General features: G+C 68.8%; 56 protein-coding genes, 2 tRNA genes and 1 pseudogene (1 of these 59 cut by a window edge). 22 read left to right on the forward strand and 37 right to left on the reverse strand.

The annotated features are described in order from the left end of the window. From G9373_RS24600 to G9373_RS24625, 6 genes and pseudogenes are all read left to right on the forward strand, one after another. Positions 1 to 185, forward strand: a pseudogene (locus G9373_RS24600) (2-oxo acid dehydrogenase); the annotation flags it as partial. Between the two features lie 75 nt (positions 186 to 260). Continuing rightward, on the forward strand, positions 261 to 1,532 hold the full coding sequence (locus G9373_RS24605) for a helix-turn-helix domain-containing protein (protein WP_005261202.1): 1,272 nt from the start codon (positions 261 to 263) through the stop codon (positions 1,530 to 1,532). A 127-nt stretch (positions 1,533 to 1,659) separates the two neighbouring features. Next, positions 1,660 to 2,577 (forward strand): ACP S-malonyltransferase, encoded by a 918-nt coding sequence (locus G9373_RS24610; protein WP_167117217.1) that lies wholly within the window; start codon positions 1,660 to 1,662, stop codon positions 2,575 to 2,577. Positions 2,578 to 2,683: 106 nt separating this feature from the next. After that, positions 2,684 to 2,995, forward strand: coding sequence for a meromycolate extension acyl carrier protein AcpM (gene acpM / locus G9373_RS24615; RefSeq protein WP_005247839.1), 312 nt, complete (start codon positions 2,684 to 2,686; stop codon positions 2,993 to 2,995). Positions 2,996 to 3,003: 8 nt separating this feature from the next. Then, a complete protein-coding gene (locus G9373_RS24620; protein ID WP_005247840.1) occupies positions 3,004 to 4,254 on the forward strand; it encodes a KasA/KasB family beta-ketoacyl-ACP synthase in 1,251 nt (416 codons plus the stop codon). A 94-nt stretch (positions 4,255 to 4,348) separates the two neighbouring features. Beyond that, positions 4,349 to 5,782, forward strand: coding sequence for a carboxyl transferase domain-containing protein (locus tag G9373_RS24625; protein ID WP_005261204.1), 1,434 nt, complete (start codon positions 4,349 to 4,351; stop codon positions 5,780 to 5,782). 72 nt (positions 5,783 to 5,854) lie between these two features. Here G9373_RS24625 and G9373_RS24630 read toward each other — a convergent pair whose 3' ends face one another. The 4 genes from G9373_RS24630 to G9373_RS24645 all read right to left on the reverse strand — a co-directional run bounded on the left by G9373_RS24630 (position 5,855) and on the right by G9373_RS24645 (position 9,110). Continuing rightward, entirely contained in the window at positions 5,855 to 6,364 is a 510-nt protein-coding gene (locus G9373_RS24630) for a DUF3145 domain-containing protein (protein WP_005261205.1), read from the reverse strand. 125 nt (positions 6,365 to 6,489) lie between these two features. Beyond that, a complete protein-coding gene (locus G9373_RS24635) occupies positions 6,490 to 7,308 on the reverse strand; it encodes a serine hydrolase domain-containing protein (RefSeq protein ID WP_167117220.1) in 819 nt (272 codons plus the stop codon). 45 nt (positions 7,309 to 7,353) lie between these two features. Next, on the reverse strand, positions 7,354 to 8,481 hold the full coding sequence (locus G9373_RS24640) for an NDMA-dependent alcohol dehydrogenase (protein ID WP_005247847.1): 1,128 nt from the start codon (positions 8,479 to 8,481) through the stop codon (positions 7,354 to 7,356). 110 nt (positions 8,482 to 8,591) lie between these two features. Continuing rightward, a complete protein-coding gene (locus G9373_RS24645; RefSeq protein ID WP_120660671.1) occupies positions 8,592 to 9,110 on the reverse strand; it encodes a DinB family protein in 519 nt (172 codons plus the stop codon). Positions 9,111 to 9,176: 66 nt separating this feature from the next. On the opposite strand from G9373_RS24645, the gene G9373_RS24650 reads away from it, so the two are divergent. Next, a complete protein-coding gene (locus tag G9373_RS24650; RefSeq protein WP_206032577.1) occupies positions 9,177 to 10,010 on the forward strand; it encodes an MBL fold metallo-hydrolase in 834 nt (277 codons plus the stop codon). A 16-nt stretch (positions 10,011 to 10,026) separates the two neighbouring features. Here G9373_RS24650 and G9373_RS24655 read toward each other — a convergent pair whose 3' ends face one another. Then, a complete protein-coding gene (locus G9373_RS24655; RefSeq protein WP_005570862.1) occupies positions 10,027 to 10,509 on the reverse strand; it encodes an adenosine-specific kinase in 483 nt (160 codons plus the stop codon). Between the two features lie 95 nt (positions 10,510 to 10,604). After that, positions 10,605 to 10,678 (reverse strand) — tRNA-Ile (locus G9373_RS24660). Between the two features lie 219 nt (positions 10,679 to 10,897). Between G9373_RS24660 and G9373_RS24665 the strand changes: the two genes are divergently transcribed. Continuing rightward, positions 10,898 to 11,128, forward strand: a complete 231-nt coding sequence (locus G9373_RS24665) for a DUF6480 family protein (RefSeq protein ID WP_167117223.1) — start codon at positions 10,898 to 10,900, stop codon at positions 11,126 to 11,128. Here G9373_RS24665 and G9373_RS24670 read toward each other — a convergent pair. Continuing rightward, the gene (locus G9373_RS24670) at positions 11,069 to 12,238 is read right to left on the reverse strand and encodes an AI-2E family transporter (RefSeq protein ID WP_054248244.1); all 1,170 of its coding nucleotides are present in this window, start codon (positions 12,236 to 12,238) and stop codon (positions 11,069 to 11,071) included. The two genes, G9373_RS24665 and G9373_RS24670, sit on opposite strands and share 60 nt — an antisense overlap. Before the next feature lie 125 nt (positions 12,239 to 12,363). After that, positions 12,364 to 12,436, reverse strand: a tRNA-Asn gene (locus G9373_RS24675). A 138-nt stretch (positions 12,437 to 12,574) separates the two neighbouring features. Here G9373_RS24675 and G9373_RS24680 point away from each other — a divergent pair. Continuing rightward, the gene (locus G9373_RS24680; RefSeq protein WP_005261211.1) at positions 12,575 to 12,823 is read left to right on the forward strand and encodes a hypothetical protein; all 249 of its coding nucleotides are present in this window, start codon (positions 12,575 to 12,577) and stop codon (positions 12,821 to 12,823) included. A gap of 16 nt (positions 12,824 to 12,839) precedes the next feature. On the opposite strand, the gene dnaG is transcribed toward G9373_RS24680, so the two are convergent. The 4 genes from dnaG to G9373_RS24700 form a co-directional block, all read right to left on the reverse strand. Continuing rightward, entirely contained in the window at positions 12,840 to 14,774 is a 1,935-nt protein-coding gene (gene dnaG / locus G9373_RS24685) for a DNA primase (protein WP_039952374.1), read from the reverse strand. Between the two features lie 48 nt (positions 14,775 to 14,822). After that, a complete protein-coding gene (locus tag G9373_RS24690; RefSeq protein WP_064080895.1) occupies positions 14,823 to 16,028 on the reverse strand; it encodes a lipase family protein in 1,206 nt (401 codons plus the stop codon). Positions 16,029 to 16,114: 86 nt separating this feature from the next. Beyond that, entirely contained in the window at positions 16,115 to 17,413 is a 1,299-nt protein-coding gene (locus tag G9373_RS24695; RefSeq protein ID WP_005261214.1) for a deoxyguanosinetriphosphate triphosphohydrolase, read from the reverse strand. A gap of 7 nt (positions 17,414 to 17,420) precedes the next feature. After that, complete coding sequence (locus tag G9373_RS24700; RefSeq protein WP_005247872.1) at positions 17,421 to 18,113, reverse strand: YdcF family protein; 693 nt, start codon at positions 18,111 to 18,113, stop codon at positions 17,421 to 17,423. A gap of 69 nt (positions 18,114 to 18,182) precedes the next feature. On the opposite strand from G9373_RS24700, the gene G9373_RS24705 reads away from it, so the two are divergent. Then, positions 18,183 to 20,240 carry a TPM domain-containing protein gene (locus G9373_RS24705; protein ID WP_120660669.1) on the forward strand — a complete coding sequence of 686 codons (2,058 nt, stop codon included), beginning with the start codon at positions 18,183 to 18,185 and terminating at the stop codon, positions 20,238 to 20,240. After that, on the forward strand, positions 20,141 to 21,076 hold the full coding sequence (locus tag G9373_RS24710; RefSeq protein ID WP_240960714.1) for a hypothetical protein: 936 nt from the start codon (positions 20,141 to 20,143) through the stop codon (positions 21,074 to 21,076). Before G9373_RS24705 ends, G9373_RS24710 begins: the two co-directional genes overlap by 100 nt. Positions 21,077 to 21,083: 7 nt before the next feature. Here G9373_RS24710 and G9373_RS24715 read toward each other — a convergent pair whose 3' ends face one another. Further along, positions 21,084 to 22,475 carry a glycine--tRNA ligase gene (locus G9373_RS24715; protein ID WP_005571613.1) on the reverse strand — a complete coding sequence of 464 codons (1,392 nt, stop codon included), beginning with the start codon at positions 22,473 to 22,475 and terminating at the stop codon, positions 21,084 to 21,086. 221 nt (positions 22,476 to 22,696) lie between these two features. On the opposite strand from G9373_RS24715, the gene G9373_RS24720 reads away from it, so the two are divergent. Beyond that, complete coding sequence (locus tag G9373_RS24720) at positions 22,697 to 23,050, forward strand: metalloregulator ArsR/SmtB family transcription factor (RefSeq protein WP_005574847.1); 354 nt, start codon at positions 22,697 to 22,699, stop codon at positions 23,048 to 23,050. Then, the gene (locus tag G9373_RS24725; RefSeq protein ID WP_005247888.1) at positions 23,047 to 23,472 is read left to right on the forward strand and encodes a Fur family transcriptional regulator; all 426 of its coding nucleotides are present in this window, start codon (positions 23,047 to 23,049) and stop codon (positions 23,470 to 23,472) included. Before G9373_RS24720 ends, G9373_RS24725 begins: the two co-directional genes overlap by 4 nt. Positions 23,473 to 23,475: 3 nt before the next feature. Here the strand turns inward: G9373_RS24725 and G9373_RS24730 are convergent, their stop codons facing one another. From G9373_RS24730 to G9373_RS24785, 12 genes are all read right to left on the reverse strand, one after another. After that, positions 23,476 to 23,877: a hypothetical protein gene (locus tag G9373_RS24730; RefSeq protein ID WP_005247889.1), complete on the reverse strand. Its 402-nt coding sequence runs from the start codon at positions 23,875 to 23,877 to the stop codon at positions 23,476 to 23,478. Then, complete coding sequence (locus G9373_RS24735; protein ID WP_054248445.1) at positions 23,874 to 24,683, reverse strand: isoprenyl transferase; 810 nt, start codon at positions 24,681 to 24,683, stop codon at positions 23,874 to 23,876. Before G9373_RS24735 ends, G9373_RS24730 begins: the two co-directional genes overlap by 4 nt. Then, the gene (recO, locus tag G9373_RS24740) at positions 24,649 to 25,464 is read right to left on the reverse strand and encodes a DNA repair protein RecO (protein ID WP_043790027.1); all 816 of its coding nucleotides are present in this window, start codon (positions 25,462 to 25,464) and stop codon (positions 24,649 to 24,651) included. Before recO ends, G9373_RS24735 begins: the two co-directional genes overlap by 35 nt. Positions 25,465 to 25,522: 58 nt before the next feature. Then, a complete protein-coding gene (locus G9373_RS24745) occupies positions 25,523 to 26,479 on the reverse strand; it encodes an alpha/beta hydrolase (protein ID WP_005567068.1) in 957 nt (318 codons plus the stop codon). A 97-nt stretch (positions 26,480 to 26,576) separates the two neighbouring features. Continuing rightward, complete coding sequence (locus G9373_RS24750) at positions 26,577 to 26,867, reverse strand: DUF1905 domain-containing protein (RefSeq protein WP_043790025.1); 291 nt, start codon at positions 26,865 to 26,867, stop codon at positions 26,577 to 26,579. A 96-nt stretch (positions 26,868 to 26,963) separates the two neighbouring features. After that, positions 26,964 to 27,644 (reverse strand): response regulator, encoded by a 681-nt coding sequence (locus G9373_RS24755; protein ID WP_120660668.1) that lies wholly within the window; start codon positions 27,642 to 27,644, stop codon positions 26,964 to 26,966. Next, on the reverse strand, positions 27,641 to 30,178 hold the full coding sequence (locus tag G9373_RS24760; RefSeq protein ID WP_005561983.1) for a sensor histidine kinase KdpD: 2,538 nt from the start codon (positions 30,176 to 30,178) through the stop codon (positions 27,641 to 27,643). Before G9373_RS24760 ends, G9373_RS24755 begins: the two co-directional genes overlap by 4 nt. A 7-nt stretch (positions 30,179 to 30,185) precedes the next feature. Beyond that, the gene (locus G9373_RS24765) at positions 30,186 to 30,836 is read right to left on the reverse strand and encodes a potassium-transporting ATPase subunit C (protein ID WP_054248440.1); all 651 of its coding nucleotides are present in this window, start codon (positions 30,834 to 30,836) and stop codon (positions 30,186 to 30,188) included. Between the two features lie 6 nt (positions 30,837 to 30,842). Next, positions 30,843 to 32,948 (reverse strand): potassium-transporting ATPase subunit KdpB, encoded by a 2,106-nt coding sequence (gene kdpB, locus G9373_RS24770; protein ID WP_167117226.1) that lies wholly within the window; start codon positions 32,946 to 32,948, stop codon positions 30,843 to 30,845. Next, the gene (gene kdpA, locus G9373_RS24775; protein WP_167117229.1) at positions 32,945 to 34,630 is read right to left on the reverse strand and encodes a potassium-transporting ATPase subunit KdpA; all 1,686 of its coding nucleotides are present in this window, start codon (positions 34,628 to 34,630) and stop codon (positions 32,945 to 32,947) included. Before kdpA ends, kdpB begins: the two co-directional genes overlap by 4 nt. Then, complete coding sequence (locus G9373_RS24780; protein ID WP_005561976.1) at positions 34,630 to 34,728, reverse strand: potassium-transporting ATPase subunit F; 99 nt, start codon at positions 34,726 to 34,728, stop codon at positions 34,630 to 34,632. Before G9373_RS24780 ends, kdpA begins: the two co-directional genes overlap by 1 nt. A 241-nt stretch (positions 34,729 to 34,969) precedes the next feature. Next, complete coding sequence (locus tag G9373_RS24785) at positions 34,970 to 35,599, reverse strand: pyridoxamine 5'-phosphate oxidase family protein (protein WP_054248437.1); 630 nt, start codon at positions 35,597 to 35,599, stop codon at positions 34,970 to 34,972. A gap of 78 nt (positions 35,600 to 35,677) precedes the next feature. Between G9373_RS24785 and G9373_RS24790 the strand changes: the two genes are divergently transcribed. Genes G9373_RS24790 through G9373_RS24800 form a run of 3 tightly spaced genes read left to right on the forward strand, consistent with a single transcriptional unit; the run spans position 35,678 to position 39,188 of the window. After that, entirely contained in the window at positions 35,678 to 37,126 is a 1,449-nt protein-coding gene (locus G9373_RS24790) for a PLP-dependent aminotransferase family protein (protein WP_167117234.1), read from the forward strand. Positions 37,127 to 37,166: 40 nt separating this feature from the next. Further along, positions 37,167 to 38,612, forward strand: a complete 1,446-nt coding sequence (locus G9373_RS24795) for an amidase (protein ID WP_005569894.1) — start codon at positions 37,167 to 37,169, stop codon at positions 38,610 to 38,612. A 3-nt stretch (positions 38,613 to 38,615) separates the two neighbouring features. Next, positions 38,616 to 39,188 carry a TetR/AcrR family transcriptional regulator gene (locus G9373_RS24800; RefSeq protein WP_167117237.1) on the forward strand — a complete coding sequence of 191 codons (573 nt, stop codon included), beginning with the start codon at positions 38,616 to 38,618 and terminating at the stop codon, positions 39,186 to 39,188. A 43-nt stretch (positions 39,189 to 39,231) separates the two neighbouring features. On the opposite strand, the gene era is transcribed toward G9373_RS24800, so the two are convergent. The 9 genes from era to hrcA form a co-directional block, all read right to left on the reverse strand. Further along, the gene (era, locus tag G9373_RS24805; protein WP_054248712.1) at positions 39,232 to 40,149 is read right to left on the reverse strand and encodes a GTPase Era; all 918 of its coding nucleotides are present in this window, start codon (positions 40,147 to 40,149) and stop codon (positions 39,232 to 39,234) included. Further along, on the reverse strand, positions 40,142 to 40,474 hold the full coding sequence (locus G9373_RS24810) for a hypothetical protein (protein WP_054248713.1): 333 nt from the start codon (positions 40,472 to 40,474) through the stop codon (positions 40,142 to 40,144). The genes era and G9373_RS24810 overlap by 8 nt, the downstream gene beginning before the upstream one ends. Then, positions 40,467 to 41,786, reverse strand: a complete 1,320-nt coding sequence (locus G9373_RS24815) for a hemolysin family protein (protein ID WP_054248714.1) — start codon at positions 41,784 to 41,786, stop codon at positions 40,467 to 40,469. Before G9373_RS24815 ends, G9373_RS24810 begins: the two co-directional genes overlap by 8 nt. A gap of 21 nt (positions 41,787 to 41,807) precedes the next feature. Continuing rightward, complete coding sequence (ybeY, locus tag G9373_RS24820) at positions 41,808 to 42,350, reverse strand: rRNA maturation RNase YbeY (protein WP_054248715.1); 543 nt, start codon at positions 42,348 to 42,350, stop codon at positions 41,808 to 41,810. A gap of 36 nt (positions 42,351 to 42,386) precedes the next feature. Beyond that, the gene (locus G9373_RS24825) at positions 42,387 to 43,460 is read right to left on the reverse strand and encodes a PhoH family protein (RefSeq protein WP_005247930.1); all 1,074 of its coding nucleotides are present in this window, start codon (positions 43,458 to 43,460) and stop codon (positions 42,387 to 42,389) included. Between the two features lie 186 nt (positions 43,461 to 43,646). Next, a complete protein-coding gene (locus G9373_RS24830; protein ID WP_054248716.1) occupies positions 43,647 to 44,414 on the reverse strand; it encodes an alpha/beta fold hydrolase in 768 nt (255 codons plus the stop codon). 6 nt (positions 44,415 to 44,420) lie between these two features. Next, positions 44,421 to 45,182: a 16S rRNA (uracil(1498)-N(3))-methyltransferase gene (locus G9373_RS24835; RefSeq protein WP_167117240.1), complete on the reverse strand. Its 762-nt coding sequence runs from the start codon at positions 45,180 to 45,182 to the stop codon at positions 44,421 to 44,423. Positions 45,183 to 45,184: 2 nt separating this feature from the next. Beyond that, positions 45,185 to 46,336, reverse strand: coding sequence for a molecular chaperone DnaJ (dnaJ, locus tag G9373_RS24840; protein WP_005247937.1), 1,152 nt, complete (start codon positions 46,334 to 46,336; stop codon positions 45,185 to 45,187). Positions 46,337 to 46,423: 87 nt separating this feature from the next. Next, positions 46,424 to 47,467, reverse strand: coding sequence for a heat-inducible transcriptional repressor HrcA (gene hrcA / locus G9373_RS24845; RefSeq protein ID WP_005574647.1), 1,044 nt, complete (start codon positions 47,465 to 47,467; stop codon positions 46,424 to 46,426). Positions 47,468 to 47,676: 209 nt separating this feature from the next. On the opposite strand from hrcA, the gene G9373_RS24850 reads away from it, so the two are divergent. Continuing rightward, positions 47,677 to 47,994, forward strand: coding sequence for a type II toxin-antitoxin system VapB family antitoxin (locus G9373_RS24850; RefSeq protein WP_005261240.1), 318 nt, complete (start codon positions 47,677 to 47,679; stop codon positions 47,992 to 47,994). Positions 47,995 to 48,042: 48 nt separating this feature from the next. Here the strand turns inward: G9373_RS24850 and hemW are convergent, their stop codons facing one another. Then, positions 48,043 to 49,266: a radical SAM family heme chaperone HemW gene (gene hemW, locus G9373_RS24855; RefSeq protein WP_167117252.1), complete on the reverse strand. Its 1,224-nt coding sequence runs from the start codon at positions 49,264 to 49,266 to the stop codon at positions 48,043 to 48,045. A 351-nt stretch (positions 49,267 to 49,617) separates the two neighbouring features. On the opposite strand from hemW, the gene G9373_RS24860 reads away from it, so the two are divergent. The 5 genes from G9373_RS24860 to G9373_RS24880 are packed head-to-tail and all read left to right on the forward strand — an operon-like array spanning position 49,618 to position 55,072. Beyond that, on the forward strand, positions 49,618 to 51,339 hold the full coding sequence (locus G9373_RS24860; RefSeq protein WP_005574645.1) for a nitrite/sulfite reductase: 1,722 nt from the start codon (positions 49,618 to 49,620) through the stop codon (positions 51,337 to 51,339). Continuing rightward, positions 51,303 to 52,073, forward strand: coding sequence for a phosphoadenylyl-sulfate reductase (locus tag G9373_RS24865; protein ID WP_051055396.1), 771 nt, complete (start codon positions 51,303 to 51,305; stop codon positions 52,071 to 52,073). The genes G9373_RS24860 and G9373_RS24865 overlap by 37 nt, the downstream gene beginning before the upstream one ends. Further along, entirely contained in the window at positions 52,070 to 53,023 is a 954-nt protein-coding gene (gene cysD, locus G9373_RS24870; protein ID WP_005261244.1) for a sulfate adenylyltransferase subunit CysD, read from the forward strand. The genes G9373_RS24865 and cysD overlap by 4 nt, the downstream gene beginning before the upstream one ends. 2 nt (positions 53,024 to 53,025) lie before the next feature. Continuing rightward, the gene (locus tag G9373_RS24875; RefSeq protein WP_054246751.1) at positions 53,026 to 54,312 is read left to right on the forward strand and encodes a GTP-binding protein; all 1,287 of its coding nucleotides are present in this window, start codon (positions 53,026 to 53,028) and stop codon (positions 54,310 to 54,312) included. 4 nt (positions 54,313 to 54,316) lie between these two features. Continuing rightward, positions 54,317 to 55,072 (forward strand): sirohydrochlorin chelatase, encoded by a 756-nt coding sequence (locus G9373_RS24880; protein WP_043793988.1) that lies wholly within the window; start codon positions 54,317 to 54,319, stop codon positions 55,070 to 55,072. Here G9373_RS24880 and G9373_RS24885 read toward each other — a convergent pair. After that, on the reverse strand, positions 55,008 to 56,057 hold the full coding sequence (locus G9373_RS24885) for an aminotransferase class I/II-fold pyridoxal phosphate-dependent enzyme (RefSeq protein ID WP_005574643.1): 1,050 nt from the start codon (positions 56,055 to 56,057) through the stop codon (positions 55,008 to 55,010). The two genes, G9373_RS24880 and G9373_RS24885, sit on opposite strands and share 65 nt — an antisense overlap. A 1-nt stretch (position 56,058) precedes the next feature. Next, positions 56,059 to 56,953, reverse strand: partial view of a 3-oxoacyl-[acyl-carrier-protein] synthase III C-terminal domain-containing protein gene (locus G9373_RS24890; RefSeq protein ID WP_005574642.1) — the 3' portion only. The gene runs 128 nt beyond the window's last position; the window shows 895 of its 1,023 coding nt (coding positions 129-1,023); its start codon lies beyond the right edge, outside the window; its stop codon occupies positions 56,059 to 56,061.

Raw genomic sequence — 56,953 nt, forward strand, 5'->3', positions numbered from 1 at the left:
ACACCCGCCCCGCCGCCCGCCGGTACTTCAACGTCGACGCCGAATCCATCGTCGTCGCCGTGCTGTCCGCCCTCGCCGGCGAAGGCACCCTCGACCGCTCCAAGGCCGTCGAGGCCGCCAGCCGGTACCGCATCGACGACGTCCGCGCCGCGGCCGTCTCCTACACGGATACCGGTAGCGCGTAACGCCGACATCCTCACCCACCGCCGCCCGTGTGTCCGTCGGACAACACGGGCGGCGGTGGGCGTAGGTTCTTGACTATGGTCGAGCAGAGTCCGTTGGTCTCCCGCAGACGACAAACCCGGGATCCGTTGCCCGACGCACTGTTGCGTCGCGTCAAACAGTTCTCCGGTCGCCTCTCGACCGAGGCCGTCACGACGATGCAGGATCAACTGCCGTTCTTCGACGACCTCGACGCCGCTCAACGCTCCAACGTGCAGTTGCTGGTTCAGACGGCGGTCGTCAACTTCCTCGAGTGGCTCAAGAATCCGGACAGTGACATCCGGTTCAGCCTGGACGCGTTCCAGGTAATTCCGCAGGATCTCGCGCGCAGGCTCACCCTCAGCCAGACGGTGGACATGGTCCGCGTGGCGATGGAGTTCTTCGAGCAGTGGCTCCCGGCGCTCGCCCGCAACGACCAGCAACTGATCGCCCTCACCGAGGCCGTCCTCCGTTACGGTCGCGAACTGGGTTTCGCGGCCGCCTCGGTGTACGCGAGTGCCGCGGAGTCCCGCGGCGCCTGGGACACCCGGCTCGAGGCACTGGTGGTCGACGCTGTGGTCCGTGGCGACACGGGCTCGGACATGTTGTCGCGGGCGGCGACCCTCAACTGGGACGCCACCGCTCCCGCCACCGTCATCGTGGGCACTCCCCCCGAGGACGAACGGGTCTCCGTGGTCGGCACGGTCCACACCATCGCGCAGAAACACGGCCGCGCCGCCCTCGCCGTGGTGCAGGGTTCGCGGCTCGTGATGGTCGTCAGCGGCGAACTCCAGGAGGGGTCGGGGCACTCGAGCTTCATGACCGACCTGCTCGGCAAGTTCTCGGACGAGCCGGTGATCATCGGGCCGACCACGCCGACGCTGGGCGCGGCGCACTTCAGTGCCGTCGAGGCGCTCGCCGCGATGCAGGCGGTCGCCGGCTGGCGGGGAGCCCCTCGGCCCGTCCACGCCGCCGAGTTGCTACCCGAGCGCGCACTGCTCGGGGACAACGCCGCGGTCACCGCTCTGAACGACCATCTGGTCGCGCCACTGGCGGCCGCCGGAGGTGTTCTCACCGACACTTTGGACGCATATCTCGACTGTGGAGGTGCGGTTGAGACTTGTGCCCGGCAGCTGTTTGTTCATCCAAATACTGTGCGGTATCGACTCAAGAGAATCGCCGAAGTCACCGGTCGCGATCCGACGAATCCACGGGATGCGTATGTACTCAGAGTGGCTGCCACAGTGGGTCGATTGACACATTCCCATAACGAACCCATATCACGTTTAACACCAGTCACACCCTTCCCATTCGGAGAAGCAGGGCTGTAACGAACGTCTGTCCAGATTCGATGCGAGGACCCCACGTGCAATTTTGTGGGAACCCAACAAATCCGCCGACAAAGGTTCATCCGCAACGACATCTCGCAGCACGCCGTTGACGGTGTTCTCTTGAAGAGTGATTTCGTTGCTCGCCCCGGGTCAGGGCTCTCAGACTCCCGGCATGCTCATCCCTTGGTTGGAGCTGCCGGGTTCTCATGACCGTGTCGCACTGTGGTCGAAGGCTGCCGGCCTCGACCTCGTCCGCCTCGGTACCACCGCGACAGCGGAGGAGATCACCGACACGTCGGTGACTCAGCCTCTCGTCGTGGCCGCCGCACTCCTCGCCTTCGAGGAACTCGACGCGCGTGGCCTGGTTCCCGCGGACACCATCGCGGCCGGGCACTCGGTCGGTGAACTCGCCGCAGCCGCCGTCGCCGGAGTCCTCTCCGCCGACGATGCCGTCGCCCTCGCCGCCGTCCGCGGCGCAGAGATGGCCAAGGCCTGCGCACTCGAACCGACCGGCATGTCCGCGGTCCTCGGGGGCGACGAGGCCGAGGTGCTCGCCCGCCTCGACGAACTGGGCCTCGAGCCGGCCAACCGCAATGCGGCGGGCCAGATCGTCGCGGCAGGTCTGCTGTCGGCGCTCGAGGAACTCGCGGCCAACCAGCCGGAGAAGGCGCGGGTGCGCGCACTTCCCGTCGCAGGCGCGTTCCACACCCGGTTCATGGCTCCCGCGCAGGAGGCCGTCACCGAGGCTGCGTCCAAGATCACACCGGGTGAACCCACCCGCACTCTGCTCTCCAACGCCGACGGCGCACCGGTCGCATCCGGAGCCGACGCACTGACTAAACTGGCCGCGCAGGTAACCCGACCTGTGCGTTGGGACCTGTGCACCGCAAGCCTGCGGACCGCTCAGGTCTCCGCGATTGCGGAACTTCCACCAGCCGGAACCCTCGTCGGTATCGCCAAGCGTGAAATGCGCGGTACGCCGACTCTGGCACTCAAGACCCCGGGGGATATCTCCGCGCTAGCCGAACTGACAGAACTCGGCTAGTTTGCTGCGCGCACCTCGGTGCGTGCAGGGCCCGCAGGCGCGGCCGATGGGGACGTGCCTGCACAACTCCAGATACATCTACACCGAATCAGAAGGGAGCCACTCAGTGGCCGCCACCCAGGAAGACATCATCGCCGGACTCGCGGAGATCATCGAGGAGGTCACCGGTATTGAGCCGTCCGAGGTGACCATCGAAAAGTCTTTCGTCGACGACCTCGACATCGACTCCCTCTCCATGGTTGAGATCGCCGTCCAGACCGAGGACAAGTACGGCGTGAAGATCCCCGACGAGGATCTCGCCGGACTGCGCACCGTCGGTGACGCCGTGTCCTACATCCAGAAGCTCGAAGCAGAAGGTGGCGCCGACGCGGAGGCCGTGAAGGCGAAGCTCGAAGCTGCCAAGAACGACGAGGAGTGAGCTCAGCCGTGACTTCCGCCTCGACCAACGGGAAGCAGTTCCCCAACATCGTCGTCACCAGCCTCGCGGCCACGACGTCGATCGCTGGTGACGTGGATGCCACGTGGAAGGGCCTGTTGGCCGGCGAGAGCGGCATCGACACCATCCGGGAAGCCTTCGTCACGGAGAACGACCTTCCGGTGACGATCGGCGGCAAGCTCAAGGTGTCGCCCGACGAGTCGCTGTCCCGGGTCGAGATCCGCCGGATGAGCTTCGTCGAGCGGCTGGCGCTCGTCCTGGGCCGTCAGGTCTGGGAGAACGCCGGCAGCCCGGAGGTCGACAAGGATCGCCTCGGCGTCGTCATCGGCACCGGACTGGGCGGCGGCGAAGCTCTGATCGACGCCGTCGAGAAGATGAAGGCCGGTGGGTACCGCAAGGTGTCGCCGTTCGCCGTCCAGATGGTGATGCCCAACGGTCCGTCGGCCACCGTCGGACTCGAGCTCGGGGCCCGCGCCGGAGTGATCACTCCCGTGTCGGCCTGCTCCTCGGGTTCCGAGGCCATCGCCCATGCGTACCGCATGCTGGTGATGGGTGACGCGGACATCATCGTCGCCGGTGGTGTGGAGGGATACCTCGACGCCGTGCCGATCGCGAGCTTCGCGATGATGCGCGCGCTGAGCACCCGCAACGACGATCCGAAGGCGGCTTCGCGGCCGTTCGACAAGGATCGTGACGGCTTCGTGTTCGGTGAGGCCGGAGCGATGATGGTCCTCGAAACCGAGGAGCACGCCAAGGCTCGCGGTGCCACCATCCACGCCCGTCTGCTGGGCGCGGGAATCACCTCCGACGGGTTCCACATCGTCGCTCCCGACCCTTCGGGTTCGGGCGCTGCGCGGGCCATGACGAGGGCGATCGAGACTGCTGGATTGACGAAGACGGACATCCAGCACATCAACGCGCACGCCACGGCCACGCCGATCGGTGACACGGCAGAGGCGAACGCCATCAAGGCTGCCGTCGGCAACCATGCTGCGGTGTACGCACCGAAGTCCGCGTTGGGGCACTCGATCGGCGCCGTCGGTGCGCTCGAGGCGGTGCTCACGGTCCTGAGTCTGCGTGACGGAGTCATTCCGCCCACGCTGAATCTCGAGAATCAGGATCCAGAGATCGACCTGGATGTCGTCAAGGGCGAAGCCCGTTACGGCGAGATCGATTTCGCGATCAACAACTCGTTTGGTTTCGGTGGGCACAATGTCGCGCTCGCCTTCGGCCGGGCCTGACAGCCGGTCCTGCTAGATCGCGGGTGGAGACCCCTTCTCTGAAGGGGTCTCCACCCATCGACAGCCCACCCGGGCCCGCCACAAGGAGGACGCGATGACAATCTTGGCACCCGCGACTAAGTCCGATGCGTCGATCGATCCGCGCGATCCCCTTGCGCGCCTGGAGAAGCTGTTCGACGCCGGGACAGTCGTCCCACTCCATCCGCGGGACAAGTCCGGTGTTCTGGCCGCGTCCGGCAACATCGACGGTGTCCGCACCATCGCCTACTGCTCCGATGCCACCGTCATGGGCGGCGCCATGGGCGTCGAAGGCTGCAAGCACATCGTGACGGCGATCGATACCGCCCTCGAGGAAGACGCCCCGATCGTGGGTCTCTGGCACTCGGGTGGCGCGCGTCTCGCCGAGGGCGTCGAGGCCCTGCACGCGGTCGGACTGGTCTTCGAGGCCATGGTCCGCGCGTCCGGCCGCGTCCCACAGATTTCCGTCGTCCTCGGCTTCGCAGCCGGCGGTGCGGCGTACGGTCCCGCGCTGACCGACATCGTGATCATGGCGCCGGAGGCCCGCGTCTTCGTCACCGGACCGGACGTGGTCCGCAGTGTCACCGGTGAGCAGGTCGACATGGTGTCCCTCGGCGGTCCCGACACGCACACGAAGAAGTCGGGTGTAGCGCACATCGCCGCCCACGACGAGGGCGACGCCCTGCACCGGGCACGCCGCCTGGTGTCGATGTTCTGCGAACAGGGCGAGTTCGATCAGGCCGCGGCCGCGCACGGCGACACCGATCTCCGCGCGCTCATGCCCGAGTCGGCGAAGCGCGCCTACGACGTCCGTCCGATCGTTCACGAACTTCTCGACAACGTCGAGGGCGAGTCGAGTTTCGAGGAACTGCAGGGCAATTACGCCCGCAGCATCGTCACCGGTCTCGGCCGCCTCGGTGGCCGCACCGTCGGTGTCATCGCCAACAACCCGCTCCGCCTGGGTGGCTGCCTGAACTCGGAGAGTGCCGAGAAGTCAGCTCGTTTCGTCCGGCTGTGCAACGCATTCGGCATCCCGCTCGTGGTGATCGTGGACGTTCCCGGATACCTCCCCGGAGTGAGCATGGAATGGGAAGGCGTCGTACGCCGCGGGGCCAAGCTCCTCCACGCGTTCGCCGAAGCCACCGTCCCCCGCGTGACCGTCGTGACCCGCAAGATCTACGGCGGCGCCTACATCGCCATGAACTCCCGCGCGCTCGGCGCCACCGCCGTCTACGCATGGCCCGATGCCGAGGTCGCTGTCATGGGCGCCAAGGCCGCCGTCGGCATCCTGCACAAGCGCGCCCTGGCCGCAGCGCCGGAAGAAGAGCGCGAGGCCCTGCACGAGCGTCTGGCCGTCGAACACGAGAGCATCGCCGGGGGCGTCGACCGTGCCGTCGCGATCGGGGTGGTGGACGAGGAGATCGATCCCGCCAAGACGCGCAGTGTCATCACCGCAGCCCTCGCCGCCGCTCCCGCCTGCCGCGGCGACCACAAGAACATCCCGCTGTGATCTGAGCTCTGGTCGAGAGAAGGCCCCCGCCGGTGTTGTGGCGGGGGCCTTTTCGCGTTCGTGAGCGGGGTGTCAGCCGACGTCCCGGCGCAGCCAGGTGACCTCGGCGCCTTCTCCGCCGCTGCGGAACGGCTCGAGAGCCTCGTCCCAGGCGGTTCCGAGTGCGTACTCCAGTTCGGCGGCGATGTCGCCCCCCGCTTGCATCAGTGCCCGCAGGCGCATCTCCCCCACGACGACATCGCCGTTCGCGCTGGTGGACCCGTGCCACAGACCCATGCCGGGCACGTGACTGTACCGTTCACCGTCCACGCCCTCACTGGCGTCCTCGGTGACCTCGAACCGCAGCATCGGCCAGGCGCGGAGTGCGTTGACCAGGCGCGAGGCGGTGCCCACAGGCCCTACCCAGCTGGTGGTCGCGCGCAGAACGCCGTTGGAGGCCGGCTGCGAGGTCCATTTCAGGTTGGCTCGGCAGTCGAGGGTCGCGGTCAACGCCCATTCGATATGGGGGCACAACGCGGCGGGCGACGAGTGGATGTAGACAACACCAGCCGTCGCGTCCGCGAACTGATTCAATGCGCGCACTCGAGCCTCCTGCTTCGACGAGGGACGTCTTCCCCAACGGCCTCAGTCGGTGTGTGCAGCACGCTCGGTTGACCAGTGTGCCTTGTGATGCCTGTGTTGCGCCAGTGATTCGAGCAATCGGTGTGTCATCGTCCTCTGCGTTCCGCGAGGATACCGTCGCTCAGCTCGGTCCACAGGGGCTTGGCCCAGTCGCCGAAATCCCGGTCCGTCAACGCGACGCACGCCAGTCCGGCGGCGGGATCGACCCACAGGAAGGTGCCGGACTGCCCGAAGTGGCCGAACGTCTGCGGCGAGTTACCGGTGCCCGTCCAATGCGGGCTCTTGCCCGAACGGATCTCGAACCCCAGACCCCAGTCGTTGGGCCGCTGTGAGCCGTATCCGGGCAGGATTCCGTCCAGGCCGGGAAACTGCACGGATGTGGCGTCCGTGAACGTCTGAGGCGAAATGAGGGCCGGGCGGAACAGTTCCGCAGCGAACCGGCCGAGATCGCCCGCCGACGCCTGCGCGCCGTGGCCGGCGGGCCCGACGAGAGCGGACCCGCCCATCGAGAGCGGGGCGAAGACGGATTCCGCGACGTAGTCGGCGAAATCGATCGACGTCTCGGCGGTGAGGAAGTCGGCGAGCACCTCGTAGCCGGCGCTCGAGTAGATCCGCTTACGCTCCGGTGCCGTCTGCACACGATTCGCGTCGAACGCGAGACCCGACGCGTGCGCCAGCAGGTGACGCACGGTCGAGCCCTCCGGACCTGCGGGCTGGTCGAGTTCGACGGCCCCCTCCTCGGTGGCCACCAGGACTGCGTACGCGCAGAGCAGTTTGGTCACCGAGGCCAGGGGGAAGACGCGCTGCTGGTCGCCGTACTCGCCGAGCACCCCTTCGTCGCGCGACAGGACCACCGCCGCAGCGTTGTCCACGGGCCATCGGGCAATCTGATCGAGACTCTGCACCCGGTCAGCCTACGAGAGCGGCCCGCGGTCGGCTGCGGCGAGCCGTCACCAGTCGGCTTCGGTGTACCGGATGACGCCGCGAATGTTCTTGCCGTCGAGCATGTCCTGATACCCGTCGTTGACACCTTCGAGGGTGTAGGTGCGGGTGATCATGTCGTCGAGGTTCAGCTGCCCCGACTTGTACATGGCCAGCAGGTTGGGGATCTCGACCCGGGCGTTTCCGCCGCCGAAGATGGTGCCCTTCAGGTCCTTCTGCAGCATCGAGAAGAGGAACAGGTTCAGCTTGACGTCCATGTCGGTCATCGCGCCCATGGCCGTGACGACGCACGTGCCGAACTTGCTGGTGAGCAACAGTGCTTCCTCGACGTATTCGCCGTGCATCTCCCCGACCGTGATGATCGTCTTCTGTGCCATCAACCCGTTGGTGAGCGCGATGATCGGCTCGATTGCGGCCGCGGCACTCTCGAACGCGTGGGTGGCCCCGAACTTCAGCGCCTGTTCCCGCTTCCACGGCACCGGGTCGATGGCGAAGATCTGACGCGCCCCGGACGCGACTGCGCCCTGCAGTGCGCTCATGCCGACGCCGCCGACGCCCATGATGACGACGGATTCGCCGGGCTTCACCTCTGCCATCCGCGTGGCCGAACCCCACCCGGTGGGAACGCCGCAGCCGACGAGGGCGGCGACGTCGAACGGAATGTCCTTGTCGATCTTCACGACCGACGTCTCGTGCACGACCATGTACGGCGAGAACGTCCCGAGGAGACACATGGGGATGACGTTTTCGCCGCGCGCGTGGATGCGGAAGGTGCCGTCGCTGATCGCCAGCCCGCTCAGAAGTCCCATCCCGAGGTCACAGAGATTCTGGTGTCCCGCCGAGCACGCCGGACAGCGCCCGCAGGCAGGCACGAACGACAGCACGACGTGGTCGCCGACTTCGAGGTCCTTCACCTCCGGCCCCAGCTTGGTGATGACGCCGGACCCTTCGTGCCCGCCCATCACCGGGAAGGAGGCCATCGGCATCGAACCGGTGACGATGTGGTGGTCGGAGTGGCACATTCCGGCGGCTTCCATGCGAATCTGCACCTCGCCCGCGACCGGATCGCCGATCTCGATCTCCTCGACCGACCACGGCTCGTTCAGGCCCCACAGGATCGCACCCTTGGTCTTCATGTGACTCCCAACCCTTCATTCATGTCTGCGCATCTGCTGATGTGACGATAGACACAAACGGGCTGAATTGGAACACGTTCTACCGAATCGGGTCCGGGAATCCGAAACTGTTACCCCGACACGTCGTGGAGGTGATGGATCGGATCGTGGACGAAATACTTGGCCAGCGACTCCACCGTGAACGACGCGCCGTCACTCCGCCGCCCGGTCCGCACCCGGAATTCCGGCGCGACGGCTTCGAAGTCGTCCGCCGCCGCCGCACCGGCCGCACGCAGCTCGGCGTCCACGACGGCCGGATCCTGCTCGTTGTAGCGCTCGGCGACCGCGGTCTCGTCCTGATCCCAGTTCGGGAACAGTGGATCCGTCTCGTCGAGCATGAGCCGGAGCCGGACGTCGAAGATCCGGAACACGTCGCGAACGTGTGCGGCGTACTCGCGCGCCGACCACGTCTGCTCGTCCGGCCGGACTGTCACGTCGGGGCGGGTGAGGACCGGCGACCATGCCTCCACGTTCACCCGGACCAGCGCCGGAATGTCCTCGTACCGGGTTGCCGCCGAGTCGAACCCGCAGTCGGGACACGCCCGGTCGAGGACCCAGGTCCAGTTCTTCGTGTCGGGAGTGATCGCCATGGCCGTCATCGTAGAGCGACCACAGATCCCGACGTGCGAGTGCCGCCCACCGGTACGGTCGCGAGCATGCACGCCACCTTCCTCGGTGTTTCCACGATCCTGTTGTCCGACGGCGAGACATCGCTGATGACCGACGGGTTCTTCTCCAGACCGCCGCTCCTGCGATCGGTACTCCGTCCGCTGCGCCCCGACGGTGCCGCCGTCGACCGCGCCCTCACGCGAACCCGAACCGACCGCCTCGCCGCCGTCCTCGTCGCGCACTCGCACTACGACCACGCGATGGACTCCCCGACGGTGGCGCAGCGCACCGGTGCGGAGCTCGTCGGTTCGCCGTCGACGCGTCACATCGCCGAAGGTTATGGGTTCGCGATGGACCGGTTCCGAACGATCCAGGTGCGAACTCCCCTGAGATACGGCGCATACGAGGTGACGGCGCTGCCCGCCGAGCACAGCCCCCGGGCGAAGTTCCCGGGCACGATCGAACACGCGGTGCACCCGCCGGCATCGATCGGCGAATACGCGCAGGGCGACTGCTTCTCGTTCCACTTCGCGCACCCCGACGGCCGCGTCCTCGTCCACGCCAGCGCGAACTTCGTGCCCGGTGCGCTCGACGGATACGACGCCGACACCGTCTATCTCGGCATCGGCACACTCGGCAAGCAATCCGACCAGTTCCGCCGCGACTACTGGGACGCACTCGTGACCCGGACCGGCGCACGCCGCGTGATCCCGATCCATTGGGACAACTTCTGGAAGCCACTCGACAGGCCGCTGACGCCGCTCCCCCGCTTCGCCGACAACTTCCGGCGGTCCCTGCGGTTCCTCACCGAGAAGGGCCGGTCCGAGGGTGTCGACGTGCAACTCCCCGTTGCCTGGGAACGCGTCGATCCGCTGGTGTAGTCCGAGTTCCGCTCGCTCAGAGCTTGTAACCGATCGTCCGGAGCAACGCCTTGCGGTCGGCGACGTCGGCGTCGGTCTCGACACCGGCGGGTGAGCGCCCGTCGATCACGCCGGCGATGCCCCGGCCGAGTTCCGTCTCGGCCACGATGATTTCGACGGGGTTGGCGGTGGCGCAGAAGATGCCGCACACCTCCGGCACCTGCTTCAGCGTGTTCAGGACGTTCACCGGGTAGCCGTCCTCCAGGAACACGAAGAACGAGTGTCCCGCGCCGACGGCAACAGCGTTGCGGGTGGCCAACTCGACGAGACGGTCGTCGTTGCCGGAACAGCGAACGAGGCGAGGCCCCGAGGCTTCGCAGAACGCGATACCGAACCGGAGGTGGGGGCTCACTCCCGCCAGCGCCTCGTGCACGTCCTCGACGGTCTTGATGAAGTGGGACTGTCCGACGATCACGTTCATGTCGTCGGGCTTGTCGATCGCCACGATCTGCAGGTCCACGATGGCCTCCTCGGATGCCATTCAGTCTGCCCCGCTCCGGCACGGAGAACAACGACGGAGCGGGCGTTCGACCATCGGGGATCCGCGGAAGACGGTGGGGCGGGCGGGGCTCGAACCCGCGACCAATGGATTATGAGTCCACGGCTCTAACCGACTGAGCTACCGCCCCATCGCCGCAGTTCTCGCGATCGCGGCGTGCCGATGTTACCGTGCGCCCGCCGTGGGCGCGTAGCCGGGACGAAGCCCGCCGTGACAGGACTTTTCGTGGTCGGCGGACCACATCGGTGCCCCGACGTGGACGCTGCCTCGTCACCGTGTGTGCGAACGCGTCTCCCGGGGTACGCGGGTGTGATCCGCACTGCGGAGGACCACGAGATGGGAGCAGAGTATGAGCGTCGAACGACCAGGACCGGAACCGGAAGATGCACCGGCGCTCGACGAGGGCGGCAGCGTCCGGCCGGGTGACACGCCACCGGATGCCGGCCAGACCTCGGGGTTGTCGCATCCGCAGCCGATGCCGGGCCGGACGGTGCCGATCCTCGCGTTCATCGTGGTCGGGCTACTCGTCCTCGCGGTCGCGGCCTTCTTCGTCGCCCGCGTGTTTGCGTTGTTCGACTGAGGTGACCGGCGCCGGTGCGTCTGCGACGAGTTCGTACCGTCGCCCGTACGTTTCGACGAGGGCCTCGATCGCGGCGACCACCGGCACCGACACCAGGGCGCCGACCGGGCCGAACAGTGAGGCGCCCACGATCACCGATCCGAACGCGACCGCGGGGTGGATCGAGACTGTCGCGGACGTGATGCGCGGGTGCAGCACATAGTTCTCGATCTGCTGGTAGACGGTCCCGAACACGATCACCCACACCCCGTCCATCGGCTGGGATGCCGCCGCGATGATCGCGGGGAGCGCGATCGCGAGGTAGGTGCCCAGGGTGGGGACGAACTGCGAGACGATGCCGGTCCACAGCGCCAGCGGCAGCCAGTAGGGCACGCCGATCGCCACGAGGAAGACGCCCGTGGCGACCGAACTCACCGCAGCGAGGATCAGCCGCGACACCACGTAGCCGCCGGCCTTCTCGACCGAGATCTCCCAGACCACCGAGATGACTCGCTGTTGCCGCGCCGGAAACCAGCTCGAGATCGTGCGGCGAAGCGCCGGCCCCTGCGCGGACATGTAGAAGACGAACAGCAGCAGCGTCAGCATCTGGAACACGACGCCGAGCAGCGAGGACAAGACGCCCAGAACTCCCGGCGTGAATCGCTCGGCGAGATCTCGGATGGTTTCGGGCGTGAGGTGGATGAGGTCCTCACCGGTCGCGAAGTCGGTGTCGAACACGCGATTGGACCAGTCGGTGACCGAGGACAGAGCGCCAGGCAGGGCCTTGAGGAGCTGGGCGAGTTGCTGGGCGAGCAGGGTCCCGAACAGTGCCAGGAAGCCGATCGCGAAGACGAACAGCGCGAACAGCACCAGCCCGGTGGCGGCGCCGCGCCGCAACCCCCGGCGCTCGAGCCAGTCGACGACCGGTTCGAGGGTGATACTGAACAACCACGCGAGGAACAGCAATTCCAGGAATCCGCGCAGGTTGACGAACAGCCATCCCGACAACTGGTAGGCGGCGACGGCCAGCAGAACGTAGAGAATCGAGGGCAGCAGCCACCGCGGGGCATCGCGCGGGCCGAAGCGCCCGATCGACCCTGTCCGCTCGGTTTCGCCGCCGTCCTCGCTCATCGCACACCCCGCGGTCGATTGCTGCCGATACAGCGGGAATGTACTCGTCCGGGAGGGCGCACCGATCCGAATTGGCCGGGCGCAGCAGAAAACCCCGCCCGGATCAACCGGACGGGGTTTCGATGCTCCCCCGGCTGGACTCGAACCAGCAACCGTCCGATTAACAGTCGGAAGCTCTGCCAATTGAGCTACAGGGGATTATTCTGCTGTGCTTCGCCGTTCCCGGCGATGCGAGAGAAACTGTAGCGCATAGCCCCACCCCAGTACCAAATCGCCTGCCTGTCGACGCATCAGGCAGGATGGGTGCAGGTCGTTGTGCGTCGGGAGGAAGCGGGAATGATGCGGTTGTTGATCGGTATCGCTGCGGGGTACGTGCTGGGTACGCGAGCAGGACGTGCGCGCTACGAACAGATCAGCCGGGCCACCAAGGCCGTGGCCACCAGCCCGGCCACGAAGAAGGTGTTGCAGATGTCGCGTCAGAAGCTGTCCGACTCCCTGAACACTCAGCCGAAGCTCGAGCCCATGAGACCGCTCGACGAGGAAACGACCATCCTGGTTCCCCAGGATCAGCTCAAGAAGAAGTAGCCGGGCAGTGGCCGGTTCAGCCGGCCATCCCGTCCCGGTTGGTGTCGCCGATCGCTTGATCGAGCAGGCTGCGGCGGTACTGCTCCAGGGCGACGAGGTCGCCGAGCAGTGAATGGAACTCGTCCGACGCCGTCGCCGGTGAGATGCGCTGCAGCTTGGACTTCAGTTCCGCCACCTGCTCTCCCACCCACACCTCCTGCAGGCGTGCGATCACGCCGGAGATGTATCGCGGCACGGTGTCCTCTTCGGCGGGCAACGGCTCGACGGCGAGTTCTGACACGAGGGACGCCGCGGTGACGTCATCGACACCGCGGCTGACCGCGTCGACCCACTCGCCGCCGCCGAGTCCCGCGCTGGTGCCGCCGGACGCGATCATCGACTCACGGATCACGACGTACGTCGGATGCGTGAACGTCTCCACCGGCAGCGAGTCGAACACGGTGCCCGCGATCGACGGGTACTGCAACGCGCCTTTCAGCGCCTCGCGCTGCGCCCACAGCGTCGGATCGTTCGGCCGCGGCCGGGAGAGGCCGACCGGCAACTGCGGGGCGTCCTGGTCCTCGTCCCGGGAGGCCTTCTTCTTCAGCGGCGCAGGCAGCGACCCGCGGGTGGACGCCCGCTTGCGCGCCTCGTCCCGCACCCGCTGCCGGACGGCGGCGATGTCGTCCCAGCCCACCCAGCCGGACAGCTGGACGGCGTAGCTGTCACGCAGCGTCGCTTCCTTGATCTGGGCGACCACCGGCACGGTGCGCCGCAGCGCCTCGACCCGGCCCTCGGCGGTCTCGAGGTCGTGCTCGGTGAGGATCGACTTGACCACGAACTCGAACATCGGTGTGCGACGCGCCACCAGGTCGCGGACCGCGGCGTCACCGGACTTCTGCCTCAGCTCGCACGGGTCCATGCCCTCGGGTGCCACGGCGACGAAGGTCTGCCCGGCCATCTTCTGGTCACCCTCGAACGCCTTCATCGCCGCGGCCTGGCCGGCGGCGTCGCCGTCGAACGTGTAGATGATCTCGCCGCGAAAGTAGCTGTCGTCCATCAGCAGTCGCCGCAGCATCGCGAGGTGGTCCTCACCGAAGGCGGTGCCGCAGGCGGCGACGGCGGTCTTGACCCCGGCCAGGTGCATCGCCATGACGTCGGTATATCCCTCGACCACCACGGCCTGATGCCCCTTGGCGATGTCGCGCTTGGCGAGGTCGAGCCCGAACAGCACCTGAGACTTCTTGTACAGCATGGTTTCCGGCGTGTTGACGTACTTGCCGGGCATGGTGTCGTCGTCGAACAACTTGCGGGCGCCGAAACCGATGACGTCGCCGGACAGGTTCCGGATCGGCCAGAGCAGGCGCCGGTGGAAGCGGTCGATGTGACCACGCCGCCCGGCTTTCGACAGGCCCGCGGCCTCGAGTTCCTTGACGTCGAAACCCTTGCCCAGCAGGTGTTTCGTGAGGATGTCCCAGCCGTCGGGTGCATACCCGCACCCGAACTGCTGCGCGGCCTGCGCGTCGAAGTTCCGTTCCGTCAGGTAGTCGCGGGCCGCCTGCGCGTCGGGTTCCTGCAGGCGCGCCGAGTAGAACTCCTGCGCGGCCGCGTTGGCCGCGACCAGCCGGGAGCGGGTGCCGCGGTCGCGTTGCACCGAGGTGCCGCCGCCCTCGTACGAGATGGTGTAGTTCAACCGGTCGGCGAGCTGCTCGACGGCCTCGACGAAACTGATGTGGTCGATCTTCTGGAGGAACGAGTATACGTCGCCGCCCTCGCCGCACCCGAAGCAGTGGTAGTGCCCGTGGTTGGGCCGCACGTGGAACGACGGCGACTTCTCGTCATGGAACGGGCACAGCCCCTTCATGGAGTCGCCGCCCGCGCGCTTGAGGGAGACGTACTCCCCTACGATGTCCTCGATCCGTGTGCGCTCGCGAATGGCCGCAACGTCACGATCAGGGATTCTGCCAGCCACGGAGGACAGTCTAGGCGCTCTTCCGCGGCCCGAACTTCCGCCTCGGTGTCAGCAGTTCGACGGGGCGGGAATCCCGGCGAATCGGTCGCCGAGATAGCCGAATGCGGGACCGGCACCGAGCATGGTGGCGGTGCCGTGGTCGGCGCCCGGGATCACGTCGAACTGCACGCGCGCACCCTGTGAGCAGTACCGGGCGACGGTGTTCTGCACCGGCCCGATGGCGACGAGTGGGTCCGCGCTGCCGTGCCAGACGAACATCGGCGTCCTCGGGACTCCCGGATACAGTTCGACGCTGTTCTCGTCCATCACCGAGCGGCCGGACGGATCGGCGAGGATCCCGGGACCATTGGTGAGGTCGGGCAGCGACTTCCCCGCACCGGCGCCGAGGATCGAATCGGTGCACATGTTGCTCATCTGCGTCCGCAGGTCGAGTCCGGCGCCGTTGAGGCCGTCCCCCAGCGGTGAACGCGTCGGGTATTCCCGCTCGAGCCCGATGGCGGCCGCGAAACCCAGGCCGAACGCCTGCGAGCGGGTGGTGCCCAGGCGGTCGGCCAGTTCACCGATGTTGACCGGTGTGCCGCCCTGGGCGGCGCCCACGATGTTCAGTTCCGGGGCGTAGGTGGGTGCGAGCGCCGCGGCCCAGTTGGTCGCCATGGCGCCGCCCGAGTAGCCGGCCAGCCCGACCGGACTGCCACCGAGTCCGGCCTCCGGGAGCCGCTGCGCGGCGCGGACGCCGTCGAGGACGAGCCGGCCGCCGAGTTTCGCGGCCCCGTACGCGCTGGTCGGTCCGAGGTGATCGGGCACGGCGACGGCCCAGCCCCGCGCGAGCAGGGCGTTGAGGGCGGGCCCCTCCTGGATTCCGCCGTTGAACAGCTGGTGCGACGGCGCGCACTCGAGCCCGAGAGCGTTGACGAACGGCTGATAGGACACGAGCGGCCGGTTCGCGGGAGTGCCGCGGGGTACCAGCACCGTGGTGACTGCGGCGATGGGCGCCCCCGCGGAGTTGGTCGACTTGTACTTCACCTGCCAGGCGTCGGCGGTGGGGAAACCGGTGGCCGCGACCGGTCGGCTCGCCAGCACGTCACCGTCGGCGCGTGTCCCGACGTCGGCGGGCGCACCGTAGAACGGATCGGGGTCCGCGAACGGGTACACGGGCGCGGCCTGTGCCGCGGGTGGGGCCAGCAGGGCGGCACCGACCGCCACCGCCAGCGCTGCGGACGTCGAACCGATGATCTTGCGCACTGCAGACTTCATCCGGGCTCCCTGACCATTGGGTGCAAGCTGTCTGTAGACCTATTCGTAGCACCGCGGCGGCCGGACGGGTCCGACTTCCGACTTTGTCAGCCCCAGCTCGCCTGGGCTCCGAGACTGGACTTGTCGACGCGTTCGAGCCGGCTCTCGGTGTAGGAGGCGATCTGGTCGACGACGACCCGGACCCGTGCGGGATCGTCGGCCGCCGCGTTCCAGGCGGGAACCAGGATGGGGTCGAGACCGGCGGGTGCGGTCGCGAGCAGCCATTCCGCGACGCGGTGCACGCGGTCACGCTGGCGTGCCTGCCGCGCCCGGTGGCCGGCATCCGACATCACGTAGTTCAGTGCGAACGTCTTGAGCAGTGCCACCTCCGCCGCGACCACCGGCGGGACCACCAGGTCGGCGTCGTACCGGGCGACCGGCTTGTCGCCGTGGACGTCGCGGGTCCCGATGATCGCGGCGGTCGCGAACCGGCCGACCAGTTCGCTGGTGAGGTTCTTCAGGGCGACCGAACTGGTGAGCGTGCCGTCGTAGCTGCCCACCTCGACGACGACGGGCAGAAGACTCAACCGCGTCGCGGCCTCGACCAGTTCCTCGACGTCGAGTCCCGGGAACTCCGACGCACCGAACTCGGCGAGTGCCCGCTGGTCCACCGGATCGGCCAGTGAACGCAGATCGATGCGCCCGTCGATCACGCCGTCCTCGACGTCGTGCACGGAGTAGGCGACGTCGTCGGCCCAATCCATGACCTGAGCCTCGAGGCACTGGTGGCCGTCGGGGGCGCCCTCGCGGATCCACGCGAGCACGTCGGCGTCGTCGTCGTAGGCCCCGAACTTCGCGCCGGGGCGCGGCCGGGTCCACGGATACTTGATCGCCGCGTCCAGCGACGCGCGGGTCAGGTTGAGCCCGGCACTGCTCCCGTCGGGGTACAGCACCTTCGGTTCGAGGCTCGTGAGGATGCGCAGATTCTGGGCGTTGCCCTCGAACCCGCCGCAGCTTTCCGCAACCTCGTCGAGGGCCTTCTCCCCGTTGTGACCGTACGGTGGGTGACCGATGTCGTGCGCGAGGCCCGCGAGGTCCACCAGATCGGGATCGCAGCCGAGACCGTCGGCGATTCCGCGGCCGATCTGCGCCACCTCGATCGAGTGCGTCAACCGCGTCCGCGGAGTGTCACCGTCCCGGGGGCCCACCACCTGGGTCTTGTCCGCGAGTCGGCGGAGCGCAGCGGAGTGCTGGACGCGGGCGCGGTCCCGGGAGAAGACGGATCGGTGTTGCGCGGCCGCGATCTGGCTGCCCGGGATTCCCGCCCGTTTCGGTGCCTCGCGGACCCGGCGGGCGACGTCGTGCGCGGAGTACACGTCGCCGAGGGGTGTCGTGTGTGCTGTCATCGAATGTCTACTGTCCCGCCGTGTAGGGGAAGTCGGCCGAGAAGTGGGTGAGCTGGTACCAGATCAACGCCCCTGTCTCCCGGGCGATTCCGTGCAACTGAGATTCGCGGGTGAACACGGCGGGCCCCTGCCGGGTGGGCGCCGTCCAGGCGTCGAGTCCGGCGTCGCGTGCCATCGTCCGCGTCCGCAGCGAATGCCAGGGGTCGCTGACCAGGACCGCCGAGTCGATGCCCTGCTCCCCCATCGCCTCACTCACCGCCTCGATGCTGAGCAGGGTGTCGGACCCCTCCTCGACCGCGGTGATGCTGTCGGCGGGGACGCCGCGCGAGATCAGATAGTTCTTGCCGGACGCCGCCTCGGTGTACTCGTCGCCCTCCTGCTTGCCGCCGACCGTGATGACCTCGGGGGCCACCCCTCGCTCGTACAGCTTGTACGCCTGCTCGAGCCGGGCCTCGAACACTGACGACGGGGTTCCCGAGTACTGGGCGGCACCGAGCACGACGATCGCGTCGGCGGCTGACGTGTCGTCGATCCGCGCGACCTGCCACACCCGGACCGCGGTGCCCAGCACCAGCGCGGCGGCGAGGAGGACCACGCCGGCGATGATGCGGCGGGTCCACCGGGCCAGCGTGCCGGCGAACCCCAGGCGCGCAGGACGGCGCGGGAGGTCGTGGCGTTCGCGGCTCGGTGCAGAATTCACTCCCTGATTCTGCCAGCTGTCGCCGAACTGTCCCGATGACGACTCGCCACACCCGATAGATTTGCTGCCATGCCACTCGCACCGCGCCTCGAGCAGACGCCGTCGTCCCGCCCCCGACAGCCCCGTGCTCGGCGGTTCGCCGCCCTCGGCGCCGTCTCCGCGCTCCTGACTCTCGTGGCGATCCTGTTCTCTCCCGCGATCGCCGCGGCGGACGCACCGTTCCGTCTTCCCGGTCAGATCACGGACACCGTCGGAGTGCTCGACGCCGACCAGCAGAGCGACGTCCAGGCCGCGATCGACCAGCTGTACGACGAGCACAAGGTGCGGTTGTGGGTGGTGTACGTGCCCGACTTCAATGGTCTCGGCGCCGGTCCGTGGGCGGATCAGACTGCGCAGGCCTCCTCGCTCGGCGACCGCGACGCCCTGCTCGCGGTCGCGACGGTCGACCGCGAGTACGCCCTCATCGCGCCGGACGGACTGTCGGAGATCACCAGTGACGAGGCCGAGTCGATCCGGGTGGATGCGGTGGAACCCGCTCTGCGCGAGGAGGATTGGGCCGGAGGCGCCATCGCAGCGGCGGGCGGCCTGGGCGACGCGATGACTCCGGGCGAAGGAATGTCGGTGCGCACACTGCTGATCGGCGGCGGTGTCGTCGTCGTGGGTGCGGGGGGTGTCGTGCTGTATTCGCGGAAGAAGAAGCACGACCGCACCCGGGCCGGTGTCGAGGCGGCGCGCAGCATCAGCCCCGAGGACACCGCCGCGTTGACGGCGCTCCCGCTGCCGACCCTGGACGAGCGCGCCAAGGAGGTGCTCGTCGAGACCGACGACGCGCTGCGCACGAGCCAGGAGGAACTCGAACTGGCCCGCGGCGAATTCGGCGAGCAGGCCACGGCGTCGTTCACGGCGGCGTTCGATACGGCGAAGGCGACACTCGCGGCCGCGTTCACCGTCCGTCAGCGACTCGACGACGCGATCCCCGAGACCCCGCAGCAGCAGCGGGAAATGCTCATCGACATCATCACCTCGTGCGGGCGCGCCGACCGCGAACTCAACGAGCGGGTCCAGGAGTTCGACGGACTCCGGGACCTGCTGATCAACGCCCCCGACCGGCTCGACGCGCTCACCCGCGACATGGTCGCGCTGACCGTGCGGATCCCCGACTCCACGCAGACTCTCGCCACCCTGCAGACCGAATTCCCGGCCGCTGCACTCGCTTCCGTCGCCCACAACGTGACGATGGCGGAGGAGCGGCTCGCGTTCGCGGAACGGGCCGTGGCCGACGGCCGGGACGCGATCGCCCTGCCGCCCGGGAAGCAGGGACCGGCGGTGTCGGCGATCCGCGGAGCCGAGGGCGCCCTCGAACAGGCCCGGACGCTACTCGACGCCGTCGACCACGCCGCGGAGAACATCCGGCACGCCATCGCCACGCTGCCGGCCGCGATCGCCGACGTGGAGGCCGGGATCGCGGCCGCGGCCCAGTTCACCGAGCAGGGTGGGGACCGGCTCGCCTCGGCCCGCGCCGCGGCCGAGGCAGCACTGGCGGCGGCCCGCACCGCCGCGGACACCGACCCGCTCGGCAGCTTCACCCAGATCGTCACGGCAGACGCGGAACTCGACGCCGTCCTCGCCGAGGCGCAGGAATCCCGGCAGCAGGCCGAACGTGCGCAGCAGCGTCTCGAGCAGGACATCGTGGCCGCGCAGTCGCAGGTCACGGCGGCGTCGGACTTCATCGGCACCCGACGCGGCGCGGTGGGAGCGGACGCCCGGACCCGCCTCACCGAGGCGCAGCGGCACCTGGCGGGCGCGCAACAACTCCGCGCCACCGACGCCTCCCGCGCGCTTCAGCACGCCCAGGCCGCGGCCGGCCTGGCGGCCGACGCACTGCGCCTGGCGCAGAACGACGTGAGCCGCTGGGAGTCCCGCCAGCGCCCCGGACCCGGAAGCGGTGGCGGGAATGCCACCGGAGCGATCCTCGGCGGCATCCTGATCGACAGCATCCTACGCGGCGGATTCAGCGGCGGCGGTAATTGGGGAAGCCGGGGCTCCGGCGGCGGCCGCAGCAGCGGCCCGCGGTCCTTCGGCGGGCCGAGCAGCTCCGGCCGGATCAGTGGGGGCGGCCGATTCTGACGTCCTCCCGAGTCTTCGTCGCACTCGCCTGCGTCGCGGCCACCGCCTGCGGCGGCCTGTCGGGCTGCGCGGTCGGGAACCCGGCCGAGGACGACGCGATCCCGCTGTCCGCTGAGGCCTATCGCAGCCGGGAGGACGACGCGGCGGGTGGGCGGATTCACGTGCGGATCGCGAACACCGGCGATGCGCCCGTCGCCGTGACATCCGTGGCGTTGGACAGTCCCGGCTTCGAGGCGGCGCCCGCGACGCGGCGCGAGGTCGAACTCGGCCCCGGCAACCGGATCGATGTCGAGACCGAGTACGGCCCGGTTCGCTGCGACACGTCCCCGGAGCCGGCGTACGCCCTGATCGGTGTCGCCGATCGGGACGGCTCGCCCGTGCGGGTGCCGCTCGCCGCCCCGTACGACGTCCTCTCCCGTATTCACGACGACGACTGCGCCGCACAGGATCTGGCGCGGGCCGTGCCGGTGACACTGATCCCGGCGGCGGCTCCGCCCGAGCCGACCGCGCCCCTCCCCGCCCAGCTCGTCGTGAGCCGGGGAACCGCATCGGGCGACGTCCGGGTGGACGAGATCGGCGGCAGCGTCCTGTATGCGCTGCACGGCGCGCTGCCCGCCACCATGCGGGCGGACGAGGACCGGCTGAGCGTCGACATCACGATCGACGCGGCGCGCTGCGATCCCCATGCCCTCGCGGAAGCGAAGAAGCCCTTCGTCTTTCCGCTGTGGATCGCCGTCGGCTCCTCGGAACCGGAATACTCGCGCATCCCGGTGTCCGAGGAGAACCGGCGAATCCTGACGAACTATCTGACCGCCACCTGCGGCGCGCGCAGGTGACGGCGGATCAGGAACCGATGAGGCGCTGCGCCAGGTAACCCTCGACCTGGTCGAGCGCGACCCGCTCCTGAGCCATGGAGTCACGCTCACGCACGGTCACGGCGTGGTCCTCGAGCGTGTCGAAGTCCACGGTGATGCAGAACGGTGTGCCGATCTCGTCCTGACGGCGGTAGCGGCGGCCGATCGCGCCGGCGTCGTCGAACTCGACGTTCCAGTGCTGGCGGAGCGTCGCGGCGAGATCCTTGGCCTTCGGCGTCAGGTCCGCGTTACGCGACAGCGGCAGCACCGCGGCCTTCACCGGGGCGAGACGACGGTCCAGACGCAGCACGGTGCGCTTGTCGACGCCGCCCTTCGCGTTCGGCGCCTCGTCCTCGGTGTACGCGTCGACGAGGAACGCCATCAGCGACCGCGTGAGACCGGCTGCCGGCTCGATGACGTACGGCGTGTAGCGCTCACCGGTGGCCTGGTCGTAGTAGTTGAGATCGGTGCCGGAGTGCTTCGAGTGGGTCGACAGGTCGAAGTCGGTGCGGTTGGCCACACCTTCGAGCTCGCCCCACTCGCTGCCCTGGAAGTGGAAGCGGTACTCGATGTCGACGGTGCGCTTGGAGTAGTGCGACAGCTTGTCCTGGGCGTGCTCGTACAGGCGCAGGTTGTCCTTGTTGATGCCGAGCCCGGTGTACCAGTCCATGCGGTAGTCGATCCAGTACTGGTGCCACTCTTCGTCCTCGCCGGGCTTGACGAAGAATTCCATCTCCATCTGCTCGAACTCGCGGGTGCGGAAGATGAAGTTTCCAGGCGTGATCTCGTTGCGGAAGCTCTTGCCGATCTGGCCGATACCGAACGGCGGCTTCTTGCGCGACGTGGTGAGCACGTTCGCGAAGTTCACGAAGATGCCCTGCGCGGTCTCCGGGCGGAGGTAGTGCATGCCCTCTTCGCTCTCGACCGGGCCGAGGTACGTCTTGAGCATCATGTTGAAGTCGCGGGGCTCGGTCCACTGACCGACCGTGCCGCAGTCGGGACAGGCCACGACGTCCATCGGGACGTCGTCCGGGTTGTCGAGGCCCTTCTTCTCCGCGTAGGCCTCCTGCAGGTGGTCCTGACGGTGGCGCTTGTGACAGTTGAGGCACTCGACCAGCGGGTCGTTGAACACGCCGACGTGACCGGACGCCACCCACACCTCGCGGGGCAGGATGACCGAGGAGTCGAGGCCGACGACGTCCTCGCGGCTGGTGACCATGTTGCGCCACCACTGCTTCTTGATGTTCTCCTTGAGCTCGACGCCCAAGGGGCCGTAGTCCCAGGCCGACTTCGTGCCTCCGTAGATCTCACCGCACGGGTAGACCAGGCCACGACGCTTGGCGAGATTGACGACGGTTTCGACTTTGGACTTCGGTGCCACTCGGGTGCTCTCCATCTGGGTAATAGATGCATGGTTCACGTGCGCTTTTCGGAGCCCAGCCTATCTGCCCGACCGCGGTCGGTTCACCCACCCGGTTGACATGCGTATTCGTGCATATCAAAATGGAATCGATTTGCAATAAGGTGAGGGTGATCCTCCCGGGCCGACGGCCTCGCGGCCACGGTCCCGTCCATTGTCCGGCACACCGAAGGAGATCACTGGTGAGCGTCATCGATCCCGGGGATCTGCATCCGTTCGAGGCGGCGGCGCCCGCTCCCGTGCCGTCGAAGGAGACCCTTGCGGCGGCCGGCGACATCCTGCGCGCCCTCGCGGCCCCCGTCCGGATCGCGATCGTCCTCCAGCTCCGCGAATCGGAACGGTGCGTGCACGAACTCGTCGGGGCACTCGGAGTCACCCAGCCACTGATCAGCCAGCATCTTCGCGTGCTCAAGGCCGCGGGCGTCGTCCGCGGCGAACGCACGGGACGTGAGGTCCTCTACCGCCTGGTGGACGACCACCTCGCCCACATCGTCGTGGACGCCGTCGCGCACGCCGAGGAAGGACAGAAGCCTTGACCCAGAACACCGGCCAGCGCAAACCCGTCGTCGTGGGAGTACGCGCTACCAAGCAGCGCAGCGCCATCTCCGCGCTCCTCGACGACATCGAGGAGTTCCGGTCGGCGCAGGAACTGCACGACGAACTCCGCAAGCGCGGCGAGGGCATCGGGCTGACCACCGTCTACCGCACCCTGCAGACGCTCGCCGACGCCGGAACGGTCGACGTCCTGCGCACCGACACCGGTGAATCCGTGTACCGGCGCTGCTCGTCCGGACATCACCATCACCTGGTCTGCCGTGCCTGCGGCTACACCGTCGAGGTCGAGGGACCGACCGTCGAGCAGTGGTCGCAGTCGATCGCCGACGCCCACGGCTTCTCCGACGTCAGCCACACCATCGAGATCTTCGGCCTCTGCAAGGACTGCACCGCGACGCAGTGAGCGTCAGGGGATCAGCCCCTGCCGGGCGGTGTCCGCGCCGCTGAGCACGAGAAGCAGCATCGTGGTCAGTGCCTCGTCCTCGAGCCCGGCGGCGGGGAACGTGTAGCGCAGGATGACGTCCGCGAGCCGGCCGTGACCGAACACCGCGATCGAACCGAACTGCAGTGCGCTGTTCCGTTCCGCGACCTTCTTGTGCAGCGACGCGCTGACCGGACGATCCCAGGCCAGCACGCACGTCATCGACAGCACGTCGAGGCCCTCGGTGAGGGTCATCGCACTGATCGAGCACAGCGCCCCGGCGTACTCGAAACTCAGCGAACCGTCCTCCGCCCGGGTGACGGTGGCGAAGTGCTCGAGCGCGTCCGCCGCGCGCGCCAGCAGCGCGGGCGCCCCGTCGACGGTCATTTCACCCCACCGAACCGACGGTCACGCGACGCGTACTCGACACACGCCGCCCACAGGTCCCGGCGGTCGAAATCGGGAAACAGCTTCTCCTGATACACCATCTCGGCGTAGGCCGACTGCCAGATCAGGAAGTTGGACGTGCGCTGCTCGCCGGACGGCCGGAGGAACAGGTCCACGTCCGGCATGTCCGGCTCGTCGAGGTACCGGGCCACGGTCGCCTCGGTGATCTTCTCCGGGTCGAGTTGCCCCGCCGCGACCCGCCTGCCGATCTCCTTCGCCGCGTCCGCGATCTCCGCGCGCCCGCCGTAGTTGACGCACATCGTCAGGTTCATGACCGTATTGTGCTTCGTGAGCTCCTCGGCGATCTCGAGTTCCTTGATGACGCTGCGCCACAGCTTGGGCCGGCGGCCCGCCCACCGCACACGCACTCCCATCTCGTGCATCTCGTCGCGGCGACGGCGGATCACGTCGCGGTTGAAGCCCATCAGGAAGCGGACCTCCTCGGGGCTGCGCTTCCAGTTCTCGGTGGAGAACGCGTAGGCCGACAACCATTCGACGCCCATCTCGATGCACCCGCAGACGGCGTCCATCAACACGGCCTCGCCGCGTTCGTGGCCCGCGGTCCGGGGCAGTCCCCGCTCCTGCGCCCAGCGGCCGTTGCCGTCCATCACCAGCGCGATGTGCCGGGGCACGAGTTCGGATTGCAGGCCCGGCGGGCGAGCACCCGAGGGGTGCGGGTCCGGCAGCCGGATCTGGCGCTCGGCCCCGGAATTATGCGGGGCTCGAGGTTCGCGTCGTCGAATCACGGTCCCCATCCTGCCTGACCGAATTCTCCACCCCTACCGCCGCATGCGGTCGTGCGCGTTCGATCAGCGGGAGAGTGCGGAGTTGCCGTTCGAGGTGCCACTGCAGGTGCGCCGCGACCAGACCGCTGGCCTGCCCCCGCAACGACTCGGGCACGTCCTCCGTGCTCGCCCAGTCGCCGCGGATCAGCGCATCCATCAGGTCGAGGACACCCGGTGACGGCGTGGCGGCGCCCGGCGGCCGGCAATGGACGCACACCGCTCCCCCGGCGGCCACGTGGAATGCCCGGTGCGGTCCGGGGGCGCTGCACCGCGCGCAGTCGTCGAGGGCGGGAGCCCATCCCGCAAAACCCATGGCCCGCAACAGGAAGGCGTCGAGGATCAGCTCGCACGGGCGGTTGTGCTCGGCGACGGCCCGCAGCGCCCCGACCGTCAGGCGATGCAGTTGCGGCGCCGGAGCCCGTTCCTCACCGGCGAGACGCTCGGCGGTCTCGAGGATCGCGCACGCCGTGGTGTACCGGGAGTAGTCGTCGACGATGTCGGTCGCGAATGCGTCGACCGTCTGGACCTGGGTGACGATGTCGAGGTTGCGGCCGGGGTAGAGCTGCACGTCGATGTGCGCGAACGGCTCGAGCCGGGCACCGAACTTGGACTTCGTGCGGCGCACCCCCTTGGCGACCGCGCGCACCAGACCGTGCTGCCGGGTGAGGAGTGTGACGATACGGTCGGCCTCGCCCAGCTTGTGCTGGCGCAGGACCACCGCATTGTCTCGATACAACCTCACCGGTCCAGTCTCCCACGTCGAGGCGACCGCATTCCGCAGGCCGACCCGCGTGCGACGGTCAGGGCTCGGTGCGCCCGTCGCGCACGGCGTCGACGACGTCGCGGACTCCGTCGATGACGAGTTGCGGCTGCTCGATGTTGATGTTGTGGCCGCTGTTCGTGTTCGTGACATGCGTGGCACCCGGGACGAGTTGTGCCAGATCCGCCTGCGCCTTCGGCTGCACGGCGTCGAGGGCCGGGCCGTAGCCGGGATCGATGTCGGCGGGGAGGCTTCCGTTCGCAATGCCCTCCGCGATCTGCGGCGCCACCGAACGGTCGGCGGAGAGGACGACGAGCGGCTGGGGCCGGATCGGTTCGGCGGCGCGGATCTCGTCGAAGCTGCGGACGAAGTCGACACGCTCGAGGTCCGGGTACTCGTCGAGACTGTCCTGCTGCGGGGTGTTGAGCCGCAGGAACTCCTCGAACTGCTCCGGCGGCAGGAGTGTCTGCAACTCCTCCGACTGCGCGTCGATCAGCACCATGCCCGCCACCTCGTCGGGATGGGTGCCGGCGAAGAGTCTCGCGATCTGACCGCCGTAGGAGTGGGCGGCCAGCACGTAGGGGCCGGGGCCGGCCTCGCCGGTGGCGCCCAGCAGCGACTGGAGGTCGGCGACCGCGTCCGTGGTGGTGATCGGCTGCGGAACCGGGTCGCTGCGGCTCAATGCGTCGTCGCCCAGCACGACTCCCGGCCGGTCGTACGAGCAGACTCGGGTGAACTCGGCGACCCCGTCGAAGGCCGAGGTGCTCGCCGGATCGGCCGTCGTCGTCCACTGATCGGCACCGAACCGGAGACCGGACACGAACACGACGGTCGGTGCGCCTGTGCCCGCACACTCGAGATGGATGTGCCTACCCCCGCCGATGTCGACGGTGCCGGCGAAATTTTCGCTCGTGCCGCCGTCGTCGCTCGCTCCGCACGCGGCGACGAGCACCACGACCCCCAGAGTGGGGAGCCACCCCGACAACCGCGGCCACATCGGCACGACACACCTCGAAACCCGTTCGGAAACGCAGACCGCTTCCGGGTGATCCGTACCCCACTCTCCCCGGATCAAACCCGGACGCCGCCCGGCGTCACCTGAAACGCTGCTCGAGGTGCACCGTCACCTCCTCCCCGGCACCGTCCTTACCGATCAGCGTGCACAGTGCGATCTTCAGGGGAAGCCAGTGCGGACCTTCACCCGAGGGCATCAGGGTCGCATTGAACGGGTGGCCGTCGATGGTCCCGCCGACCTTCACCGGCCGCCGCGTTCCGAGAAGTTCAGCGGAGTCCGGCACGGTCACGTACGTCGCGAACGCCCCGTCCTTCTGGATCGGCGCCGTGAAGGTGTGCGCGAGTGGTTGCGGGGTCTTCGGTGCGGGCATTCGTGGCTCCTCCGGTCGAGTGTGATGCTGCGGTCGAAGGTAGGACTCCCGGAGCCGGGCGGAATCATCGGTCGTGAGCAGGATCACGTCGCCCAGTCACATCTGGAACCGGTACCCCATCCCGGCCTCGGTGATGAGGTGACGCGGATGGGACGGGTCGTCCTCGAGTTTGCGCCTCAGCTGCGCCAGATACACCCGCAGATAGTGGGTCTCGGTGGCGTACGCCGGCCCCCACACCTCCCGCAGCAGTTCCTTCTGTCCCACCAGCTTGCCCTTGTTGCGCACCAGCATCTCGAGCATTCCCCACTCGGTCGGTGTCAGGTGCACCTCGGTCCCCGCCCGCCGCACCGTCTTCGCCGCCAGATCGACCGTGAACGAATCCGTCTCCACCACAGGTTCACTCGTGTCGACGACCGTCGTCGCCCGGCGGGCGGCCGCACGCACCCGGGCCAGGAACTCGTCCATCCCGAACGGCTTGGTGACGTAGTCGTCGGCGCCGGCGTCGAGGGCTTCGACCTTGTCGGCGGAATCCGTCCGCGCCGACAGGACGATCACCGGTGCGGGGCACCATCCGCGGAGGCCGGCCAGCACCTCGGTGCCGTCCATGTCGGGTAGCCCGAGGTCGAGCACGATCACGTCCGGCGGCCGCTCGGCCGCGGCGCGCAGGGCGGCCGCACCGGACGCGGCCGTCACCACGTCGTACCCGCGCACGCTCAGATTGATCCGCAGGGCGCGGAGAATCTGCGGTTCGTCGTCGACGACGAGAACTCTCGTCATGAATGCTCCCCTCCCGCCCCGGCCAGCTCCACCACCATCGTCAGACCACCGCCGGGGGTGTCGGTGGCGCTGATGGTCCCGCCCATCGCGTCGACGAATCCGCGGACGACGGAGAGCCCGAGCCCGACTCCCGTGGTCGTGTCGCGGTCCCCCAGCCGCTGGAACGGGGCGAACAACTCGTCTGCCCGCCCACGCGGAATTCCCGGCCCCGTGTCGGCGACGGTGATGACGGCGCGGTCTCCCACCGCCGCGGCACCGACCCGGATCACGGAATCCTCACCGTAGCGGAGTGCGTTGTCGATCAGATTGGCGAGCACCCGCTCGAGCAGGCCCGAATCCGCCATCGCCGTGACCGTTCCGACGTCGACTTCCACCCTTTCCCGGGCCCTGGTCCCGGTCCGGCCGCCGATTCCCAGACCCACCAGCGCCCGGTGCACCACCTCGTCGAGGTACACCGGCCGCAGCGCCGGGGTCACCACTCCCGCCGCGAGACGGGAGGAGTCGAGCAGGTTGCCGACGAGAGAGGTCAGCACGTCGGCCGATTCCTCGATGGTCGCGAGCAGTTCGGCGGTGTCCTCCGGGGAGAAGTCGACGTCGTCGCTGCGCAGACTGGACGCGGCGGCCTTGACCGCGGCCAGCGGGGTCCGGAGGTCGTGGCTGACGGCGGACAGCAGCGACCGCCGCAACCGGTCGGCCTCGGCCAGCGCCTGCGCCTGACCCGCCTCCTGCGCGAGTTCGGTCTGGCGGATCATGCCCACCGCCTGGTTGGCGACAGCGAGCAGCACGCGACGGTCCCGGGCGTGCAGTTCGCTGCCGCGCAGGGCGAGCGCGTATTCCCCTTCCCCCACCTCGCAGACGGTGTCGGCGTCGTCGACGCTCACCGGTGGGTGCGGCCCGACGGACCCCACCGGACCGCGGTCCCGGTGCAGCACGCTGACCGAATCCTGGCTGTAGGTCTCGCGCACCTTCTCGAGCAGGGTGTCGAGGTCGGCGCCGCGCAGCACCGATCCGGCGAACAGTGCCAGCAACTCGGCTTCCTGCGACGCCCGGCGGGCTTCCCGCGACCGCTTGGCGGCCGCGTCGACCAGGACCGCGACGGCGACGGCCACCACGAGCAGCACGACCGTGGTGATGAAGTTGTCCGGTTCGGCGATGGTGAAGCTCCGCACCGGCGGCGTGAAGAAGTAGTTGAGGAACAGACCCGAGATCAGCGCGGAGAACGCGGCGGGGGCGACACCGCCGAGCAGCGAGACGAGCAGCACCACGATGAAGAACAGGGCCCCCTCGCCGACCAATCCGAGCCGACGGTCGACGGCACTCATCACCAGCGTGGCCACGGTCGGTACGAGGACCGCGGCGATCCAGGCGATCGCCGTGCGCGAACGGGATCCCACCGGCGACAAGCGCCTCGGGCGGTGGGATTCGCCGTGCGTCACCATGTGCACGTCGATCGACCCGGACTGTTGCACCACGCTTGCGCCGATGCCCTCGTCGAAGATCCGCGCCCACCGTGAGCGTCTCGACGTGCCCAGCACCAATTGTGTGGCGTTCGCGGTCCGGGCGAAGTCGAGCAAAGTGGTCGGGACGTCGTCGCCGACGACGCTGTGCAGACTCGCGCCGATATTCGCGGCGAGGGTCCGTACCTTGCCCATCTCCGGGGCCGAGACACCTGCGAGGCCGTCGCCGCGCACCACGTGCACGACGATCAGTTCGGCGCTGGATCTCGACGCGATCCGGCCGGCGCGGCGAACCAGCGTCTCCGATTCCGGTCCGCCCGTCACCGCGACCACCACCCGTTCCCGGGCCTCCCACGTGTCGGTGATCTTGTTCTCCGCACGATATTTCGCGAGTGCGGCATCCACCTGGTCGGCCACCCACAGCAGCGCGAGTTCGCGGAGTGCGGTGAGATTCCCTTTCCGGAAGTAGTTGCTCAGGGCCGCGTCGACTTTGTCCGCGGCATAGATGTTTCCGTGGGACAGCCTGCGGCGCAAAGCCTCCGGCGTGATGTCGACCAATTCGACCTGGGTGGCGGCGCGCACCACCTCGTCGGGAACCGTTTCCTGCTGCACCACGCCGGTGATCCGCTGGACCACGTCGTTGAGGCTTTCGAGGTGCTGGACGTTGAGCGTCGAGAGGACGTCGATCCCCGCGGCGAGGAGTATCTCCACGTCCTGCCAGCGCTTTTCGTGGACACTGCCCGGCGTGTTCGTGTGCGCGAGCTCGTCGACGAGGACCAGCGCCGGCCTGCGGGCCAGTACGGCCTCGACATCGAGTTCCCGGCCGAGCGTGCCCCGGTAGGCGATCAGCTTGGGCGGAATCAGTTCGAGGTCGCCGAGCTGCGCCGCCGTGCGGTCGCGGCCGTGGGTCTCCACCACGGCCGCGACCACGTCGCACCCCCGCTCCCGGCGGCGGTGCGCCTCACCGAGCATCGCGAACGTCTTGCCGACGCCCGGTGCGGCACCGAGATAGATGCGCAGTTCACCGCGTCGGCGTTCGATGTCCCGGCGCTCGCCGTCGGTTCCGGTACCACTCACCTCGCCATCATCCACCAGCGGTCGGGGCCGTGCACTCAGGAGCGGTCAGTCCGAGGGCCAGGTTCAGTCCGAGGACGTTCACCCGTTCCTCACCGAGGAAGCCGAGTTGCCTTCCCTCGGTGTTCTCGTCGACGAGTTGCCGGACCCGGGTCTCGCTGAGGCCGTTCTCCGCCGCCACCCTCGGCACCTGCAACGCCGCATACGCGGGGCTGATGTGCGGGTCGATGCCCGAGCCGGAACCGGTGACCGCGTCCGCCGGTACCTCGGCGGGGTCCACCCCTTCCCGGGTGGCGATCGCCGCCCGCCGGTCGGCGATGAACGTCGCCAGGATCTCGCTGCTCGGCCCCTGATTGGTGGGCAGGGCGGTAGCGGGGTCTCCCGGCGCGAACGGATCCTGATCGGCCACCGACCCGGTGACCCGGTTGTGGAAGAACGGATCCGGCTCCCCCGCCGGCACCTGCGGGTCGACACCGACCCACCGGCTCCCGACGACGCAGCCGGTGCTGTCGCGCACCGCAGACCCCTCGGCCGCTCCGGCGCCGATCCTGCTCACCCCCCACACTGCGGCGGGATAGAGCACACCGAGGACTGCTGTGAGTGCGAGCAGGACGAGTAGTCCGGCCCAGGTCTGCCGGAGCAGGCCGATGAGAAATCGCATGCGGGATCACCCAATTCCGGGAATGAGACGGACGACGAGGTCGATGAGCCAGATACCGGCGAAGGGTGTGATCACACCGCCGAGGCCGTAGATCAGCAGGTTGCGGCCCAGCAGCGTCGACGCGGACGACGGACGGTAGCGAACGCCTTTCAGCGACAACGGGATCAGCGCGACGATCACCACGGCGTTGAAGATCACCGCCGACAGGATGGCCGATTCCGGGGTGGCCAGCCGCATGATGTTCAGCGTGTCCAGCTGCGGATAGATGCCGCTGAACAGGGCGGGGAGAATCGCGAAGTATTTGGCCAGGTCGTTGGCGAGCGAGAACGTGGTGAGCGCACCGCGCGTGATGAGCAGTTGCTTGCCGATCTCGACCACCTCGATGAGCTTGGTGGGATCCGAATCGAGATCCACCATGTTCCCGGCTTCCTTCGCCGCCGACGTGCCGGTGTTCATCGCCACCCCGACATCCGCCTGGGCCAGCGCCGGAGCGTCGTTGGTGCCGTCCCCGGTCATCGCGACGAGCCGGCCGCCCTCCTGTTCCCTCCGGATCAGCGCGAGCTTGTCCTCGGGTGTCGCCTCGGCCATGAAGTCGTCGACTCCGGCCTCGGCCGCGATGGCCTTCGCCGTCAACGGGTTGTCGCCGGTGATCATCACCGTGCGAATCCCCATGGCCCGCAGTTCCGCGAACCTCTCGGCGATGCCCGGTTTCACCACGTCCGACAGCGCGATCACGCCGAGGACGGTCGCCGCGTCTCCGCGGACGGTGGCGACCACCAACGGCGTTCCCCCGGACTGCGCGATCTGGTTCACGCTGTCGGTGACCGCGGGCGCCGCGCGCCCGCCGTGCGCCTGCACCCAGGTCAGCACGGCGTCGCTCGCGCCCTTGCGGATCCGGGCGCCGTCGATGTCGAGTCCGCTCATCCGGGTCTGCGCCGTGAACGGCACGAACTCCGCTGCTCTCTCCACCTCGGACGGTGCCGGGTCCAGCCCGAAGTCGCGGGCGCACAGGTCCACGATGCTGCGACCCTCGGGGGTGCCGTCCGCGAGGCTGGACAACCGTGCGGCCGTGGCCAACTCGATCGCGGAAACCCCCGGTGCGGGATGCAAGGCCGTGGCCTGCCGGTTACCGAACGTGATGGTGCCGGTCTTGTCCATCAGCAGTGTGTCGATGTCGCCGGCGGCCTCCACCGCCCGCCCCGACATCGCCAGGACGTTCCGCTGCACCAGCCGGTCCATCCCGGCGATGCCGATGGCCGACAGCAGGGCCCCAATCGTGGTGGGGATCAGGCACACCAGCAGCGCGATCAGCTTGATCGGATCCTGCTCCTGGCCCGCGTACAGGCCCATCGGACCGATCGCGACGACGGCCAGCAGGAAGATGATCGTCAGCGACGCCAGCAGGATGTTCAGCGCGATCTCGTTCGGCGTCTTCTGCCGCGCCGCCCCCTCCACGAGGGCGATCATCCGGTCCACGAACGACTGTCCGGGGGCCGCGGTGATGCGGACGACGATCCGGTCGGAGAGCACGGTCGTGCCACCGGTGACGGCACACCGATCGCCGCCGGATTCGCGGACGACGGGCGCCGATTCGCCGGTGACGGCCGACTCGTCCACGGTCGCGATGCCGTCGACGACGTCGCCGTCGCCGGGTATCACCTCACCCGCCTCGACGACGACCCGGTCGCCGACGGTGAGTTCGGTACCCGCCACCGACTCCACCCGGCCGCTCACCGTGATCCGGTGGGCGACCGTGTCCTGCTTCACCTTCCGCAGGCTCGCCGCCTGCGCCTTGCCCCGCCCCTCCGCGACCGACTCGGCCAGATTCGCGAACAACACGGTGAACCACAACCAGGCGACGACAGCCCAGGAGAACACCGACGGGTCGGCGACGGCCATGACGGTGGTGACGACGGAACCGACGAACACCACGAACATCACCGGGTTGCGGGCGAGGTGCCGGGGGTCGAGTTTGCGCAGGGCGCCCGGTAGCGCCGTCACCAGCTGAGCGGGGCTGAAGATTCCCGCCTTCACGGGCGCCGGGTCGTGGCCGGCCTCGGGCGTCATGGTCGCCGCCCCGGTTTCCGGACGACTGGTCACGTTCACACTCATTGCAGAGCCTCCGCGATCGGTCCCAGCGCGAGGGCCGGGAAGAATGTCAACGCCGCGACGAGCACGACGGTGCCGGTGAGGAGCCCGGTGAACATCGGGCCCGCCGTCGGCAGGGTTCCGGCGCCCGCGGCGGTCTTCTTCTGCGACGCCAGGGATCCGGCGAGCGCGAGGACGAAGATGATCGGCAGGAACCGGCCGAACAGCATGCACAGGCCGAGGGCGGTCTGGAACCAGTCGCTCGTCACCGTCAGCCCGCCGAACGCACTGCCGTTGTTGTTCGAGGCCGACGCGAACGCGTACAGCACTTCCGAGAACCCGTGGATGGATCCGGGACTTCCGGGGTCGCCGCTGTTGCCCTGGTAGCCGGTGGTCGAGGACAGGATCACGGTGATCCCGGTGCCGATCAGGACCAGCGCCGGCATCACCAGCACGGACAGGGCGGCGAGCGTGATCTCCCGCTGCCGCAGCTTCTTGCCCAGGTATTCGGGTGTGCGGCCGACGAGGAGTCCGCCGACGAAGACGGCGATCAGGGCGAGGACGAGGATTCCGTAGAGCCCGGTGCCGACACCGCCGGGCGCGATCTCACCGAGCAGCATGTTGAGCAGAACGGCTCCGCCCCCGAGCGGCGACAGGCTGTCGTGCGCCGAATTCACCGCGCCCGTGGATGTTCCGGTGGTGCTCACGGCGAACAGTGCCGTACCGGGAATTCCGAAACGAACCTCCTTGCCCTCCATCATCGCGCCCGCGGCGGTGGCGGCGATGCCGCGCCGACCCGACTCCGCCGCGAGCGTGACCGCGAGGAGCGATCCCCACAGGATGCCCATCACGGCGAGCAGGGTCAGCCCCTGCTTGCGATCGCCGACCATAGTGCCGAACGTGCGGGTGAGGGAGACCGGGATCAGCAGGATCGCGAGGATCTCGACGATGTTGCTGACCGGCGTCGGGTTCTCGAACGGATGCGCCGAGTTGGCGGCGAGGATCCCGCCGCCGTTGGTGCCGAGTTCCTTGATCGCTTCCTGTGAGGCGACGGGTGCGAGCGCGTTGGTGACGGAGTTGCCGTCCAGACCGGTGGACGCGAAGCCCGGGTGGAAGGACTGGATCACGCCCTGGCTCAGCAGGATCAGTGCGATCACGAAGGAGAGCGGCAGCAGAATGCGCAGGCTGCCGCGGGTGAGGTCCACCCAGAAGTTGCCGATCTCACCGCCGCGCGACACCCGGACGAACCCGCGGATCAGCGCCACTGCGACGGCCATGCCCACCGCTGCGGACACGAAGTTCTGCACGGCGAGCCCGACCGGCTGGGTCAGGTTGCTCATCGTGGTTTCGGGCGCATACGACTGCCAGTTGGTGTTCGTCACGAACGACACGGCGGTGTTGAACGCCACCGCGGGACTGACCCCGGAGAGGTCCCCGGACAGCGGCAGCACTCCCTGGATGCGCTGCAGGGCGTAGAGGAACAGCACACTCGCCGCCGAGAATCCCAGCACGCTGCCCGCGTAGCCGTACCAGGTCTGCTCGGTGTGGGGGTTGATGCGGCACAGGCGGTACAGCACGGATTCGACGCGAAGGTGACGGCGTGATTCGTACACGCGCGCCATGTAGTCGCCCACCGGCACGTACGCGACCGCGAGTACCGCGAGGACGAAAGCGACCTGCAGTCCGGCCGCCAGGGCAGGCGTCATCAGAACCGCTCCGGGTCGATGAGCGCGATCAGGAGGTACACGACGAGCGCGGCGGCGATCGCGACGAGCGCGACCGCGAGTATTCCGGCGCCCGTCATTTCACGCGTCCGGTCTGCAGGGCACGGAGAACGAGCGCGCAACAGGCGAATCCGCCGAGGACGAGCGCGACGTAGGCCACATCGGCCATGTGAGGATCCCTCTTCGTACTGATCCTGCGGTTCAGCGCAGGCATGACACCCCACGGTTGTGGGGTGTCATGCCAGCATCACGCGCGATCTCGGCGAAAGAGGCGGCGCTGACGAAGCGCTTACGGGGCTCCTACGGCTCTTGACGCTTTCCTTACGCGGTCCGGGTCAGCCGCGACACGGACGCGGGCACGGGTGTGCCGCTCGCCACCCACGGTGCCGGGACGGGCGCACCGGCGACCGACCGCACGGGGACCACGCCGGCCCAGGCGCTGCTGGTTTCGGTGGGTTCACCCGGTGGTGCGTCCCGCACCTTGACGGTCCACTGGCCCGCCGTGATCGGGAGGGCGAGGGCGAGTGTCGCGGCGAGTTCCTTGCGCCGGTGCCCCCGGACCTCCGTGCTGCGGCCGGGGATCAGCACGTCCGACAGCGCGTTCAGTGCGTCGGCGGATTCGTCTTCGCCGAGGGTGACGAGGTTGCCCCGCACCACCGCCGAACGGTAGTTGGCGGACGAGTCGAACAGGGTGTCCGCGACGACGATTCCGTCGAGCATCGCGACGCACAGCGCCGCCGGTGCGCCCGCCGCCACCTGCCGCAACGCGCCGGCCCCGGTGGAGCCGTGCAGCAGGATCCTGTCGCCGTCGCGGGCGTAGAGCATCGGCACGGCCCACGGCAGCCCGTCGACGACGGTGGCGAGGGTGCCCATCGGGGCGGCGTCGAGGACGGCGTCGAGTTGCGCTCGTTCGGTGCGGGCACGGTCCGGGTATCTCATGATCTTGTCCACGAGACCATCCTCACCCCATGTGGATTACCCATCCAGATCCACAATCACCATTATCGGCAGACCAGTATTGTCAGGACCATGCCCCGGATCAGCCCCGAACTGCACCTGACGTTGCGGCTCCCCGACACCGACGCGCCGCTTCGGCACCGCATCGCGGAGTCGATCCTCGACGAGATCCGCGTGGGTCGCCTGCGGCCCGGCGACCCACTGCCCTCCACGCGGGCGCTGGCCGAACACCTGACGGTCGCGCGGGCGTCGGTGGTCGACGCCTACGACGAACTCTGCTCGTCCGGATACGCGAACGCCCGCGCCGGTTCCGGCACGCGGATCGCACCGGGCGCCGACGTGGCGGCCCGCGCCCACGTCGCCTCGCACACGATCACCCGAACCTCGGAGCGGGCGTCCTCCGCCGCCCCCGAGAAGCCGGCGGCGCTCTGGGATCTCACTCCGGGTCACCCCGATCCCGCCCTGATCTCCACCGTCGACTGGCGCCGGGCGTGGCGGTCGGCCGCCGCCGCGGCCGTGACGTCGGACCTCCCGGGCCCCGGCGCACACCCGGAGTTGCGACGGTCTCTCGCGGCGCATCTACGCCGCACCCGGGGGATCGCCGCGCGCCCCGACGAACTGGTGATCGTCCCCGGAGTGGGCGCTGCGCTCCGCACTCTCGTTGCCGCCGCAGGACTCGACGGCCGGGACGTGGTGTTCGAGGAGCCCGGCTACAGCCGGGCCCGCACCGTCCTCGACGGTTCGGGGGTGCGGACGCGCTGCGTGTCCGTGGACGGCGACGGCCTCGACCCCGCGCTGCTGCGTGCGTCCGACGCCGCGGCCTACTGCACGCCTGCCCATCAGTATCCGATGGGTGCCCGGATGCCGGTGGGCCGCAGGGCCCGGCTCGTGGCCGACGCCGCAGCGTCCGGAACGGTGATCATCGAGGACGACTACGACGGCGAGTTCCGCTACGACGTGTCGGCGCTGCCCGCCCTGCGCAGCATCGACCGCGGGTCCGAATGCGTGGCGTACGTGGGCACCGCGTCGAAGATCCTCACGCCCTCGATCCGGGTGGCGTGGGTGATCGCCCCTCCGGCGCTGCGGCCGGGACTCGTCCGGGCCCTCGACGCGAGCGGTGAGGCGTGCTGCTCGATCACCGCCCTCGCGCTGGCGCATTTCATCGACTCGGGTGCGCTGTCACGGCACCTCGCCCGCGCCTCCCGCACCTACTCGGCCCGCCGGGCCGCCTTCGTCACGGCACTGCAGCACCAACTGTCCGCGGTCCACACGGGCGGAGTCGGGCTCGCCGGCATCGAGGCCGGTCTCCACGTCGTCCTGACGCTGCCCGGTTCCGTCGACGACGTCGCCCTGTCGGCTGAGCTGCGGGACCACGGTGTGACGGTCCCGAGCCTCGCCGACTACCGCACCATCCCGGACGGACCGCGGGGCTTGGTGTGCGGGTATGCCCGGCTGCCCGAATCGCGGGCCCGCGGGGCAGCCGAGGCGATCGGCGGGGTAGTCCGGCGACATCTCGGCTGATACTGTTCGTTCGAACGAACAGTCACGGGGAGGGGGCGACATGAGCGCGGAACACTTGGACGATCGACGGCAGCGCGACGACGACGGGGATCGGGCCCCGGGACTCGTCGAGCAGGTGACGGCGCTGACCTCCGGCGCCACGACGTCGGTCGCGGCCACCCGCGCCGCCCTCGACCGCATCGACGCGAGCCAGCCGACACTCAACGCGTTCAAGGTGATCCGCCGGACCACGGCACTGGCCGAAGCCGCCGAGGCCGACCACCGGATCGCCGCCGGTGAGCGCCTGCCGCTGCTCGGGGTCCCGATCGCCGTGAAAGACGACGTCGACGTGGCCGGCGAGCCGACCGCGTTCGGGTGCCCGGGCGACTTCCCGCCCGCGGCGCGCGACTCCGAGCTGGTGCGAAGGCTGCGCGCCGCCGGCGCCGTCGTCGTGGGCAAGACCAACAGTCCCGAGCTGGGACAGTGGCCGCTCACCGGCGGATCGGCCTTCGGGTACACCCGCAATCCCTGGAACGGTGACCACACCCCCGGAGGGTCGTCCGGCGGCGCCGCGGCGGCCGTGTCCGCCGGTGTGGTGTCCGCGGCGATCGGTTCGGACGGCGCCGGGTCCATCCGCATCCCCGCCGCCTGGACCAACCTCGTCGGGATCAAGCCGCAACGCGGCCGAATCTCCACCTGGCCTGCTGCCGAGGCGTTCTACGGCCTCACCGTCAACGGCCCGCTGGCCCGGACGGTCGCCGACGCGGCCCTGCTTCTCGACGTCGCATCGGGACCGCACGAGGGCGACCTGCACACGCCCGCACCGGTCACCGTCAGCGACGCCGTCGGCCGCGACCCCGGACCGCTACGCATCGCGCTGTCGCTGCGGATCCCGTTCACCGCAACCCCCACGTCACTGCATCCCGAAGTCCGCCAGGGCGTCGCACGGATCGCCGAGGCGCTGCGCAGGCTCGGGCATCGCGTCGTGGTGGACGACCCCGACTACGGGATCATGTTCGGGCTCGGCTTCCTCCCGCGGTCGATGGTCGGCATCGACGACTGGGTGCGGAAGGTCCCGGACCCGTCACTCGTCGACCCCCGCACGAAGGGCAACGCCCGGACCGGACGACTGTTGCGCGGGGCGCCATTACGCGCCGCCCGCGCCGCCGAGCCGAGGATGCAGCGACGGGTCGGGGCGATCTTCGACAAGTACGACCTCGTCCTCGCCCCGACCACCGCGACTCCCCCACCGAGGGTCGAGGGGATCGACGGCATCAGCTCCTGGGCCACGGACAAGGTGATCACCGCGGTCTGCCCGTACGCGTGGCCGTGGAACGTGCTGGGCTGGCCCAGCGTGAACGTCCCGGCCGGGTTCACGTCCGGCAACCTGCCGACCGGAGCCCAGCTGATGGGACACGACGGTGCCGAGCCGCTGCTGGTGTCGGTCGCGGCCCAGCTCGAGTCGGTGCTGCGGTGGGACCTGGAACGTCCCGAGAGGTGGTGGTGACCGATGGCTTCGACGGACGTCCGTGACCGCATCCTCGCGGCGGCGCTGCACGTCGTCGGCACGGAAGGCATTCCGGGCGTGACCAATCGGCGGATCGCCGCGCAGGCCGGGGTGTCGCTCGGCTCCATCACGTACCACTTCCCCACGCAGACCGACCTGTTGCGCGCCGCGTTGTCCGGGTTCGTGACGGAGGAGACGCAGCGGCTGTCCGATCTGGCGGAGGGATACCGGGACAAGGGGCTGAGCCTCGAGGACGCCGCGGCACTCACCGGGAAGGTCGCGAAGGATCTGGCGTTCTCCGCCGAGCGGATCGCCCCGTTCGAGCTGTACATCCAGGCGGGACGTGACCACGAGCTGCGTCAGGCTGCCGCCGAATGTTTCGCCGCGTACGACGATTTGACGGTGACGATCCTCACCGCCCTCGGCGTCCCGGACGCGGTGTCCGTCGCGCCGACCATCGTCGCCACCATCGCCGGCCTGCAGCTCAGGAGACTTGCGACCGGAAGCGACGGCGATCAGGACTTCGCGACGTCGGTGCTCCTCCTTCTGAGGGCCGCCGGCCCCGTGAGTGGTTGACGAGTCTCAGGGCTCGTCAACCGCGCACGGGTGGCGCAGCCACCTAGAACCCCAGGCGGCCCAGCTGTTTCGGGTCGCGCTGCCAGTCCTTGGCCACCTTGACGTGCAGTTCGAGGAAGATTTTGGTGCCGAGCAGCTTCTCGATCTGCAGCCGGGCCTTGGTCCCCACCTCGCGGAGGCGGGCGCCGCCCTTGCCGATCACGATGCCCTTCTGGGACGGGCGTTCGACGTAGAGCAGGGCGTGCACGTCGAGCAGTTCGCCCTGCTTCTCGGTGCGTCCCTCGCGGGGGATGATCTCCTCGATGACCACGGCCAGGGAGTGCGGCAGTTCGTCGCCGAGCCCCTCGAGCGCGGCCTCGCGGATGAGTTCCGCCATCAGCGTCTCTTCGGGTTCGTCGGTGAGCTCGCCGTCCGGGTAGAACGCCGGGCCCTCCTCCATCTTCGACGCGAGGACGTCGACCAGCACCTCCACCTGCTCACCGGAGGCGGCGGACACGGGCACGACATCCGTCTCGGGACCGAGGAGCTTGGACACGGCCAGCAACTGCTGCCCGACCATGTCCTTGCTGACCTTGTCGATCTTCGTGACGATGCCGACGAGCGTCGTCTTCGGCGCGATCTGACGGACCTGCTGCACGATCCACCGGTCGCCGGGGCCGATCTTCTCGTCCGCCGGGATGCACAGGCAGATCACGTCCACCTCGGAGTAGGTGTCGCGCACGAGGTCGTTGAGGCGCTGGCCGAGGAGCGTCCGGGGGCGGTGCAGACCCGGCGTGTCGACGAGGATCAACTGCGCGTGGTCGCGGTGCACGATGCCGCGGATGGTGTGGCGGGTGGTCTGCGGACGCGAAGACGTGATCGCGATCTTGCTGCCCACCAGCGCATTGGTCAGCGTGGACTTGCCCGTGTTGGGCCGCCCGACGAAACAGACGAATCCGGAACGGAATTCGGTTCTACTCATGTTGCTCCTCGATCACGGATCCATCGGTTCGCGCGAAGACGACGGCCGCCTGCGCACTGACTTCGTGTAGGGCGGCGATGCCTGGGTCTTCCGCGCTGCCGCCGATCACGACTGCGGCCTCGAAACCTTCGGCGCCACTCGACACCGCCGCCGCGACGGCCGCCTGCAGCGCGGTCAGCGACAACGCCGCCAGCGCGACCGCGCCCGCCGCGTAGGTGCGGCCGTCGAGATCGCGGACGGCGGCGCCCTGACCACTTCCGGTGCGGCCGAACGCTCCTCGCGCGAGCACGACCAGTGTGGCGTCTTCGTCGCCCAGTTCAGTCATCGTCGTCCTCCCGGTCGCCGTCGCCACTGTCGTCGTCCTCGTCGATGGGGGCGCGTTGCACGAAGACCGTGCTGATGCGCACCCGTCCGCGCACGTCGGGTGAGCCCTCGCCGCGCAGGACGAGACCGTGCGACACGACCTCCGACCCCGGGAGCGGCACCCTGCCGAGTTCGTAACCGATGAGCCCACCGACTGTTTCGACCTCGTCGTTCTCCACCTCGATGCCGAACAGTTCACCGAGATCCTCGATCGGCAGGCGCGCGGAGACCCGGTACATGCCGTCGCCGAGATCCTCGACGGGCGGTGTCTCGTCCTGGTCGTATTCGTCGGCGATCTCACCGACGATCTCTTCGATGACGTCCTCGATGGTGACGAGCCCGGCGATCCCGCCGTATTCGTCCACCAGGATGGCCATGTGGTTGCGGTCGCGCTGCATCTCGGCGAGCAGGCTGTCGAGGGGCTTGGAATCGGGCACGAACACGGCGGGCCGCATCACGTCGGCGACGCGGACGCTGCGTCCGCCGTCGCGCGAGTGGTACGTCTCCTGCACCAGATCCTTGAGGTACACCACCCCGAGCACGTCGTCGACGTTCTCCCCGATCACGGGGATCCGCGAATGTCCGCTGCGGACAGCCAGCGACGTCGCCTGTCCGGCGCTCTTGTCGTTTTCGATCCACACCATCTCGGTGCGCGGCACCATCACCTCGCGGGCGGACGTGTCGCCGAGTTCGAACACCGACTGGATCATCCGGCGTTCCTCGTCGGCCACCACGCCGCGTTCCTGCGCCATGTCGACGAGTTCGCGCAGTTCGATCTCGGAGGCGAAGGGGCCGTTGCGGAATCCCTTACCCGGGGTGATCGCGTTACCGATCAGGATCAGGAGGCGGCTGATCGGGCCGAGCAGAGTTCCGATGACCTGCAGGGGAAACGACGTGATCAACGCGATCGAGTAGGCGTGCTGGCGGCCCAGTGTCCGGGGGCCGACCCCGATCACCACGTAGTCGACGAGCACCATGATGATCGCCGTGAACGTGAGCGCCCACACCGGCTCGAGGAGATCGGACAGGCCACCGACGAGCACCACCGTCGCCGTGATCTCGCACAGGATGCGCAGCAGCACCATGAGATTCACGTAGCGGGGGCGATCCGACAGGATGCGGAGCACGCGGGTGGCGCCGGGGCGATCCTCCTTCGCCATCTCCTCGATGCGCGCGGACGAGATCGTGTTGAGTGCGGAATCGACGGCGGCGAAGACACCACCGAGCGGGACGAGGACGATCGCGAGGACGATCAGCGCGATGGCGCTACTCACAGAAGACCCTTCACGTGGCGGTTACTGGTCGGGTGAGTCGAAGAAGCCGGCCTTGCCGAGCAGCTTCTGATCCCGGGCAGCGAGTGCGGCGTCGCGTTCGGCCCTGCGCAGATCCTCGTACCAGTCCTCGAGCAACTGGTTCTGCAGCCCGAACATCTCCTTCTCCTCCTCCGGTTCGGCGTGGTCGTAGCCGAGGAGGTGGAGCACACCGTGCACGGTGAGCAGAGCGAGTTCGTGGGCGAGCGGGTGACCGGCCTTGTCGGCCTGGTCCGCGGCGAAGGACGGGCACAGCACGATGTCACCGAGCATCGACGGGCCGGGCTCGGGCGAGTCCGGGCGACCGCCGGGCTCGAGCTCGTCCATCGGGAACGACATCACGTCGGTGGGACCGGGCAGGTCCATCCACCGCATGTGGAGGTCGGCCATGGTGGCCGAGTCCACGAGGACCATCGACAACTCGGCCGCGGGGTGCACGTCCATCCTCGCGATCACGAAGCGGGCAACGCTGATCAGCTCCTCTTCGGAGACGTCCATGCCCGATTCGTTCGAGACTTCGATGCTCATGTGTGTCGCTTCCTCCTGGTTCCGGCGACACTCACCCTACCGTCGTGGAGAACGCGAGTGCGCCGCTCTCCGCTGTGCGCGGTTCCCGAGCTCGACCTTGCCGTCCCGGTCCGCCTCGAAACGCTCGTACGCGTCGACGATGTCGGACACCAGCCGGTGCCGGACCACGTCGCTGCTGTTGAGTTCGGCGAAGTAGATGTCGTCGATGTCACCGAGGATCTCGGTGGCCGCGCGGAGCCCGGACCGGGCACCGCCCGGCAGGTCCACCTGCGTGACGTCGCCGGTGACCACGACCTTGGACCCGAAGCCCAGCCGGGTGAGGAACATCTTCATCTGCTCGGCGGTGGTGTTCTGCGCCTCGTCGAGGATGATGAATGCGTCGTTGAGCGTGCGGCCACGCATGTACGCCAGCGGCGCCACCTCGATGACACCCGACTGCATCAGCTTCGGGATGGCCTCGGGGTCCATCATGTCGTGGAGCGCGTCGTGCAGCGGGCGCAGGTACGGATCGATCTTCTCGTGCAGCGTGCCGGGCAGGAACCCGAGCCGCTCGCCCGCCTCGACCGCGGGGCGGGTGAGGATGATCCGCGACACCTGCTTGGTCTGCAGGGCCTGCACCGCCTTCGCCATGGCGAGGTAGGTCTTGCCGGTACCGGCGGGCCCGATGCCGAACACGATGGTGTTGGCGTCGATCGCGTCGACGTAGCGCTTCTGGTTCAGCGTCTTCGGCCGGATCGTCTTGCCGCGCCGCGACAGGATGTCGAGGGTCAGGACCTCGGCGGGTGATTCGCTCAGCCCCTGCGTGAGCATGCCGACCGTGCGACGCACCGCGTCGGGGGTCAGCGGTTGCCCGCGACCGACGATGGAGCCCAATTCGGCGATGACCCGTTCGGCGAGCGCGACGTCGCCGGGCCGTCCCGTCAGCGTGACGGCGTTGCCGCGTACATGGATGTCTGCGTCCAGGACCCGTTCGAGAGCGCGCAGATTCTCGTCGGAAGAACCGAGGAGAGGCGGGACCGTTTCGGGTGGGAGATCGATACTCGAACGCACGGTGCGTTCCGCCGGACGCGTGGCGCCGAACGTCTCGCCGTTCTGGTCTTGTTCGCTCACGTGAGGAATATGGCCTTCTTCCCGGTTCCTGGTTGGTCACGACGGTCGTCGTGCTGAGGGAAGTCTATCGCTCGCAGGTCACAGCGCCCACCCGATTACGCGACGCCGTCACGACTTCGGGACATTCGGATGCCCGCCCGGTCACTGCCGCGCCTCGCCCGCCGACGCGGGCCCCGTCGTCGGGCGTCAGCCCGAGCACTCACCGGCGTCGGACAGCAGGGCGTCCCGCGAGATCTTCCAGCAGTCGGTCTCGGGATTGAGGAACGCGTAGTGGTCTTCGCCCTCGACGACGTGCAGCGCGACCGGGTCCCCGGCCGCCCGCGCGACCTCGCTGTACCGCACACTCACCTTCGCCGGAACCTGCGCGTCCTCCGTGCCGTGCACGCACACCACCGGCACCCCGGTGGGGATGCGGTGCCGTGGGGACGCGGCGCGGTACCGATCGGGGTCTTCGTCGAAGGGGACGCCGAGGAGATCCTCGATGTAGCCGATCCGCCGGCCCCGCTCCCCCGCGGACGCGAGGTCGAGGGCGCCCGCCTGGGACACGACCCGCTCCGGCCGGACCGTGGTCTGCCTCTCCCCGGCGAGCCACACCGCGAGCTGTCCACCGGCGGAGTGGCCGACGACCCGGACCTTCGACAGGTCGAACGGGACGGGCGACTGCTCGGCGACCGGACCGGCGATCGCGTCGAGCGCGGCGAGAACGTCGGCGGACATCTCGTCCCACCGGCCGCCCGCACCGAGCCTGCGGTATTCGATGTTCCAGACGGCGACGCCGTGGCGGGCGAGGTCGACCGCGAAGCTCGTGCCCAGGTTCAGGTGGTACTTCCCGCTCCAGAAACCGCCGTGGACGACCATCACCACCGGGACCGCGGCGGCCACGGGCTCCTCGGGCGGGTAGAAGTGCCCGAACTGCTGCGGTTCGTTTCCGTAGGCGATGCGAATGCGGTCCACGGACAGTCAGGCTAGCGGGGCCGCGCCCCAGCGGTCCGTGAGGACACCGATGGCGCCCAGCGCGACGGCCGCGGCGGTCGAGGTCCGCAGAACGTGCGGACCGAGCAGCACCGGGACGGCGCCGGCGTCCGTCAGCGCGGCGATCTCCTCCTCGGAGATACCGCCCTCCGGGCCGACGACGAGCACGATCTCGGCCGCCGAGCGCAGTGGAAGCTCGGCGAGGCCCTGGGTGGCCGCCTCGTGCAGCACGGCGACGACGCCGCCCCGGCCGACCACCTCACGGACGACGGCGAGCATCCCGGCGGTGCGGTGCAGTTCCGACACCTCGGGGACGATCGCCCGCCGGGACTGCTTGGCGGCGGCGAGAGCCGCGCTACGCCAGCGAGCGACACCCTTCGCGACCTTGGGGCCTTCCCACCGGGCCACGCAACGCGACGACTGCCACGGCACGATCGTGTCGACTCCGGCCTCGGTGGCCAGCTCGACCGCCAGCTCGGACCGCTCCGCCTTCGGAAGCGCTTGCACCACAGTCACACTCGGCGACGGCGCCGACACCTGACGACGCTCGTGAACGGTGAGTTCGAGCCGGTCCTTACCGGCCCCCGTCACCTCGGTGTCGGCGAGACCACCCCGGCCGTCGGCGAGCACGATCCGCTCCCCGACACCGATCCGGCGCACCGTCGCGGCATGCCTGCCCTCCGGGCCGTCCAGGACCGCGGTGCTCCCCACCTCGGGCAGCGGGTCGAGGAAGAAGACCGTCGCCGCCACGGTCAGCGACCGCTGAACGCTTCACGCAGGCGTGAGAACAATCCGCCGCTGTGCTGCGACTGGGTGGAGACGACCTCGGCGACGTCGCGGTCGCGCAGGTCCTTGAGTTCGCGGAGAAGCTTCGTCTCCTTGTGGTCGAGGCGCGACGGAACCACGACCTCGAGGTGGGCGTGCACGTCGCCGCGGATGCCGGAACGCAGCTTCGGCATGCCGTGCCCGCGCAGGACCGTCACCGATCCCGGCTGAGTTCCCGGCTCGATGGTGATCTCCTTGGGTCCGTCGATGATCGTGTCGATCGTCACGGTCGTGCCGAGGGCGGCGTCGATCATCGGTACCCGGATCGTGCAGTGCAGGTCTTCGCCGTCGCGCACGAACACCTCGTGCGCCTGCTCGACCACCTCGACGTACAGGTCTCCTGCGGGTCCGCCGCCGGGGCCGACCTCGCCCTGCGCGGCGAGCCGGATCCGCATTCCGCCGGCCACGCCTGCGGGCACCTTCACCGTGATGTCGCGGCGGGCGCGCACCCGGCCGTCGCCGCCACACTTGTGGCAGGGGTCGGGGATCGTCTCGCCGGCGCCGCGGCAGGTGGGGCACGGCCGCGACGTCATGACCTGGCCGAGGAACGAACGCTGCACCGACTGGACCTCGCCCGCGCCGCCACAGGTCTCACAGCGCACCGGCTTGGAATCGCCGTTGGTGCCCGCACCGGTGCAGCTGTCGCACAGGATCGCCGTCTCGACGGTGACCTGCTTGCTCACGCCGGTCGCGCATTCCGCCAACGTCAGCCTGGTGCGCAGGAGGGAATCGGCGCCCGGCTGGACGCGGCCGCGCGGTCCGCGGCCTGCACCGCCTCCGCCGCCGAAGAACGCTTCGAACACGTCGCCGAGGCCGCCACCGAAACCGCCGCCGAAGCCGGCACCGCCTCCGCCGCCACCCGAGGAGAGGGGGTCGCCGCCGAGGTCGACGATGCGACGCTTCTCCGGATCGGACAGCACCTCGTAGGCCGTCGAGATGTCCCGGAACCGGGCCTGCGCCGCCTCGTCGGGGTTCACGTCGGGATGCAGTTCCCTCGCAAGCTTGCGGTACGCGCGCTTGAGCTCCTGATCGGTCGCCTTCTGATCGACGCCGAGCGTTGCGTAGTAATCCCGTGCCACGTTGAGTCTCTCGTCCTTCTCTACTTCGTTATCTCGCTACCGGTACCTGTGCTCGCCCCACGGCGGCGCTGTCGCCGGGGCCGGCCGTCAGCGCTCCGCGAGCACCTGGCCGATGTATCTCGCAACGGCTGCCACCGACGCGATTGTTCCCGGATAGTCCATTCGGGTGGGTCCGAGCACGCCCATTCCGCCGAGCACGGTGCCTGCCGCACCGTAGCCGGTCGAGATGACGGAGGTGCCGCGCATCTGCTCCACCTGGGTTTCCTCACCGATCCGCACCGTCACGGTGCCCGCGTCCTGCGTGGCGGCCAGCAGCTTGAGCACCACCACCTGCTCCTCCAGTGCCTCGAGGACCGCGCGCAGCGAACCGGGGAACCCGCTGATTCCCGAGAAGTCGGCAGCGTTGCGGGTCAGGTTCGCGGTGCCGCCGAGGACCAACCGCTCCTCGGGATGCTCGACGAGCGTTTCCACCAGCACGGTGGCCGAACGGATCACGGCGTCGCGCAGATCCTCCGGGGCCTCGTCGGCGAGTTCCGAGACCGCGATGGACGCCGCCGCCAGCCGCTTGCCGTCGAGGGCGCCCCCGAGCAGTCCGCGCAGCCGCGCCAGGTCCTGGTCGTCGAGCACGTCGCCGAGTTCGACGATGCGCTGATCCACTCGACCCGAATCGGTGATGAGCACCAGCAGCAGGCGGGCAGGCGTCAGCGCGACCACCTCGAGGTGCCGGACCGACGACGCCGAGAGTGTGGGATATTGCACAACCGCGACCTGGCGTGTGAGTTGCGCGAGCAGGCGCACACCGCGCCGGAGAACGTCGTCCAGGTCGACCCCGGACTCGAGGAAACCGAGGATCGCGCGCCGCTCCGCCGTCGACAGCGGCTTCACGTCGGCGATGCGGTCGACGAACTGCCGGTAGCCCTTGTCCGTGGGAACACGGCCGGAACTCGTGTGCGGCTGGGCGATGTAGCCCTCGCTCTCGAGGAACGCCATGTCGTTGCGGACCGTCGCACTGGACACACCCAGGTTGTGCCGCTCGACCAGCGCCTTCGATCCCACCGGCTCCTGGGTCGAGACGTAGTCGGCGACGATGGCGCGGAGAACCTCGAACCGTCTGTCGTCCGTACTCGACATCGCCGTCCACCTCCAGTTCTCGATCATCACGAGCAGCGGCGTCACCGAACCTTCGTTCGGATCGGCCGCCACATCCCCTGAGCTACGTGCAGATGCACGTGCATCTCGGCTCGGTCCAGTCTAATCGCCGCGCCGCCGATACCGGTTCAGGCCTTACTGTGGTGACCGGAGACGAGCAGAGGCAACGACCACGGGCGGATGACGAGGCGATGATTTTCAAAGGTGTCATGGACGGCAAGCCGTACCCGGACCACGGGTTGTCGCTGCGCGACTGGTCCAAGATCCCACCCCGGCAGGTGCGGCTGGACGAGATCGTCACCACGACGAAGGTTCTCGAGCTCGACCGGCTGCTGTCGGAGGACTCGACGTTCTACGGCGACCTGTTCCCGCACGCGGTCCAGTGGCACGGGGTGCTCTACCTCGAGGACGGACTGCACCGGGCCGTGCGCTCGGCACTGCGAAACCGCGTCGTGCTGCACGCCCGCGTCTTCGACTACGACGAGATGCCCGGCATCGTCACGGCCTGAGGATTCGAGGGCTGAGCGGTCGAGGGCCGAGCGGTCGAGGGCTGAGCGTCAGCGCAGCACCGTCCGGACCACGGCGTCGGCGAGGAGCCGCCCACGGTCGGTCAGCACCAGGTGCTCGCCCTCGCGCACCAGCAGTCCGTCGGCCACCACGGTCTCGGCCGCGCGCTGCTCCGCGGCATCCAGCTCCGCCACCGGGAGTCCCGTCCGCAGCCGCGCGGTGAGCATCACCCGCTCGACGTGGACGTCCTCCGTGGTCAGCTTTTCGCTCCCACCGACGGGCAGACTTCCCGCCGCCAGCTGGTCCGCGTAGCGCGCCGGGTGCTTGGCGTTCCACCAGCGAACACCGCCGACGTGGCTGTGCGCGCCCGGCCCGGCGCCCCACCAGTCCCCGCCGTCCCAGTACCCCAGGTTGTGCCGGCAGCGTGATTCCCCCGTCGCGGCGTCCGCCGATGCCCAGTTCGACACCTCGTACCAGGTCAGGCCCGCGTCGGCGAGCCGCGCGTCGATGCGCTCGTACCGCGACGCCAGGACGTCGTCGTCGGGCGCGGGCAGTTCCCCGCGGCGCACCTTCCTCGCCAGCGCGGTGCCGTCCTCGACGATCAGCGCGTAGGCGGATACGTGGTCCACCCCGGCGGACAGCACGGCGTCCAGCGAGAGGTCGAGGTCCTCGTCGCGCTCCCCCGGCGTTCCGTAGATGAGGTCGAGATTGACGTGCTCGAATCCGGCGGCCCGGGCCTCCTGCGCCGCCGCCACCGCACGTCCGGGTGTGTGGGTGCGGTCGAGCACCTTCAGCACGTGCTGGGCCGCCGACTGCATGCCCAGCGAGATCCGCGTGAATCCGCCGGCGAGCAACCGCTCGAAGAACTCCGGCGACGTGGACTCCGGGTTCGACTCGGTGGTCACTTCGGCGCCCTTCGCGAGGCCGAAGCTCGAGCGGACCGCACCGAGAACGTCCGCCAGTCCGTCGCCGCCGAGGAGTGACGGTGTGCCACCGCCGACGAACACCGTGTCGACGGCCGGGGCGCCCGTCATCTGCGCGGCGAGGTCGAGTTCGCGGCGCAACCCCTCCATCCACGACTGCGGCGACGCCGACGTCCCCAGCTCGCCTGCCGTGTAGGTGTTGAAATCGCAGTATCCGCAGCGTGTGGCGCAGAAAGGCACGTGCACGTAGATCCCGAACGGGCGGCTCCCCACCCCCGCCAGCGCACTCCCGGGCAGCGCGAATGCCGCCGCCTCGTCGCGTCCGACCGTGGGAGTGCTCGTTCCGTTCACCCTTACAGTGTCCATGGTCGGCTCACCTCCGGTGTCCACCCGACCGTCGCGGGCCCCTCCTCGTGATATTTCCCGCAAGAATGGTGGAAATCGGTGCCCGGCTCTACGTGAACGATCTGACGTGGCACAATGGTCGGCATGACCGGACCCGGAGTGCGACTTGTGGCGCGTCGTCACGTCGATCTCAAGCGTGTCTGCAGCTGTTGTTGTCTGCCCTGTATCGCGCAGTAATTCAGCCTGTCAGCCCGTTCATCATTCTTCTCGACTTCCGGCCGGATTCGAATGCCCCGAGCGAGGACCAGCCCTCCTCCTCGGCCTCAGCCGGTGCATCTTGAGATTCAGGAGTGCTCCATGACGTCGACCACCGACGCCTCCCCCGCTGCCGTCGATGCAGCACCCGCGCGTACGCGCACGGCGAAGCCGGCCCGGCGACGCGCCGAAGGCCAGTGGGCCCTCGGCTACCGCGAGCCCCTCAACGCCAACGAGCAGGCCAAGAAGGACGACAACCCGCTCAACGTCCGGGCCCGCATCGAGAACATCTACTCGAAGCAGGGCTTCGACAGCATCGACAAAGGCGACCTGCGTGGCCGCATGCGCTGGTGGGGTCTCTACACCCAGCGCGAGCAGGGTTACGACGGCACCTTCACCGGTGACGAGAACATCGACCTGCTCGAGGCCAGGTACTTCATGATGCGGGTCCGCTGCGACGCCGGCGCCCTCAACGTCGAGCAGCTGCGCACCATCGCCGGCATCTCCACCGAGTTCGCGCGTGACACCGCCGACCTGTCGGACCGCGAAAACGTCCAGTACCACTGGATCGAGGTCGAGAACGTCCCCGAGATCTGGAAGCGCCTCGAAGGCGTCGGCCTCAAGACCACCGAGGCGTGCGGTGACTGCCCCCGCGTCGTCCTGGGTTCACCGCTGGCAGGCGAGTCGCTGACCGAGGTCCTCGACCCCACTCCCGCGATCGACGAGATCGTCCGCCGCTACATCGGCAAGCCCGAGTACTCGAACCTGCCGCGCAAGTTCAAGACCGCGATCTCCGGTCAGCAGGACGTGGTGCACGAGATCAACGACGTCGCGTTCGTCGGGGTCAACCATCCCGAGCACGGTCCCGGCCTCGACCTGTGGGTCGGCGGCGGGCTGTCCACCAACCCGATGCTGGCGCAGCGGGTCGGCGTCTGGGTGCCGCTCGACGAGGTTCCCGACGTGTGGGAGGCCGTCGTGTCGATCTTCCGCGACTACGGCTACCGCCGGCTGCGGAACAAGGCCCGCCTGAAGTTCCTGGTCAAGGACTGGGGCATCGAGCGGTTCCGCGAGGTCCTCGAAACCGAGTACCTGAAGCGCAAGCTCATCGACGGCCCCGCGCCGGAGAAGCCCACCCGGCCGATCGACCACGTCGGTGTGCAGAAGACCCGCAACGGTCTCAATGCCGTCGGCGTCGCCCCCATCGCGGGTCGCGTGTCGGGCACGATCCTGGCCAAGGTCGCGGACGCCGCGGAGCGGGCGGGCAGCGACAAGATCCGCTTCACGCCGTACCAGAAGCTGATCATTCTCGACGTCGCCGACGACAAGCTCGAGCAGCTGATCGCCGACCTGGACGAGGTGGGCCTGCCCGCGCGTCCGTCGCACTGGCGCAAGAACCTGATGGCGTGCTCGGGCATCGAGTTCTGCAAGCTGTCGTTCGCGGAGACGCGGAAGCGCTCGCAGGTGCTCGTCCCCGAACTCGAGCAGCGGCTCGCCGACATCAACGCGCAGCTCGACGTGCCGATCACGATCAACATCAACGGCTGCCCGAACTCCTGCGCCCGCTCACAGGTCGCCGACATCGGGTTCAAGGGGATGCTCGTCGACGACGGCGAGGGCAACCAGGTGGAGGGCTTCCAGGTCCACCTCGGCGGCAGCCTCGGATTCGATTCGGCCTTCGGCCGGAAGCTTCGCCAGCACAAGGTCACCAGCACCGAACTCGGTGACTACATCGATCGCGTCGTCCGCCAGTTCGTGAAGCACCGCAACGAGGGTGAACGCTTCGCGGAATGGGTCGTGCGCGCAGACGAAGGAGACTTGCGTTGAATCTCGCCACAGCCACACAGGACGACCTTCGGCTCCTTGCCGCGCAGGGGGCGGCAAGTCTCGAGGGTGCCTCCGCGCACGAACTGCTGCGGTGGACCGAAGAGACGTTCGGGGCCGGGGCGAGCGAAGCGACGGGTTATCGGAACAGCTACATCGTCGCGTCGAACATGCAGGACGGCGTTCTGGTCCACCTCGCCGCCCAGGTCCATCCCGGTGTGGACGTGCTGTTCCTCGACACCGGTTACCACTTCGCGGAGACCATCGGCACCCGCGACGCCGTCGAGCAGGTGTACGGCGTCAACGTGATCAACGCGCGGGCCGAGGCGAGTGTCGCCGAACAGGATGCGGCGGAGGGCAAAGACCTGTTCGCCCGCGAACCCAACCGGTGCTGCGCACTGCGGAAGGTCGCCCCGTTGAAGAAGACCCTCTCCGGCTACAAGGCGTGGGTGACCGGCATCCGGCGCGTCGAGGCGCCCACCCGCGCGAACGCCCCCCTGATCTCGTTCGACGACGCGTTCGGTCTGGTGAAGATCAACCCGATCGCCGCGTGGTCCGACGAAGACATGCAGTCCTACATCGACGAGCACTCGATTCTGGTGAATCCGCTCGTCGACGAGGGATATCCGTCCATCGGGTGCGCTCCGTGCACCAGCAAGCCAGCCCCCGGCAGCGATCCGCGCAGCGGCCGCTGGGCCGGTCAGGCCAAGACAGAATGCGGGTTGCACGCCTCATGACCATCGACATCTCCACTTCCCTCGCCGAATCCGCCGTCCGGCCGCAGTTGGACGGGTCGCAGTTCGACACGCTCGACGCGCTCGAGTCGGAAGCCATCCACATCTTCCGTGAGGTCGCGGGCGAGTTCGAACGCCCGGTGATCCTGTTCTCGGGCGGCAAGGACTCCACGGTGCTGCTGCACCTGGCGATCAAGGCGTTCTGGCCTGCACCGCTGCCGTTCGCGCTGCTGCACGTCGACACCGGACACAACCTGCAGGAGGTCCTCGACTTCCGCGATCACGTCGTGTCCAAGTACAACCTGCGCCTGCACGTGGCGAAGGTCGAGGACTACCTGGCCGACGGCCGGCTCACCGAACGCCCCGACGGGATTCGCAACCCCCTCCAGACCGTTCCCCTGCTCGACGCCATCGCCGAGAACCGTTTCGACGCGGTCTTCGGTGGCGCCCGGCGCGACGAGGAGCGTGCCCGGGCCAAGGAGCGCATCTTCTCGCTGCGCAACAGTTTCGGCCAGTGGGACCCGAAGAAGCAGCGCCCCGAACTGTGGAACCTGTACAACGGCAAGCACTCCCCCGGTGAGCAGGTCCGCGTCTTCCCGCTCAGCAACTTCACCGAACTCGACATCTGGCGGTACATCGCCCGTGACAACGTCGAACTGGCCAGCATCTACTACGCGCACCAGCGCGAGGTGTACCAGCGCGACGGCATGTGGATGACGCCCGGTGTGTGGGGCGGACCGTCCGAGGGTGAGGACCTGCAGACGCTGTCGGTGCGGTACCGCACCGTCGGCGACGGGTCCACCACCGGCGCAGTTCTTTCCGAGGCCGGCGACAACGAGGCGATCCTCGCCGAGGTCGCAGCGTCCCGGCTGACCGAGCGCGGCGCAACCCGCGGCGACGACCGAGTTTCCGAAGCGGCTATGGAAGACCGCAAGCGAGAGGGCTATTTCTGATCATGAGCGACCTTCTGAGGCTTGCCACCGCCGGCAGCGTGGACGACGGCAAGTCGACCCTCGTCGGCCGTCTGCTGTACGACACGAAATCGGTTCTCGCAGACCAGATCGACGCCGTCACCCGGGCGTCGGTCGACAAGGGGCTGTCCACTCCCGACCTGTCCCTGCTGGTCGACGGCCTGCGCGCGGAGCGTGAACAGGGCATCACGATCGACGTGGCGTACCGGTACTTCGCGACACCCCGCCGGTCGTTCGTCCTCGCCGACACTCCCGGGCACGTGCAGTACACCCGGAACACGGTGTCGGGCGCGTCCACCGCGCAGATGGTCATCCTGCTGGTCGACGCCCGAAAGGGTGTCATTTCGCAGACCCGCAAGCACGCCGCCGTTCTCGCGCTGCTCGGCGTCCCCAAGCTGGTGCTGGCCGTCAACAAGATCGACCTCGTCGAGGATCCGGCCACCGTGTTCGCGAACATCTCGGCGGAGTTCAACTCGCTGACCAGTTCGCTCGGCTGGGCGTCCGAGGACGTCGTCGAGATCCCGGTGTCTGCTCTGCACGGCGACAACGTCGCGGTGCGTTCGGAGAACACCCCGTACTACGACGGCCCCACGCTCATCGAGCACCTCGAGTCGGTGCCCGTCGACGCCGAACCCCACCGGGTCGGTCTCCGTTTCCCCGTCCAGTACGTGATCCGTCCGCGAACGGCGGAGTTCCCGGACTACCGCGGGTACGCCGGGCAGGTCGCCGCGGGTGAGGTGACCCCGGGCGACGAGGTGGTGATCCTGCCGTCCGGTGTCCGCACCACGGTCACCCGCATCGACACCGCGGACGGCGAACTCGACAGCGCCCACGCCGGCCGCAGCGTCACTCTCGTGCTGGCCGACGACGTCGACGTCTCCCGCGGCGACGTCATTGCCTCCCCCGCCGACGCCCCGGAACCGCTCGGCGAGTTCGACGCGACCGTCTGCTGGCTGGCCGAGAAGCCACTGCGTCCCGGCGCGCGCCTGCTGCTCAAGCACGGCACCCGCACCACGCAGGCCATCGTCGGCACACTCGTCGAGCGTTTCAACGAGCAGGAGCTCACCTCGGAGCCCAGCCCGGAGTCGTTGGAACTCAACGAGATCGGCAAGATCTCGGTGCGGGTCGCCGAGCCGATCGTGGCGGACGACTACACCGTGAACCGCCACACCGGCAGCTTCCTGCTGATCGACCCGGCCGGCGGCAACACGCTCGCGGCCGGCCTCGTCGGAGATGCCATCGCAGCGGTGGAGCTCGGCGAGCGCGTCTAGTGCGATGACCCCGCTGATCGCTGTCGCCCACGGCAGTCGCGACCCCCGCAGTGCGCGGGTGGTGGCGGCTGCCGTGTCGGCGCTCCGGGCGGTGCGACCGGACCTCGACGTGCGGTTGTGCTTCCTCGACCTCAACGCGCCGTCCGTGGACCAGGTGCTCGACGCGGTCGCCGCCGAGGGGCATTCCTCCGCCGTGGTCGTGCCGATGCTTCTGGGTAGCGCGTTCCACGCACGCGTCGACCTTCCGGCGCTCCTGGACGCCGCCCGCCTCCGTCACCGCCACCTGCACGTCCGGCAGGCGGACGTTCTCGGGCACGATGCGCGGCTGGTCGAGGCGGTCCGTCATCGCATCGGCGAGGCCGGCGGTTCCGTCGACGAGTCCGGTCTCGGGATCGTCCTCGCCGCGGTCGGTTCGTCCGACCCGGCCGCGAACGACCGAACCCGCGAGCTGGCCGAATCGGTCGCCGCGGGCACCCGATGGTCGGGGGCGGTGACGTGTTTCGCGACGTCGGCGGAACCGACGGTGCAGCAGGCGATCTCGACGCTGCGGCAGGCCGGTGCCGCGCGCATCGTGATCGCTCCGTGGTTCCTGGCTCCGGGACTGCTCACGGACCGGTTGAGCCGTGCGGCGGAATCCTGCGGATCCGGCATCACCTACGCGGCCACCATCGGACCGCACCCCCTACTGCTCGACGTCATGCTCGACCGGTACTCGCAGACACACACGGAGCTGCAGCGGTACCGGGCACTGTCGGCCTGAGCGCGTCGATCACCGCACGCCCGGCGTCCCGGCTCCCGACCGCTATCCGCGCGTCGCCATTGGGGTAGGTGCGCGCGTGGATGCCGGCACGGGCGAGTGCGTCACCGACTTCCTCTCCGGGGATGTACAGGAAGTTGGCCCGACTGCGCGGGACGGGAATTCCCATCGCCCGCACCGTGCGCCACAGTTCCTCCCGTTCGGCGACGATGGCAGCCACCCGGGCACGGAGCTCGTGCTCGGCGGCGTACGACGCCGTGACCGCGGGAACGGCGGCGCTGCCCATCCCGAACGGCAATTGCAGCGTTCGAATCGTCCGCGCCAGAGCCGCATTCGCGAAGCCGAATCCGATACGCAACCCGGCCAGACCGTACGCCTTGGAGAACGTTCGCAGGAACACGACGTTCTGGTGTTCGGCGATGATGCGATGCACGTCCAGGACCAGTCGGCGGTCGACGAACTCCACGTAGGCCTCGTCGAGGACGACTATCACCCGGTCCGGCACACGACGGAGGAATTGCGCCAGCTCGGCGGTGTCGACGAGCGTCCCGGTGGGGTTGTGCGGGCGGCAGACGACGACGAGCCGGGTGCGGTCGTCGATCGCGGCCGCCATCGCGGCCAGATCCTGCCCGCCGTCCGGGAGAATCGGTACCGGCACCGCGTCGAGTGCCGCGATGCGCGCCATGATCGGGTACCCGTCGAACGTCGGGGCGGTGAACACGATCCGCTCCCCCGGCCCGGCGACCGAGCGCATGATCTGCAGTGCGACGCCGGTGGCACCGGCGCCCACCACCACCTGATCGGCGTCGAGCCCTTCGTGATCCGCGATGATCTCGATCAGCCGGTCGGGCAGGAACTCCGGATACCGATGCGCCCGGCGCATCACACCGTCGAGCGCGTCGAGCACGGAGGGCAACGGGGCGAACGGGTTCTCGCTCAGCGCGAGATCGAATTTCACACCGGGTCCCGCGACGGTCGGCGTCGTCATCTCACACCCCCGCCGGGGCGGCGCCCCATCGAATCGCCCCGGCCCCGGCGAAGTCGCCCGCGTGCGCGAACGCGGACATCATCACCAGCGAACCGTTGGGGATGCGGCCTGCCCGGTTCTCGATGTCGAGGGTGACGGGGATCGCGGCGCCGAACAGGTTCCCGCATTCGTCGAACGTGTCGGGGTGTCGTTCCGCCGGTAGCTCGAGTGCGTCCCGCCAGTTGCGGAGGAACAGCCGGTTGGGCTGGTTGGTGACCAGGGTGTCGATCGCGTCCGGGGTGATGCCGATCTGCTTGCACACCGCGAGCGCCACCTCGGGGACGAGCCGGTTCCCGCGGGCGAAAACCTTTGCGATCCTCGATTCGGTGAACCCGATGTGCAGTTGGCCGGTGCCCGCCTCCCAGTACCTGCGGGGCGGATCGACGGCGGCCGTCATGTCCCCGGCGAACTCGGGGTAGGTCCGGCACTCGAGCCCGAGCACCGGCGCGGCCTCCGACTTCACCAGCAGGCATGCGCCCGCGCCGTCACCGGGCACCGCCGACTGTGCCAGCGCGCGCACGTCCGATTGCGTGAAGATCTGGCCGGCGCTGTTCTGCACCGACACGATCAGGGCGGTCGACGCGTCGCCGGTCTGCATGATCTGACGGGCCAGTTTGATCATGTACACGAACGACGCGCAGCCGCCGTTGTGCAGGTCCACCACCCAGTCCGGGGTGATTCCCATCCGGCGCGCGAGTTCTCCGCCGGTGCCCAGGATCGGGACGTCGGGCAGCTGGGTGTGGGTGATGAGAATGTCCACGTTGGCGACGAGTTCGGAGCCGTTCCGCTCGACCAGCGGGGCGATCGCACGTTCCGCCATGTCGACGGCGTTCTCGTCGCTCGCGATGTGGTGGCGG

Source organism: Rhodococcus sp. A14 (assembly GCF_011603105.1).
GTDB classification, from domain to species: domain Bacteria; phylum Actinomycetota; class Actinomycetes; order Mycobacteriales; family Mycobacteriaceae; genus Rhodococcus_F; species Rhodococcus_F opacus.

What these genes read in the sequence shown, in the direction of transcription:
- G9373_RS24865 (WP_051055396.1), top strand. Translation starts at nt 51,303, where the DNA reads ATGGGTCGTGCGCGCAGACGAAGGAGACTTGCGTTGAATCTCGCCACA.
- G9373_RS24670 (WP_054248244.1), bottom strand. Translation starts at nt 12,238, where the DNA reads ATGAGCGAGGACGGCGGCGAAACCGAGCGGACAGGGTCGATCGGGCGC.
- G9373_RS24625 (WP_005261204.1), top strand. Translation starts at nt 4,349, where the DNA reads ATGACAATCTTGGCACCCGCGACTAAGTCCGATGCGTCGATCGATCCG.
- G9373_RS24750 (WP_043790025.1), bottom strand. Translation starts at nt 26,867, where the DNA reads ATGCCCGCACCGAAGACCCCGCAACCACTCGCGCACACCTTCACGGCG.
- cysD (WP_005261244.1), top strand. Translation starts at nt 52,070, where the DNA reads ATGACCATCGACATCTCCACTTCCCTCGCCGAATCCGCCGTCCGGCCG.
- kdpA (WP_167117229.1), bottom strand. Translation starts at nt 34,630, where the DNA reads ATGACGCCTGCCCTGGCGGCCGGACTGCAGGTCGCTTTCGTCCTCGCG.
- G9373_RS24690 (WP_064080895.1), bottom strand. Translation starts at nt 16,028, where the DNA reads ATGAAGTCTGCAGTGCGCAAGATCATCGGTTCGACGTCCGCAGCGCTG.
- G9373_RS24780 (WP_005561976.1), bottom strand. Translation starts at nt 34,728, where the DNA reads ATGACGGGCGCCGGAATACTCGCGGTCGCGCTCGTCGCGATCGCCGCC.
- G9373_RS24745 (WP_005567068.1), bottom strand. Translation starts at nt 26,479, where the DNA reads ATGTGGCCGCGGTTGTCGGGGTGGCTCCCCACTCTGGGGGTCGTGGTG.
- G9373_RS24880 (WP_043793988.1), top strand. Translation starts at nt 54,317, where the DNA reads ATGACCCCGCTGATCGCTGTCGCCCACGGCAGTCGCGACCCCCGCAGT.
- G9373_RS24795 (WP_005569894.1), top strand. Translation starts at nt 37,167, where the DNA reads ATGAGCGCGGAACACTTGGACGATCGACGGCAGCGCGACGACGACGGG.
- G9373_RS24650 (WP_206032577.1), top strand. Translation starts at nt 9,177, where the DNA reads ATGCACGCCACCTTCCTCGGTGTTTCCACGATCCTGTTGTCCGACGGC.
- G9373_RS24765 (WP_054248440.1), bottom strand. Translation starts at nt 30,836, where the DNA reads ATGCGATTTCTCATCGGCCTGCTCCGGCAGACCTGGGCCGGACTACTC.
- G9373_RS24755 (WP_120660668.1), bottom strand. Translation starts at nt 27,644, where the DNA reads ATGACGAGAGTTCTCGTCGTCGACGACGAACCGCAGATTCTCCGCGCC.
- G9373_RS24680 (WP_005261211.1), top strand. Translation starts at nt 12,575, where the DNA reads ATGATGCGGTTGTTGATCGGTATCGCTGCGGGGTACGTGCTGGGTACG.
- G9373_RS24860 (WP_005574645.1), top strand. Translation starts at nt 49,618, where the DNA reads ATGACGTCGACCACCGACGCCTCCCCCGCTGCCGTCGATGCAGCACCC.
- G9373_RS24730 (WP_005247889.1), bottom strand. Translation starts at nt 23,877, where the DNA reads ATGACCGTCGACGGGGCGCCCGCGCTGCTGGCGCGCGCGGCGGACGCG.
- G9373_RS24705 (WP_120660669.1), top strand. Translation starts at nt 18,183, where the DNA reads ATGCCACTCGCACCGCGCCTCGAGCAGACGCCGTCGTCCCGCCCCCGA.
- G9373_RS24605 (WP_005261202.1), top strand. Translation starts at nt 261, where the DNA reads ATGGTCGAGCAGAGTCCGTTGGTCTCCCGCAGACGACAAACCCGGGAT.
- G9373_RS24885 (WP_005574643.1), bottom strand. Translation starts at nt 56,057, where the DNA reads ATGACGACGCCGACCGTCGCGGGACCCGGTGTGAAATTCGATCTCGCG.
- G9373_RS24850 (WP_005261240.1), top strand. Translation starts at nt 47,677, where the DNA reads ATGATTTTCAAAGGTGTCATGGACGGCAAGCCGTACCCGGACCACGGG.
- G9373_RS24800 (WP_167117237.1), top strand. Translation starts at nt 38,616, where the DNA reads ATGGCTTCGACGGACGTCCGTGACCGCATCCTCGCGGCGGCGCTGCAC.
- G9373_RS24640 (WP_005247847.1), bottom strand. Translation starts at nt 8,481, where the DNA reads ATGAAGACCAAGGGTGCGATCCTGTGGGGCCTGAACGAGCCGTGGTCG.
- G9373_RS24695 (WP_005261214.1), bottom strand. Translation starts at nt 17,413, where the DNA reads ATGACAGCACACACGACACCCCTCGGCGACGTGTACTCCGCGCACGAC.
- G9373_RS24875 (WP_054246751.1), top strand. Translation starts at nt 53,026, where the DNA reads ATGAGCGACCTTCTGAGGCTTGCCACCGCCGGCAGCGTGGACGACGGC.
- G9373_RS24665 (WP_167117223.1), top strand. Translation starts at nt 10,898, where the DNA reads ATGAGCGTCGAACGACCAGGACCGGAACCGGAAGATGCACCGGCGCTC.
- ybeY (WP_054248715.1), bottom strand. Translation starts at nt 42,350, where the DNA reads ATGAGCATCGAAGTCTCGAACGAATCGGGCATGGACGTCTCCGAAGAG.
- kdpB (WP_167117226.1), bottom strand. Translation starts at nt 32,948, where the DNA reads ATGAGTGTGAACGTGACCAGTCGTCCGGAAACCGGGGCGGCGACCATG.
- G9373_RS24790 (WP_167117234.1), top strand. Translation starts at nt 35,678, where the DNA reads ATGCCCCGGATCAGCCCCGAACTGCACCTGACGTTGCGGCTCCCCGAC.
- era (WP_054248712.1), bottom strand. Translation starts at nt 40,149, where the DNA reads ATGAGTAGAACCGAATTCCGTTCCGGATTCGTCTGTTTCGTCGGGCGG.
- hrcA (WP_005574647.1), bottom strand. Translation starts at nt 47,467, where the DNA reads ATGTCGAGTACGGACGACAGACGGTTCGAGGTTCTCCGCGCCATCGTC.
- G9373_RS24810 (WP_054248713.1), bottom strand. Translation starts at nt 40,474, where the DNA reads ATGACTGAACTGGGCGACGAAGACGCCACACTGGTCGTGCTCGCGCGA.
- G9373_RS24645 (WP_120660671.1), bottom strand. Translation starts at nt 9,110, where the DNA reads ATGGCGATCACTCCCGACACGAAGAACTGGACCTGGGTCCTCGACCGG.